At 69.0% G+C, this 51016-nt stretch carries 45 protein-coding genes and 1 pseudogene; 17 read left to right on the top strand and 29 right to left on the bottom strand.

The features are described 5' to 3' along the window. Positions 1–63 precede the first annotated feature (63 nt). The 4 genes from recF to dnaA all read right to left on the bottom strand — a co-directional run bounded on the left by recF (position 64) and on the right by dnaA (position 5418). A complete protein-coding gene (gene recF / locus ACWDTP_RS10170) occupies positions 64–1224 on the bottom strand; it encodes a DNA replication/repair protein RecF (RefSeq protein WP_450019142.1) in 1161 nt (386 codons plus the stop codon). Positions 1225–1242: 18 nt separating this feature from the next. Then, entirely contained in the window at positions 1243–2136 is an 894-nt protein-coding gene (gene gnd / locus ACWDTP_RS10165) for a phosphogluconate dehydrogenase (NAD(+)-dependent, decarboxylating) (RefSeq protein WP_450019140.1), read from the bottom strand. Positions 2137–2161: 25 nt separating this feature from the next. Continuing rightward, on the bottom strand, positions 2162–3355 hold the full coding sequence (dnaN, locus tag ACWDTP_RS10160) for a DNA polymerase III subunit beta (RefSeq protein ID WP_450019138.1): 1194 nt from the start codon (positions 3353–3355) through the stop codon (positions 2162–2164). Positions 3356–3927: 572 nt separating this feature from the next. After that, positions 3928–5418: a chromosomal replication initiator protein DnaA gene (gene dnaA / locus ACWDTP_RS10155; protein ID WP_450019137.1), complete on the bottom strand. Its 1491-nt coding sequence runs from the start codon at positions 5416–5418 to the stop codon at positions 3928–3930. Positions 5419–5926: 508 nt separating this feature from the next. On the opposite strand from dnaA, the gene rpmH reads away from it, so the two are divergent. The 9 genes from rpmH to ACWDTP_RS10110 all read left to right on the top strand — a co-directional run bounded on the left by rpmH (position 5927) and on the right by ACWDTP_RS10110 (position 12295). Further along, complete coding sequence (gene rpmH, locus ACWDTP_RS10150; protein ID WP_003898363.1) at positions 5927–6070, top strand: 50S ribosomal protein L34; 144 nt, start codon at positions 5927–5929, stop codon at positions 6068–6070. Between the two features lie 31 nt (positions 6071–6101). Beyond that, complete coding sequence (rnpA, locus tag ACWDTP_RS10145) at positions 6102–6458, top strand: ribonuclease P protein component (protein WP_450019131.1); 357 nt, start codon at positions 6102–6104, stop codon at positions 6456–6458. Continuing rightward, a complete protein-coding gene (gene yidD, locus ACWDTP_RS10140) occupies positions 6455–6808 on the top strand; it encodes a membrane protein insertion efficiency factor YidD (protein ID WP_450019129.1) in 354 nt (117 codons plus the stop codon). The genes rnpA and yidD overlap by 4 nt, the downstream gene beginning before the upstream one ends. 43 nt (positions 6809–6851) lie before the next feature. Then, a complete protein-coding gene (gene yidC / locus ACWDTP_RS10135; protein WP_450019143.1) occupies positions 6852–7907 on the top strand; it encodes a membrane protein insertase YidC in 1056 nt (351 codons plus the stop codon). Positions 7908–7943: 36 nt separating this feature from the next. Further along, entirely contained in the window at positions 7944–8507 is a 564-nt protein-coding gene (locus tag ACWDTP_RS10130; RefSeq protein ID WP_450019127.1) for a Jag family protein, read from the top strand. A gap of 62 nt (positions 8508–8569) precedes the next feature. Further along, positions 8570–9298 carry a 16S rRNA (guanine(527)-N(7))-methyltransferase RsmG gene (rsmG, locus tag ACWDTP_RS10125; RefSeq protein ID WP_450019125.1) on the top strand — a complete coding sequence of 243 codons (729 nt, stop codon included), beginning with the start codon at positions 8570–8572 and terminating at the stop codon, positions 9296–9298. Beyond that, positions 9295–10266, top strand: a complete 972-nt coding sequence (locus tag ACWDTP_RS10120; RefSeq protein WP_450019123.1) for a ParA family protein — start codon at positions 9295–9297, stop codon at positions 10264–10266. Before rsmG ends, ACWDTP_RS10120 begins: the two co-directional genes overlap by 4 nt. A gap of 55 nt (positions 10267–10321) precedes the next feature. After that, the gene (locus ACWDTP_RS10115) at positions 10322–11323 is read left to right on the top strand and encodes a ParB/RepB/Spo0J family partition protein (RefSeq protein WP_450019121.1); all 1002 of its coding nucleotides are present in this window, start codon (positions 10322–10324) and stop codon (positions 11321–11323) included. Between the two features lie 228 nt (positions 11324–11551). Further along, positions 11552–12295 (top strand): acetyltransferase, encoded by a 744-nt coding sequence (locus ACWDTP_RS10110; RefSeq protein ID WP_450019119.1) that lies wholly within the window; start codon positions 11552–11554, stop codon positions 12293–12295. A gap of 67 nt (positions 12296–12362) precedes the next feature. Here the strand turns inward: ACWDTP_RS10110 and ACWDTP_RS10105 are convergent, their stop codons facing one another. The 8 genes from ACWDTP_RS10105 to ACWDTP_RS10070 form a co-directional block, all read right to left on the bottom strand. Beyond that, entirely contained in the window at positions 12363–13553 is a 1191-nt protein-coding gene (locus ACWDTP_RS10105) for a peptidoglycan-binding protein (protein ID WP_450019117.1), read from the bottom strand. A 118-nt stretch (positions 13554–13671) separates the two neighbouring features. Further along, positions 13672–14004, bottom strand: coding sequence for a thioredoxin (gene trxA, locus ACWDTP_RS10100; RefSeq protein WP_450019116.1), 333 nt, complete (start codon positions 14002–14004; stop codon positions 13672–13674). A 36-nt stretch (positions 14005–14040) separates the two neighbouring features. Continuing rightward, positions 14041–14976, bottom strand: a complete 936-nt coding sequence (gene trxB, locus ACWDTP_RS10095; RefSeq protein ID WP_450019114.1) for a thioredoxin-disulfide reductase — start codon at positions 14974–14976, stop codon at positions 14041–14043. A gap of 85 nt (positions 14977–15061) precedes the next feature. Then, positions 15062–15787: a hypothetical protein gene (locus tag ACWDTP_RS10090; RefSeq protein WP_450019112.1), complete on the bottom strand. Its 726-nt coding sequence runs from the start codon at positions 15785–15787 to the stop codon at positions 15062–15064. Continuing rightward, complete coding sequence (gene sigM / locus ACWDTP_RS10085) at positions 15738–16367, bottom strand: RNA polymerase sigma factor SigM (RefSeq protein WP_450019110.1); 630 nt, start codon at positions 16365–16367, stop codon at positions 15738–15740. Before sigM ends, ACWDTP_RS10090 begins: the two co-directional genes overlap by 50 nt. 139 nt (positions 16368–16506) lie before the next feature. Next, positions 16507–20238 (bottom strand): murein biosynthesis integral membrane protein MurJ, encoded by a 3732-nt coding sequence (gene murJ, locus ACWDTP_RS10080; RefSeq protein ID WP_450019108.1) that lies wholly within the window; start codon positions 20236–20238, stop codon positions 16507–16509. Then, entirely contained in the window at positions 20235–22703 is a 2469-nt protein-coding gene (locus ACWDTP_RS10075; protein ID WP_450019106.1) for a hypothetical protein, read from the bottom strand. Before ACWDTP_RS10075 ends, murJ begins: the two co-directional genes overlap by 4 nt. Further along, on the bottom strand, positions 22685–23482 hold the full coding sequence (locus tag ACWDTP_RS10070) for an NUDIX hydrolase (RefSeq protein ID WP_450019104.1): 798 nt from the start codon (positions 23480–23482) through the stop codon (positions 22685–22687). Before ACWDTP_RS10070 ends, ACWDTP_RS10075 begins: the two co-directional genes overlap by 19 nt. 84 nt (positions 23483–23566) lie before the next feature. Here ACWDTP_RS10070 and ACWDTP_RS10065 point away from each other — a divergent pair, with 84 nt between their 5' ends. Together ACWDTP_RS10065 and ACWDTP_RS10060 are read left to right on the top strand one after the other, a co-directional pair. Then, positions 23567–25024, top strand: a complete 1458-nt coding sequence (locus ACWDTP_RS10065; RefSeq protein WP_450019102.1) for a CCA tRNA nucleotidyltransferase — start codon at positions 23567–23569, stop codon at positions 25022–25024. An 18-nt stretch (positions 25025–25042) separates the two neighbouring features. Beyond that, positions 25043–25534, top strand: coding sequence for a pullulanase (locus ACWDTP_RS10060; RefSeq protein WP_450019100.1), 492 nt, complete (start codon positions 25043–25045; stop codon positions 25532–25534). 76 nt (positions 25535–25610) lie between these two features. Here ACWDTP_RS10060 and ACWDTP_RS10055 read toward each other — a convergent pair whose 3' ends face one another. Both ACWDTP_RS10055 and ACWDTP_RS10050 read right to left on the bottom strand, forming a co-directional pair. After that, complete coding sequence (locus tag ACWDTP_RS10055; protein WP_450019098.1) at positions 25611–26387, bottom strand: TIGR03084 family metal-binding protein; 777 nt, start codon at positions 26385–26387, stop codon at positions 25611–25613. Positions 26388–26409: 22 nt separating this feature from the next. Beyond that, a complete protein-coding gene (locus ACWDTP_RS10050; protein WP_450019096.1) occupies positions 26410–27696 on the bottom strand; it encodes an MFS transporter in 1287 nt (428 codons plus the stop codon). A 133-nt stretch (positions 27697–27829) separates the two neighbouring features. Here ACWDTP_RS10050 and ACWDTP_RS10045 point away from each other — a divergent pair, with 133 nt between their 5' ends. Further along, the gene (locus ACWDTP_RS10045; protein WP_450019094.1) at positions 27830–28435 is read left to right on the top strand and encodes a YqgE/AlgH family protein; all 606 of its coding nucleotides are present in this window, start codon (positions 27830–27832) and stop codon (positions 28433–28435) included. A 9-nt stretch (positions 28436–28444) separates the two neighbouring features. Here ACWDTP_RS10045 and ACWDTP_RS10040 read toward each other — a convergent pair whose 3' ends face one another. The 4 genes from ACWDTP_RS10040 to ACWDTP_RS10025 form a co-directional block, all read right to left on the bottom strand. After that, positions 28445–29518 carry an NAD(P)-dependent alcohol dehydrogenase gene (locus ACWDTP_RS10040; RefSeq protein ID WP_450019092.1) on the bottom strand — a complete coding sequence of 358 codons (1074 nt, stop codon included), beginning with the start codon at positions 29516–29518 and terminating at the stop codon, positions 28445–28447. A gap of 106 nt (positions 29519–29624) precedes the next feature. Beyond that, a complete protein-coding gene (locus ACWDTP_RS10035) occupies positions 29625–30545 on the bottom strand; it encodes an AraC family transcriptional regulator N-terminal domain-containing protein (RefSeq protein WP_450019090.1) in 921 nt (306 codons plus the stop codon). A gap of 119 nt (positions 30546–30664) precedes the next feature. After that, positions 30665–31012 carry a hypothetical protein gene (locus ACWDTP_RS10030; protein WP_450019088.1) on the bottom strand — a complete coding sequence of 116 codons (348 nt, stop codon included), beginning with the start codon at positions 31010–31012 and terminating at the stop codon, positions 30665–30667. 58 nt (positions 31013–31070) lie between these two features. Next, complete coding sequence (locus ACWDTP_RS10025; protein ID WP_450019086.1) at positions 31071–31982, bottom strand: LpqN/LpqT family lipoprotein; 912 nt, start codon at positions 31980–31982, stop codon at positions 31071–31073. Between the two features lie 209 nt (positions 31983–32191). Here ACWDTP_RS10025 and leuS point away from each other — a divergent pair, with 209 nt between their 5' ends. Continuing rightward, positions 32192–35053, top strand: coding sequence for a leucine--tRNA ligase (gene leuS / locus ACWDTP_RS10020; protein WP_450019084.1), 2862 nt, complete (start codon positions 32192–32194; stop codon positions 35051–35053). A gap of 51 nt (positions 35054–35104) precedes the next feature. On the opposite strand, the gene ACWDTP_RS10015 is transcribed toward leuS, so the two are convergent. After that, entirely contained in the window at positions 35105–35770 is a 666-nt protein-coding gene (locus ACWDTP_RS10015; RefSeq protein WP_450019082.1) for an SDR family oxidoreductase, read from the bottom strand. Positions 35771–35834: 64 nt separating this feature from the next. Between ACWDTP_RS10015 and ggh the strand changes: the two genes are divergently transcribed. After that, on the top strand, positions 35835–37175 hold the full coding sequence (gene ggh, locus ACWDTP_RS10010) for a glucosylglycerate hydrolase (protein ID WP_450019080.1): 1341 nt from the start codon (positions 35835–35837) through the stop codon (positions 37173–37175). 6 nt (positions 37176–37181) lie between these two features. On the opposite strand, the gene ACWDTP_RS10005 is transcribed toward ggh, so the two are convergent. From ACWDTP_RS10005 to ACWDTP_RS09960, 10 genes are all read right to left on the bottom strand, one after another. Continuing rightward, positions 37182–37694, bottom strand: coding sequence for a MarR family winged helix-turn-helix transcriptional regulator (locus ACWDTP_RS10005; protein WP_450019078.1), 513 nt, complete (start codon positions 37692–37694; stop codon positions 37182–37184). Positions 37695–37778: 84 nt separating this feature from the next. Then, entirely contained in the window at positions 37779–38516 is a 738-nt protein-coding gene (locus ACWDTP_RS10000; RefSeq protein WP_450019076.1) for an amino acid ABC transporter ATP-binding protein, read from the bottom strand. After that, positions 38516–40288, bottom strand: a complete 1773-nt coding sequence (locus ACWDTP_RS09995) for an ABC transporter substrate-binding protein/permease (protein WP_450019074.1) — start codon at positions 40286–40288, stop codon at positions 38516–38518. Before ACWDTP_RS09995 ends, ACWDTP_RS10000 begins: the two co-directional genes overlap by 1 nt. 45 nt (positions 40289–40333) lie before the next feature. Then, on the bottom strand, positions 40334–40999 hold the full coding sequence (locus tag ACWDTP_RS09990) for a GntR family transcriptional regulator (protein ID WP_450019072.1): 666 nt from the start codon (positions 40997–40999) through the stop codon (positions 40334–40336). A gap of 94 nt (positions 41000–41093) precedes the next feature. Then, positions 41094–41897 carry an LLM class F420-dependent oxidoreductase gene (locus ACWDTP_RS09985; RefSeq protein ID WP_450019070.1) on the bottom strand — a complete coding sequence of 268 codons (804 nt, stop codon included), beginning with the start codon at positions 41895–41897 and terminating at the stop codon, positions 41094–41096. 19 nt (positions 41898–41916) lie between these two features. Beyond that, on the bottom strand, positions 41917–43992 hold the full coding sequence (locus tag ACWDTP_RS09980; protein WP_450019068.1) for a PhoX family protein: 2076 nt from the start codon (positions 43990–43992) through the stop codon (positions 41917–41919). 131 nt (positions 43993–44123) lie between these two features. Continuing rightward, complete coding sequence (locus tag ACWDTP_RS09975) at positions 44124–45014, bottom strand: alpha/beta fold hydrolase (RefSeq protein WP_450019066.1); 891 nt, start codon at positions 45012–45014, stop codon at positions 44124–44126. A 79-nt stretch (positions 45015–45093) separates the two neighbouring features. Beyond that, positions 45094–46173 (bottom strand): inositol-3-phosphate synthase, encoded by a 1080-nt coding sequence (locus ACWDTP_RS09970; RefSeq protein ID WP_450019064.1) that lies wholly within the window; start codon positions 46171–46173, stop codon positions 45094–45096. Positions 46174–46222: 49 nt separating this feature from the next. After that, positions 46223–46768: a PadR family transcriptional regulator gene (locus ACWDTP_RS09965; protein WP_450019062.1), complete on the bottom strand. Its 546-nt coding sequence runs from the start codon at positions 46766–46768 to the stop codon at positions 46223–46225. A 130-nt stretch (positions 46769–46898) separates the two neighbouring features. Then, complete coding sequence (locus tag ACWDTP_RS09960) at positions 46899–47768, bottom strand: DUF1707 SHOCT-like domain-containing protein (RefSeq protein ID WP_450019060.1); 870 nt, start codon at positions 47766–47768, stop codon at positions 46899–46901. A 69-nt stretch (positions 47769–47837) separates the two neighbouring features. Between ACWDTP_RS09960 and ACWDTP_RS09955 the strand changes: the two genes are divergently transcribed. From ACWDTP_RS09955 to ACWDTP_RS09945, 3 genes and pseudogenes are all read left to right on the top strand, one after another. Further along, positions 47838–48260 carry a DUF5318 family protein gene (locus ACWDTP_RS09955; protein WP_450019058.1) on the top strand — a complete coding sequence of 141 codons (423 nt, stop codon included), beginning with the start codon at positions 47838–47840 and terminating at the stop codon, positions 48258–48260. Continuing rightward, entirely contained in the window at positions 48253–50796 is a 2544-nt protein-coding gene (locus ACWDTP_RS09950; RefSeq protein WP_450019056.1) for a transglycosylase domain-containing protein, read from the top strand. Before ACWDTP_RS09955 ends, ACWDTP_RS09950 begins: the two co-directional genes overlap by 8 nt. Further along, positions 50793–51016 (top strand): annotated as a pseudogene (locus ACWDTP_RS09945) (hypothetical protein); the annotation flags it as partial. The gene ACWDTP_RS09950 and the pseudogene ACWDTP_RS09945, both read left to right, overlap by 4 nt.

Raw genomic sequence — 51016 nt, 5'->3', positions numbered from 1 at the left:
CGTTCGCCCATACGGTGCAAGACCCCGACAAACGCGCCCGACTCAAGGCCGACATCGACCTGATCACAGTGGCTCCGTGACCACCGAGACCCGCCCGTCGTCCTCCTCGACGATCTTGACCTCCACCTGCCGCGCATCCCAGTCGTCGGGGACGTCCTCGGCGACGGCCGCGGTCACCAGCACCTGTTCGGCCTCACCGGCCACCGCCGCCAAAGCCCGCCGCCGTGCGGTGTCGAGTTCGGCGAACACATCGTCGAGCAGCAACACCGGATCGGAACCGTCCGAACGCAACAACTCATAGGCGCCCAACCGCAACGCCAGTGCCATCGACCATGATTCGCCATGGCTCGCAAAGCCTTTCGCGGGCTGGTCGCCTAGCCGCAACTCGAGATCGTCGCGATGCGGACCGACCAGACACACGCCGCGCTCGAGTTCGGCGTCGCGTCGGCGGGCCAATGCATCCAGCAGCGCCGCCTCGTAGAACTCGGCCGACTCCGGGCCCGGCGCATTCTCGATCGCCTCGACACTGCTGCGGTACCGGATCGCGGCCGGCCGCGAAGCCGGCGCCAACAACTGATAGGCCTTCTGCACCTCCGGGTGCAGTTCCTCGACCAGCCGGACCCGCGACGCGATCAACGCCGCCCCGTGAGCGGCCAGGTGACCGTCCCAGACATCGAGGGTGTCCAGGACGCTGCGATCTCCCCGATACCGCGCCCCGGCCGCGGTTTTCAGCAGTGCGGTGCGCTGGCGCACCACCTTGTCGTAGTCGGCGCGCACCCCGGCGATCGCCGGTCGGCGGGTGGTGGCCAACTCGTCGAGGTAGCGGCGGCGCTCGCCGGGATCGCCACGCACCAGTGCCAGGTCCTCCGGGCTGAACAGCACCGCCCGCAACGCCCCGAGAATCTCGCGGGCGCTGCGCACCGGGGACCGGTTCAGCCGGGCCTTGTTGGCCCGGCCGCTGGTGATCTCGAGATCCACCGCGAGCTCACGGCCCTCGTTGACCACGATGGTCGAGACGATCGCCCGCTCGGCCCCGGCCCGGATCAGCGGGGCGTCCGAACCCACCCGGTGTGAGCCCAGTGTTGCCGAATACCACAGGGCTTCAACGAGGTTCGTCTTTCCGAAGCCGTTCTGCCCGACGAACACGGTGCGGCCCGACTCGAGCTCCAGCTCGACCCGCGCCCACGATCGGAAGTCGGTCAACCCCAGGTGACGAACATGCAACTCATCGGCTCCTCATGCTCACCCGGACTCGCTGATCCGTTGCACGGCGTGACCACCGAACTGGTTCCGCAGCGCCGAGACGGCCTTCATGGTGGGGGAGTCCTCCTGGCGGGAGGCGAACCTGGCGAACAACGACGCGGCGATCACCGGCATCGGCACCCGGTGGTTGATGGCCTCCTCGACCGTCCATCGGCCCTCGCCGGAATCCTCGGTGTAGCCAGTGATCTCGTCGAACCCCGGATCCTCCTTGAGCGCCTTGGCCAGCAGTTCCTGCAACCAGGACCGCACCACGGTGCCATTGCTCCAGGCCTGGATGACGGCCTGGGGGCTGGTGATCAGGTCCTCGGCGGCCAGCAGTTCGTAGCCCTCGGCGTAGGCGTGCATCAGCCCGTATTCGACGCCGTTGTGCACCATCTTGGCGTAGTGCCCGGCACCGACCGGGCCCGCGTGCACGAACCCGTCGGCGAGTTCTCCGGCCGGGCGTAACGTGTCGAAGATCGGCATCGCGGTGGCGACATCCTCATCGCTGCCGCCCACCATCAGCCCGTAGCCCTCGGTCAGGCCCCACACGCCACCGGACACCCCGGCGTCGACGAACCTGATTCCCTTGTCCCCCAAAAGTTTTGCGTGCTTCCCGTCCTCGGTGTAGCGGGAGTTGCCGCCATCGATCACCAGATCGCCCGCACTGAGCACACCGGCGAGCGTCTCGATGGTTTCGTGGGTGATGGTGCCCGACGGCACCATCACCCATACCACCCGTGGTGTGGGCAGCGCCGCGGCCAGATCGGCGAGGCTCGCGACGTCACTGACCTCGGGTCGCGGATCGTAACCGATGACTTCGTGGTCCCCCTTGCGCAGCCGTTCGCGCATGTTGAACCCCATCTTGCCGAGGCCGACCAACCCCAGTTGCATGTGCGCCCTCTTTCACCCGCGCCGGTCAGCCAGGGAGCCGCACCGGCATCAACAGATAGACGTAATCGGTTTGGGCGGCCGGGAACGGACCCGAACCACCGCCCGTCCCATCATCCTCGCCCGCCGGACGCAACACCGCTGGACGGCTCGGTGTCGTGAAACCGAATGTCACACGTTCGGAATGCAACGACCCCAGCCCATCGGTCAGATATGTCGGGTTGAATGCGATGGTGAGGGGTTCACCGGCGAATTGCACCGGGAGGTCCTCCTCGGCGCGCCCGACGTCGTCGGCGCCGGCCGACAGCTTGAGCACATCCTCGCCGAACTCCATCCGGATCTGGGCGCCACGGTCGGCGACCAGCGCGACACGTTTGATCGCCTCGGTGAGCTCGGCCACGCCGATGCTGGCCACCCCGGTGTGCTCACTGGGCAGCAGCTGACGGAACTTGGGGAACTCGGCGTCGAGCAGGCGGGTGGTGCTGCGCTTACCCTCGCTGCGGATCCCCAGCAGGCCGTCCTTACCGACCGCGGGTCCTGAGCCCAACGCCAGATGGACCTGCGTGCCGTCCGTTCCGGCCTTGGCCGCCTCGGCCAGGGTCTTGGCCGGTACCAGCACCGCGGCCTCCACCTCGCCCGCGCTGGTCTCCCAGGTGAGCTCCCGTACGGCCAGCCGGAACCGGTCGGTCGCGGCCAAAACCACCGTCTCGCCGGAGATCTCGACCCGGATACCGGTCAGCATGGGCAGCGTGTCATCGCGGCCGGCCGCGACCGCCACCTGGCCGATCGCCTCGGCGAACAGATCGGAGGAGACCACACCGGTCTCCTCGGGCAGGGCGGGCAGCGTGGGATAGTCCTCGACGGCCAGGGTGGGCAGTGAGAAGCGGGCGCTGCCGCAGGTCAGTGCGACCCTGGTGCCTTCGACGCTGACCTCGACGGGTTTCGCCGGGAGTGCCCTGGTGATATCGGAGAGCAGCCGTCCTGACACCAAAACGCTTCCGGCGGAAGCGATCTCGGCACTCACCCGAACCTCTGCGGACACCTCGTAGTCGAAACCCGAGATCGTCAGGCCGTCATCGGTGCCGGTCAGCAGCACGCCGGCCAGCACCGGGATGGTCGGCCGGGTGGGCAGGTTACGGGCCACCCAGGCCACCGCATCCGCGAAGTCCTCGCGTACCACGCGAAACTTCAGGTCGGTCAGCCCAGCCGTCGTCGTCGCCACGTCCTATGCGCCCCTTCGATAATCCCCGCAATGAGCTCCAACGGGCGGCGTCATGTAGCCAGAAGCCGAATGACACCGCCGGTTATCGCCGTCGATGAACCACCGTAGAGCTTTCCGCATCAACTTGAAAGCTAATCGAGCGGGGTGACATCGGCGTTCGATGGGCACCCGGCGTGCCCGGTGGATCGGGTATTCCCAAGGTGCTTCTTCTAAAGAGAATCCTAAAGAGATATTTGAGTAACAGTATTAGGCGCTGTGGAAACTGGGGATGAAGGGGCGTTTACCCAGCGGTGACGGCGTGTCGGGGTGTGAGTGGACTGTGCAGACCGGCGCCCCGGCAGGGGGAGCGATGTGGACAACCTCGGCCGTGTGGATGGATCGCCCGTTCATCCTGTAGTTCGTCCGCAGGTTGTGCACAGCAGTGTCCACAGGGCTCGGCCGTGACGAAACGACACGAATGGGACGAAAGTTGTTCGAAGATTTTCTGCCCCGCGGGGTCAGCGGACCACGATGTGGGACGAGATGTGGGACGAATCGCGCCCGGCAGGCGGCCGGCGGGCGGGGCCGAGGACTCAGCGCTTCGCGCGCTGACGGATCCGGGTGGTGAGTTCCTTGACATGATCGAAGACCTCACGGCGCTCGGCCATTTCGCCGCGAATCTTCTTCTCGGCGTACATGACCGTGGTGTGATCGCGGCCGAAGGCCTGGCCGATCTTGGGTAGCGAGAGATCGGTGAGCTCGCGGCACAGGTACATCGCGATCTGCCGGGACTGGGCCAGTGCCCTGGTCTTACCGGGCCCGCGGAGTTCCTCGACCGTGGTCTCGAAATACTCGGCGGTCGCCGCCATGATGGCCGCGGTGCTGATCTGCATCGTGGTGGCGTCGGCGATCAGATCGCGCAGCACCACCTCGGCCAGGGACTTGTCGATGCGGGTCTTGTTCAGCGAGGCGAACGCGGTGACCCGGATCAGCGCGCCCTCGAGCTCACGGATATTGCGTTCGATGCTGCTGGCGATGAGCTCCAGCACGTCACCGGGCACGTCGAGGCGGTCCATCTGCGCCTTCTTGCGCAGGATCGCGATCCGGGTCTCCAGTTCGGGCGGCTGCACATCGGTGATCAGGCCCCACTCGAACCGGGTCCGCAGCCGATCCTCGAGGGTGGCCAGCTGTTTGGGTGGCCGGTCGGAGGAGATGACGATCTGCTTGTTCGCGTTGTGCAGGGTGTTGAAGGTGTGGAAGAACTCCTCCTGGATACCTTCCTTGCCCTCGATGAACTGGATGTCGTCGACCAGCAGGATGTCGATGTCGCGGTAGCTGCGCTTGAACGACGCCTTGCGGTCGTCGCGCAGCGAGTTGATGAAGTCGTTGGTGAATTCCTCGGTGGAGACGTACTTGACCCGCATCCCCGGGAAGAGCCGCTGCGCATAGTTTCCGGCCGCGTGCAGCAGATGGGTCTTGCCCAGACCGGACTCGCCCCAGATGAACAGCGGGTTGTAGGCCCGGGCCGGTGCCTCGGCGATGGCGAGGGTGGCGGCGTGCGCGAACCGGTTGGAGGCACCGATCACGAAGGTGTCGAACGTGTAGCGGCGGTTGAGGCTGACCGCGTTGTCGTCGGCCAGGGTGGGGTCGGGCTGCGGACTGCTGAAGTAGGTCGGCCAGCCGTCCTCGGCCAGGGCCCGCGGGCCGGGGTCGCCGTCGTGGGGGTCGGTGTCGGCGGCCGGCGGATCCGGATCCGGGACGGTGTCGGGACCGCCGTCCTCCGGGTCGTCCGGCGGGGTGGCGATCCGGACGCCGAGCTCGACCCGCTGGCCGAGTTTCCGGCTGAGCACGGTCACGATCGGCTCGCGAAGATGACGTTCGATCTCGTTCTGGACGAACGGGGTGGGAACCGACAGGAGAGCAAACCCCTCGGCGATCACCAGCGGTTTGACAAGCTTGAGCCAGGCCCTTTGCTGTGGGGTCAGCGCGGGCAGCGACGGGTCGCTGGATTCGGTGTCGCCGTTGAGTTCGGCGACGACGCTGTTCCATACGGAGACGAAGGGTGGGTCGGGGTCAGCGGTCACCGACGGTTACCCCCTTCAAGGTGATATAGCGCTGTGGGTCGACCCGTGGACGACCAAAAGAACGATGACGAACTGTCCACATATTTATCCACAGCCTGTGGAGAAAGGACAATCGTCGTCGCTCTTCGTCTCTTGCGAGGATGTCGTGGCCGGGGGTTGGCCACATGCTGCGCGGTGGGCGGCTTGGCGACATCCTCGTTTCATTGTCTGGGGCCGGACCGGGCGCGGAACGGCATTGCCAGAAGCTAACAGTTTTCCGTCGTCGTGCCAACAGTTCTGCAACATCCATACGGGATCTGAGCACCGCCCGACCTGAGGTTTGACCCAGGGAATTCTCGTCAGTACCCTCGAGCAGTCGCCCGCACGTGGCGATACGGCTGCGACCCGGGATTCTCGGAGACCGCGCCGGTTAGTAAAGCACGACGAAGCTTAGTAGCGGCGGTCGCGTTCTTACCGACACGAGAGTGCGGGTGTTCGCGGTTGCCAGACGAAACAAGGAGAGATTGCCGTGGCCAAGGGCAAGCGGACGTTCCAGCCCAACAACCGCCGTCGCGCGCGGGTGCATGGGTTCCGGCTGCGGATGCGCACCCGCGCCGGCCGCGCCATCGTCGCCAACCGGCGTAGCAAGGGCCGTCGCGCGCTCACTGCGTGACACTGCGTGCTTTCGGGCAGGATCTAGCGCGGTGCTCCCGGCTCAGTTCCGGATGAGGCGGTCCGCGGAGTTCAGTGCCACAGTCAGCCGCGGCGTACGCGTCGTCCAACCGGATGTCGTGGTGCACGCGTTGCGGGATCGACTCGATGACAGTGGCCCGCGGATCGGTCTGATCGTGTCCAAGTCCGTCGGCAATGCCGTCGAGCGTCACCGGGTTTCGCGGCGGCTCCGGCACGCCGCACGCACCGTGCTGTCCCATCTCGAGCCCACCGACCGGGTGGTGATCCGGGCCCGTCCCGGTTGCCGTGACGCGGTCTCGCCGCGGCTGGGCCACCAGTTGCGCCAGGCACTTGAGCGGGTGGACACACGGCGCGGGACGTCCCCATGATTCGGCGGGCGGGTGCCGGCGTGGCTCGAGGGTTGATCTATCTGATTCAGCTGTACCGCCACACGGTCTCGCCGCTGCGGCTTCCCACCTGCCGATTCACCCCCACCTGTAGCCAGTACGCGGTCGATGCGCTCACCGAGTACGGGCTGGTGCGGGGTGGCTGGCTGTCCACCGTCCGGCTGCTGAAGTGCGGTCCGTGGCATCAGGGAGGATGGGACCCGATACCGGAGCGCCACCCCCACGTTCATGAGCCCGTCCATGACCGCTGTGTGTCCGGTGAGGCAGCTGGCGCCGAGAACCTTGTCCGGGACGTCCCGGCACAACGAGGGGAGAGCAAGTCGCGTGTTTAATTGGTTCAGCCTCGACATCATCTATTACCCGGTGTCGGCGATCATGTGGGTCTGGTACAAGGCGTTCGCGTTCTTGTTGGGCCCGTCCAACTTCTTCGCCTGGGCACTGTCGGTGATGTTCCTGGTGTTCACCCTTCGCGCGATTCTGTACAAGCCGTTCGTCCGGCAGATCCGCACCACCCGGCAGATGCAGGAGCTGCAGCCACAGATCAAGGCGCTGCAGAAGAAGTACGGCAAGGACCGTCAGCGGATGGCCCTGGAGATGCAGAAGCTGCAGAAGGAGCACGGGTTCAACCCGATCCTCGGGTGCCTGCCGATGCTCGCCCAGGTGCCGGTGTTCCTCGGTCTGTTTCACGTGCTGCGGTCGTTCAACAGGACGCAGGGCGGGTTCGGGCAGATCCAGCTGACCGTCGAGCAGAACCGGGCCACGGGTAACTACGTGTTCAGCCCGTCCGACGTCGCACACTTCCTCGATGCGCACCTGTTCGGTGCGCCCCTCGGCGCCACCATGATCCAGAAGACCGGTCTGGACGCCTTCACCGAATTCAACCGGGCGTCGGTGATCGCTGTCGGTGTGCCGATCATGATCCTGGCCGGCGTGGCGACGTACTTCAACAGCCGGGCGTCGGTGGCACGGCAGAGCGTGGAAGCGGCCTCCAATCCGCAGACCGCGATGATGAACAAACTGGCGCTGTACGTCTTCCCGTTCGGCGTTGTGGCCGGCGGGCCCTTCCTTCCCCTGGCGATCATCATGTACTGGCTCGCCAACAACATCTGGACCTTCGGTCAGCAGCACTACGTGTTCGGCAAGATCGAGAAGGAAGAGGAAGCCAAGAAAGCGGAGGCGCTGGAGCGCCGGGCGGCCAATGCGCCCGCGCCGGGAGCCAAGCCGAACCGGGCCCGCAAGGCCAAAGCCGAGACGGCCGACGAGTCCGGCGGGGGCGAGGCCGACGCGGTGGAGGTCGCTGAGGCGGCCGAGGAGCCCGGCGACGGCGACGGGAAGAGCAATGGAAAGCAGGGCGCCACGGGTACGGCGGGCACGGCGAGTGTGGGCCGAACGCCGAAGCCGGGTGCCCGGCCGAAGAAGCGGAAACGTTGACCAGTTCCGGCTGGCACTAGTAGGGAGAACACGGATATGACGGACGCACAGACCACCACCGAGCCGACCACCGAGCTCGAGGAGACTACCGAAGCCGAGGAGAACACCGGGTCGGAGTCGGACGGCGAGGAAGATCTGGAGGAGCGGTTGGTCGCCGAGGGCGAGATCGCCGGCGACTATCTGGAGGAGCTGCTCGACCTGTTGGACTTCGACGGCGACATCGATCTCGATGTGGAGGGCGACCGCGCGGTCGTGAGCATCGACGGAGGCGGAGACCTGAGCAAGTTGGTGGGCCGCAAGGGTGAGGTGCTCGACGCGTTGCAGGAGTTGACGCGGCTGGCGGTGCATCAGAAGACCGGTGAGCGCAGTCGGCTGATGCTCGACATCGCCCGGTGGCGTCGCCGTCGGCGCGACGAGTTGGCGGCGCTGGGCGATAAGGTGGCGCGGCGGGTGCTGGAGTCGGGTGACCGTGAGGAGCTGGCACCGATGACCCCGTTCGAGCGCAAGATCGTGCACGACGCGGTGGCGGCGGTGGACGGGGTCCGCAGCGAGAGCGAGGGCGTCGAGCCGTCCCGCCGCGTGGTGGTCCTGCCGGACTGACCCTCTAGTTACATCGATGTAGTTCTTGACGCGGCCCCGTTGGGGACGCCGGAGTCCGGAGGATGTTTCACGTGAAACATGGACCGATTCCCGCGGCACCCGACGGGGCCGCGGGTGTTTTCGGGGAGCGGTGGGCAGCCGCCCAGCGGTACGCGGAGATCCTCGCGGGCGCGGGAGTGGAGCGAGGACTACTGGGGCCCCGGGAGGTGGACCGGCTTTGGGAGCGGCACATCCTCAACAGTTCGGCACTGGCGGAGCTGATCGAACCGGGGGAGCGGGTAGCCGACATCGGCAGCGGATCCGGCCTGCCCGGGATACCGTTGGCGTTGGCCCGGCCCGACCTTCGGGTGATTCTGGTCGAGCCTCTGCTGCGGCGCAGTGAGTTTCTTCTGGAGACGATCGCGGAATTGGATCTGGACGCGACCGTGGTGCGGGGCCGGGCCGAAGACGGGGAGGTCCGCGATCGCGTGGGGGAGCTGGACGTGGTGACGTCGCGTGCCGTGGCATCACTGGACAAGTTGACTCGGTGGAGCATGCCGCTGCTGCGGACCGGTGGCCGGATGTTGGCCATCAAAGGTGAGCGGGCGGCGGCCGAGATCGAGGAGCATCGGCGTGTGATGGCTTCCTTGGGCGCGGTGGGTGCCAGGGTGGTCAGATGTGGCGCGAACTATTTGAGCCCACCCGCAACCGTCGTCGCCGCGCGGCGGGGGACGTCCGGTCCGGCGCGCAGCCGGCAGGTGGGAAGCAAGACCCCGGGATCGGGGAGAAGAACGGGCAGGAGACAAGGATGAGTTCGGGTCTTGATGAGGGGGCACCCTCGTCCAGCAAGCCGGATGTTTCACGTGAAACATGGCAGGACGCCAGCCAGTCGTCATGGACGACGGACACCGGTATGGACACCCCGATCGCGGCCGAGGCCGAGCAGGCGACCCGGGTGCTGCACACCCGCCAGGGACACCTGCCGCAACCCGAACGCCAGCGCGTGTTCACCATCGCCAATCAGAAGGGCGGGGTGGGGAAGACGACCACCGCGGTCAACGTCGCGGCCGCGATGGCGCTGCAGGGGCTGCGCATTCTGGTGATCGATCTCGATCCGCAGGGCAATGCCAGTACGGCGCTGAGCATCGAGCATCGTCCCGGCACCCCGTCCTCGTACGAGGTCCTCATCGGGGAGATCTCGGTCGAGGACGCGCTGCAGCAGAGTCCGCACAGCGACCGACTGTTCTGCATCCCCGCGACGATCGACCTGGCCGGTGCCGAGATCGAGTTGGTAAGCATGGTGGCCCGCGAAGGCCGGCTGCGGACGGCGCTGGCCGAACTGAAGAATCACAACTTCGACTACGTCTTCATCGACTGCCCGCCATCGCTGGGCCTGCTGACCATCAATGCGTTGGTCGCCGCGCCCGAGGTGCTGATCCCCATCCAATGCGAGTACTACGCGTTGGAAGGTGTGGGCCAGTTGCTGCGCAACATCGAGATGGTCAAGTCACACCTCAACCCGGATCTGTCGGTGTCGACGGTGATACTGACCATGTACGACGGGCGAACCAAGCTTGCGGATCAGGTCGCCGAAGACGTCCGGGACCATTTCGGCGATAAGGTCCTGCGGACCGTCATTCCCAGGAGTGTGAAGGTGTCCGAGGCGCCCGGTTACGGAATGACGATCCTCGACTATGACCCGGGTTCACGTGGAGCACTGAGCTATCTCGATGCGAGCCGTGAGATCGCCGAGCGCGGCGCGCCGCCGCGACGTCGGTAACCGGGCACGGGTGCATGGTGGATAGGAACGGTAGGCGGATGGCTAGGAGACGAGCATGAATCAGGCGGCGCGCAAGCGGAGCGGCCTCGGCAGGGGACTGGCCTCCCTCATCCCGACCGGACCGGCCGACGGCGAAGGCGACGGTGACCACGCCGGCATCAGCCCGCGTATGGGGGATACCGCGGCCGACGTTCTGTTGGGAGCGCCGCCGGCACCGGCTGAGCAATCCACCGAATCGAACGATGTCGGTGCGACCTACCGGGAGATCGATCCGGGCTCGATCGAGCCCAACCCGCGTCAGCCCCGCCAGGTGTTCGACGAGGAGGCGCTGAGTGAACTCGTGCACTCCATCCGCGAGTTCGGGCTCATGCAGCCGATCGTCGTGCGCGCCCTGCCGAGCGACGGTGCGGCCCGCTACCAGCTGGTCATGGGGGAGCGTCGCTGGCGCGCGGCGCAGGAGGCGGGGTTGGCCGCCATCCCGGCCATCGTCCGCGAGACCGCCGACGACAGCATGCTGCGCGACGCCCTGCTGGAGAACATTCACCGGGTGCAGCTCAACCCGTTGGAAGAGGCCGCCGCCTACCAACAGCTGCTCGACGAGTTCGGCGTCACCCACGATGAACTGGCCGCGCGGATCGGCCGGTCCCGTCCGCTGATCTCCAACATGATCCGGCTGCTGCGCCTGCCGATCGCGGTGCAGCGCCGGGTCGCCGCGGGTGTGTTGTCGGCCGGACATGCACGCGCGTTGCTGTCCCTGGAGGGTGGCCCCGAACAACAGGAGGAGTTGGCGGCCCGGATCGTGGCCGAGGGCCTGTCGGTGCGGGCGACCGAGGAGGCCGTGACGCTGGCCAACCGCGACGACAAGGCCGCACCGGCCCCCCGGCGCAAGCCGATCCAGATGCCGGGCCTGCAGGACGTTGCCGAGCGGCTCTCGACGGCCTTCGATACTCGCGTCACCGTGAGCCTTGGCAAACGCAAGGGCAAGATCGTGGTCGAGTTCGGGTCGGTGGACGATCTGCAGCGGATCGTCGACCTGATGAGCGCCCAAGACCAGTGAAAAGCGACGATCTACCACACACGGGCGTTCCGTCACTGTGACACCTGAGCCGTCCGGGTCGGGGTCTGCACCGGGCGATATCGGCAATATTCTTGTGCAGCAGGGCTTTTCGGCAGATGAGCGCGCATCGGTGCGGTTTTGCGGATGGACTGGGCCGGTCGGCGTCGGCTCTCCTATCCTTGAAGGACAACCGCGCACACCAACACCGTGTGGAACTCGGGGAGTCTAGTGTCAGCATGTATCACGCCGCTTCGGCTCGAGGGATTCGAGCAGTTGCCCAAGCATGCGCGGCGATGTGTGTTCTGGGAGGTCGACCCGTCCACCCTCGGCGGCGACGATCACCTCGCCGATCCCGAGTTCGAGAAGGAGGCCTGGCTCTCCATGGTGATGCTGGAGTGGGGCGCCTGCGGCCAGTTGGCCGTCTCGACACCGGCCGATCATCGGGGCGAGTTCGCCCGGCCGCTCACCGGTGACGAATCGTGCCTCGGCTATGCGTTCTACGCACCGCCGGGTGCGGTACCCCGGGCCCGGCTCTTTCCCACCGCACCCGTCAGCGCCGATGCGATCCTGCTGACGGCGATCACCGTGGAAACCGCCGCGGGCGGTGAGGTCCGCCCGGCAGATCTGCTCGCCGCGGTGGTGGGGGATCTGGTTCGCCGAGGGGTGCGGGCGTTGGAGGCCTTCGGGTACACCGCTGCGGTCGCCGAATTGGGCGACTGCAGCTCGTTACCGGACGAACTCGCCCCGGTGGTGGCGGTGCTGGGGGACTGCGCGGTCGATCAGTGCATGATCGATGCGGCCGCCCTGCAGGAGATGGGGTTCACCGTGGAGGCACCGCACCCGTATTTCCCGCGGCTGCGCCTCGAGCTCGACAAGGGGCTGGGTTGGAAGGCCGAAGTCGAGGCCGCGCTGGAACGGCTGCTGGAGAACGTTCGGCTCGAGCTCCCGGTCGGTGCTTCCACGTCGCGGTGAAAGTCCGGGGATCCGACGGGATAGTGAATACCGTTGTCCCAGAAACAGACTGGGTGGCGGCAGCGGATCAGGCGCCGCGGCCTGCCTGCTCGACCGACAATTCATGGGCCAACAGCTCGGCGAAGGTGAAAGTACCGGTGGGACGGTCGTTCTTGCCCAGCAGATAGAGCCGCTTGACCGCGGCCAGGATACCCTCGGCGATGGCGTCACGGGCCTGGGTGGACACCAGCAGACTGCGGTCGTGCGGGTTGGTGATGTAGCCGACGTCGACCTGGACCGTCGGCATCCGGGTCAGACGCAGCAGATCCCAGGTGCGGCCGTGGGTACGGCAGTCCCGTAAACCGGTGCGCGCGACCACTTCACGCTGGATGAAATCGGCGAGATTGCGGCCGATGGTGGACACCGAACCGTGCGAGTTACCGAAGTGGAACGAGGCCACCCCATTGGCCGACGGGCTGGACTGGGTGGTGCAGCGCAGGCTGATCATCAGGTCGGCGCCCACGGTGTTGGCGGTGCCCGCCCGCTCGGCGTCGGACGGGCTGTGGTTGGGCGGGCGGGAGGTGAAGGTGTCCATGCCGATCGCGGTCATGCGTCCCTCGAGTCGGCTTGCCAAGTCCCACAGGATGTCTGCTTCGCTGATCGGTCCGTCCGGGCCGTGCATGATCAGCCCGTGGTCGGCGCCGCCGCGGCCCGGATCGATGATGACGCGCTTACCGGACAACCGTGGCCCGGAGCGGCGCACCATCTCCTCCTCGCGGATCGCATGGGGCGACCCACCGGTCACGCGCGACCCCAGGAAGTACAGCGAGCGCAGGGTTTCCGGCCCGCAGATACCGTCCGGGTACAGCCCGTACTCCCGCTGATAGGAGGACAGGCCGTTGTGGGTCTGCAGGCCGAAGTGTCCGTCGACCATGCCGGTGTAGAACCCCAGATCCTGCAGCCGCGCCTGCAATGTGGCGACGTCGTCGCCGTACATGGGCGCGCCGAACTGGTGGGCCAGGGTACGGGCCCCGAGCCGGTAGGAGGCCTCGCGCAGCGCCCGGTAGGTGGCCTCGCCGACGATGCCGTCGACGAGCAGCCCACGCCGCTGCTGGAAGGCCCGCACGGCCTGGTCCAGTTCGTTGTCGAAGGCATCGAGCGCCACGTGGCGACCGGTGTTCAGATCGGCGTCGGGACTGTCGACGAGTCCGAGCGCGGCAAGTGCTGCCCGAATCTCGGTGACCGCACCCCCACGATCACCGCGACGCAGACTCGACATACGGGCCCCTCCAGGCTGGTCGCCGGCGTTCTGCCGGACTAGCTCGTCGACCATTGTCTCAGATTCCGGCCCGAATCCGGAAAACGCCAGGCGGCTCCGGGTGGCGCCCAGGGTGGGGTCAGAGCGCGTCGGACAGCTCGCGCAGCAGCGCGGCCTTACCCTTGGCGCCGACGATCCGCTTCACCGGTGCGCCGTCCTTGAACAAGATCAGCGTCGGGATCGACACCACCTGGAAATCGCGTGCCGTGCCCGGGTTGGCGTCCACGTCGAGCTTGGCCACGGTGAGCACACCGGCCTTCTCGGCGGCGATCTCCTCCAGGACCGGTGCGACCATCTTGCACGGGCCGCACCAGGTGGCCCAAAAGTCCACCAGCACAGGGGTGCTGCTGGTCAGGACGTCATTGGAGAACGAATCGTCGGTGACCGCTACGGTAGCGCTGCCCTCACTCATGGGAACCTCTCCTGTCAACTCGAAAAATACGGTTGGTCAAGCGTTTTCGGCGAGCCAACGCTCGCTGTCGATCGCCGCCGAACATCCGGTGCCTGCCGCGGTGACGGCCTGGCGGTAGGTGTGGTCGACGAGATCGCCTGCGGCGAAGACACCTTCGAGTGAAGTGGCGGTGCTGCGGCCGACCACCTGCACATAGCCCTCGTCGTCGAGCTCGACCTGCCCGCGCACCAATTCGGAGCGGGGGTCGTGGCCGATCGCGACGAACACGCCGGTAACCGCGAGCTTGGATTCCTCGCCGGTGACGGTGTCGCGCAGCCGCACCCCGGTCACCTTCGGATCACCCTCGACCTCGGTGATCTCGGTGTTGGTCAGGAAGGTGATCTTCTCGTTGGCGCGGGCCCGCTCCAGCATGATCTTGGACGCCCGGAACTCGTCGCGACGGTGGATCAGGGTCACACTGCGGGCGAACCGGGTGAGGAAGGTGGCCTCCTCCATGGCCGAGTCGCCACCGCCGACCACCACGATGTCCTCGTCGCGGAAGAAGAAGCCGTCGCAGGTGGCGCAGGTGCTCACGCCCATGCCGGTCAGGGCCTCCTCGCCGGGCACGCCGAGGTGGCGGGCCGCGGCGCCCATGGCCAGGATGATCGAGCGGGCCTGATGGGTCTCATCGCCGACCGTGACCGATTTCACCGGGCCGTCGAGCTGTACCGCGTCGACATCCTCCATCCGCAGGTCGGCGCCGAAGCGCAGGGCCTGCTCGCGCATCTCGTCCATCAGCTCGGGGCCGGTGATGCCTTCCCGGAACCCGGGGTAGTTCTCCACCTCGGTGGTGGTCATCAGCGCACCACCGAACTGAGTGCCTTCGAAGACCAGCGGCTTGAGCTGGGCGCGCGCGGCGTAGACCGCCGCGGTGTAGCCGGCGGGGCCCGAACCGATGATGATGACGTCGTGAACGGTCGGTGAGGTGGACATTTGGACCTTTCTGCCGGGTCAGGAGCAGTACGCCTAGCAACGCCAGCGTAAGCCGCACTGTTCCCGGCGCGCCGGGTGGGACAGATTACGGCCGCCGCAGGACGGTGCGGGCCAGCGGCGCGTTGTTGCCGGACCCGCAACCGTCCGGCACCACCAGGCCGGTGATCCCGCCGGGCGTGTCCGTGGGCAGCAGCATCAGCACACCGTGCCTGTCCCGGACGTCCAGCGGCCGCGCTCCCAGTATCCGAACGCCGGACGGGTAGCCGAGGCCGGTCAGGCAGGCCGTACGCCGCTGCGGGTCGCTGAGCGGCCCGTAATCAGGTCGGGCCGCCAGCAGCTCGAGAAGCTGCGGCTCGGGCAGGCCGAGGTCGGTCGGTACCGGCGATGCGGTGATCCGGCCCAGGCTGGTCGGGCCCGAGGGCACCGGACCGGGTGTCCGCATCAGCATGCCGGCACCCAGCCCGGCCAACAGCACCGCCGCGCACCCGCCGGCGATCGCCCCGAACAACCGCCAGCGTGGCGCCGCGGGGCGGTCCGGGCGGGCGGTGCCTGCGGCCCGCAGGGCCGCGCTCACCCTGGCACTGACCTCGGCCGGCACCGGCTCGGCCGATTCGGTGTCGCTGCCAAGGGTGGCCAGATCGCGCCGGACCCGGTCCAGGCCGGCCAGGGTGGCGGCGGCCTCGGGGTCGGTGCGGACCCGGCGGCGCAGCCGCGCCGCCGTGGCGTCGTCGAGTAACCCGGCCTGCAGATCGGCCAGCAGCTCAGGGCCGATCGGCCCGTCCGGCGGTACTCGGGGTGTGCTGGCTGTCATCACCCTCAAAATATCGCAGTGACCTGGCCAGTTTGGTCCTGGCTCTGGCGCATCGGCTCTTCACGGTGCCCTCGGCGACGCCGAGCAGACGGGCCGTCTCGGCCACCGAATAGCCCTGCATGTCGACGGCCACCACGGCGGCCCGCTGTTCGACCGGCAGCCTCAGCAGCGCCCGTTCCACCATGATCGCGGTGTCGACGCGGGTGGCGGGGTCACCGACCGGATCGCGGAGCTGGGCCAGGCCGGCGGCCTCGTCGTAGCCGGTCGGGGCGGGCTGGTGTTTGGCCCGGCGCACCCGATCCAGGCAGGCGTTCACCACGATGCGGTACAGCCAGCTGCTGACCGCCGAGTCGTAGCGGAACGATGCCGCGGTGCGGTGCGCCGAGAGCAGCGCGTCCTGCACCGCGTCGTCGGCGTCGTCGTGATGGTGGCTGGTGAGATAGGCCAGCCGGCGCAGCTGCCGGTGGTGGCGGTGGACCAGCTCCTCGAAGGCGTAGCGGTCCCCGGCCACATGCGCGGCCAGCAACTCGGCATCGGACCGCGCGGCCGGCCCGGCGCGCACTTCCCGCGCCGGCCGCACCGTATCCGCAAACCTCTCGACCCCCCAGAACCCACCCACAAGCCGAACCTAGAGGGTGTTGGGGCCCGCCAAGGACACTTGTTTGGCGGGCCCGCGGAAGCCGCAGCTCACCGGGGGCGGCGGGGTGGGGATGACCGGGTCAGGAGGCGGCTTTGACGGTGATCTCGGAGATGTCGGTGCGGCTCTTGCCGTCGACGGTGCCCAGCGTCGAGATCCACACCAGCAGATTGGACGTCGACGTCGCCTTGTCCACCGAGATGGTGTTCGAGCCGGGTTTGAGCGGCGTCGGCGGGGTCAGCTCGGTGGTGTCCGACAGCGACGACGGCGACGACGACTGAGCCGACCGCAGCTGCACCGAGGTGCCGCTGCTGGTGACGTCGAGGGTGACCGCGCCGACCGTGGTGGCCTCGGGGAGTTGCAGCAGCAGGCCAACACCGTTCTTGAAACCCGGGAACGGCGCGGGGTCGGAATAGGTGTCGGTGGACCACATCGTGCTCGGGTTGCCGTCGATGGCCAACGGTGCCTGGCTCGGTGAGTCGGCCTCACCCTCGGGCGAGAACACCGTGGCCCGAACGGGTTTCACCGTCGCTCCGGTGGCGGTCTGGCTCTCCGGTTCGGATTCCGATGAGGGCGCGTTCAGGCCGAGCTGGTCCCCGCCCAGCCCGTCGCCCACGTCGCCGAAGATCCGGCTCAGCACCGTCGCCAGCACCACCAGGGCCACCACGATGATCGCGGCACCGGCGGTCAGACCGATCGCCAGGCCCTTGCGCCGCCGCGCCTCGGCGTCGACGTCCTCGTCCGCGGCGGCCTTGGCCCGTGCCGCGCGGGGAAGTTCGGTTTCCTCGACCGAATCGATCAGTTCGGTGCGGTCGGCGATCGCGGTGGCCTGCTGCAGCAGGTTCAGCAGGGTCGGTGCGCTGCGGATGCCGCCGCCGGGCTGCACCGCGCGGGCCGCCGCCGCCGAGATCTGGAACGGGATGTCGCGGTCCACCGCGCGCGGCTCGACCGGCTGACCCGCCGGGTCCAGCGCGGCAGGCTCGAGCCCGCTGTCCGAGCCGGATTCGGGCAGCGGCCAGCGGTTGATCAGCAGCGCGTACAGCGCGGCCCCGATCCCGCGGATGTCCTCGTCGGGGGTGGCGTTGGGCAGGGTGGCGGGGAAGGCGAGCGCGACGTCGCCCTCGATGCTCACCCGGACCCGGCTGGGATGGTCGATCGCCAGGGACACCCCGGCCCGGTGGGCGGCCTCGGCGGCCGCCGCGAGGGACTGGATGGCGCGCGCCCCGCCGATCGGCGAGGGCGAGGTGTCGGCCACCTCGGCCAGCGAACCGCCGCGGATCCACTCCGACACGATCAGCCCGCCCGATCCGCTGTGGGCGACGTCGAGCACCCTGGCGATCCCCGGCACGTCGATCCGGCTCAATTTGAGCGTGCGCGACAGCGTGTCCTGCACCTCGGAGTCCGACATCGTGGCGTCGGGGTCGACGAAGGTCAGTGCTACCTGACGGTCCAGCGCGGTGTCCAGCGCCTGCCAGAACTGCAGATTGGGCGGACCGCCGTGGAACACCAGCAGGCGGTAGCGGCCGTCGGCGATGGTCGCACCGGGGATCAGGTGGATATCGTCGCCGGCCGTGGCGGAGTCGAGCGCGGGTTCGTGCGGCGGGGCGAACGAGATCGGCTCCCGGGTGGGGTCGCCCCCGTAATCGGCCGGCGGACGTCCCGTGCCTGCGCCGTTGGACGTGTTCGCGGTGGTCTCGGCCGGCGCCTCGGCTTCTTCGGTGACCTCTTCGGGGACGTCAGGCTGGAACTCGTCGGGGGCCGGGCGCGGCAGCTTGGTGGTCGCGGACCCTTCGACTGCCGGGCCGCCCGCAGATTCGTCGGTCACCGGTGATCCTTTCCGCGTACCCGCTCCGGCAACGGACGCCGGAGGCCCACCCCAGGGGGCCGCCGGGGGTGGCGGCCACCTTTCTTGAGAAGAATTCCTCTGATCAGGGTACGTGACCGGGGTCGCCGGTTGCTGTCGGACGGGCGGCAGATTGCTTTGCACGGCTACCTTTCGGGGCGCGGTGGCGGCCGTTTTCCGCCGCCCGCCCAGCCGGTTGGCGACGGCGGCGACGCCGGCCTGCGCCTCGGGTACCCGCGCAGCTACCAGCACCGCCACCACGATCGGCGCCATGATCAGGCCGAGCACCACCAACCTGAGCAGCGAACCCGCACCCCCGTAGTGGGCCGTCAAGGATTCCAGCCCGAGCAGCTGGTCGACGACGTGCCCGATCAGCCCGGCGCCCAGCGAAGCCGCGACGGTGACCAGGATGGTGCGCACCACGTCCGGGCCGATCATCCGCCCGCCCGGCGGATTCAGGTGGGCACGCAGCAGGATGTGCCCGACGACCGCCCCCGCCAGGAAGCCGAGCCCGTTGGCCAGCCCGAGGTAGCCGGCCACCAACTGGGGATCGTCGGTGAGGTGGGGCGCCGCGATCGAGCCGGCGATCTTGACGATCGTGATGACGACGATGACGAAGATCGGGGTCCACGGCTTCTCGCGGGCGTAGAACACCCGCAGCTGCAGCAGCACCAGCGCGTAGGGGATCAGGGTGAACGCGGACAGCGTGATCGCCATGCCCAGGTACCCGGCCGCGTCGGCGCTGAAGTTTCCGTAGGCGAACAGGGCGCTGCCGATGGCGGGCCCGCCGACGGTCATCACCGCCACGATCGGGATCAGCGTGATCATGGTGAGCCGGGTGGCCAGCGACAGGTCGCCGAGCACCGCGCCCAGGTTGTCGGCGGCCGCGTTGCGGCTCAGCCGGGGCATCACGACCGTGAGCACCGTGACCCCGATCATCCCGAACGGCAGCTGCAACACCAGCCAGGTGTAGTTGTAGATGGCCGGCCCGGACGCGGCGGCGGTACTGGCGATCTGGTTGCCGACGATCAGACCGATCTGGCTGATCAGCACGTAGAGCACCATCGCCGCGGCCATCCTGCCGAACTTCTTGAGCCGGTCGTCGATGCCCCACAACGGCCGCATGCTGACCCGCTCGGCCCGGATCGCCACCAGCAGCACCGCGGTCTGGGCGACCACGCCGAGCGTCGTGCCGACGCCCAGGACCAGCAGTTTGGCATTGCCCATCTGGACCGGGTCGGTCGAGAGCTCGCCGGGAACGATCACGTACAGGCCGAGCGTGACGATGGCGATCACATTGTTGAGCACCGGTGCCCAGGCCGGCGGGCCGAACACGTTGCGGGTGTTGAGGATCGCCGAGAACACCGAGGACAGACCGTAGAACAGCACCTGGGGCAGCAGCAGAAAAGCGAACGCCACCGTCAGCGGATTGTTGACCTGCGGATCGCTGCCCAGCATGACCCGCACCAGCAGCGGGGCGCAGATCACCGACAGCGCCGTGGTGACCAGCAGCAGCGTGGTCGCCAGGGTCACCAGCCGCCGGACGAATGCGGTACCGCCGTCGGGGTCGTCGCGTTCGGCGCGGGCCAGCACCGGGACGAAGATCGCGGTGAAGGTGGCCTCCAACACCAGCGCGGCGACCATATTCGGCAGCTGGTTGGCCACCGAGAACGAGCTCAGCAGCGCGTCACCGAGGATGAACGCCAGCAGCGCCATCCGCAGGAAACCGGTGAGCCGCGAGATCAGCGTCGCGAACGCCATCCCCCACGACCGCGACACCACGGCCGCATCGGACAGTTCGGGGCGCCCGGCCCTGCGGCGCGGCGCCGGGCCGCGGGGCAGCCGGGCCGGCCCCGGCGGGCGGGTCGGGGCGGATCGTGGCGTGCCGGCCTCGGCGTGCCGCCCTGGCGCCCGGGGCACCGGGGGCGGGGGAGTCGCCGCCTGGTGCACCACGCGCCGTTCGGGTGTCATGGCCGCCCGTCCCGCGGGGTATCGGAGTCGTCACGGCTGAACGCCATGGCGACGTCGAGCGGATCGGGATGCACCCCGGGCGGGATCAGGTCGGCGCGGTCCGGCTGGCCGCGGAACCGGTGCCACAGCCGCCGCCCGGCCAGCGCGAACAACACCGCGCCCGCCGACAGCGTGATGAAGAACAGCACCTTGCCGTAGGCGTTCGAATGCACCGAAAGGCGCACCGGCACCCCGAGTTCCAGCCCGTTGACGGTCTGCAGATTCACGTCGACGGCCACCCGCTGGGTGAAGTGGACCTCGATCGGCACCCGCAGCGGCAGATAGCCGGGCGGCAGTTCGATCTCCCCCATGTCCGAGACCGTCATCCCGGGCGGCGCATCCACCCGCAGCCGCACCCGCACCGGCACCGGCAGATCGTTGCGCAGCGCCAGCGGCAGCGGGCTGCGTTCGGTGGCCAGGGTGTAGGCGCCGCCCGGATTGACGATCGTGACCGCGCGGAACATATCGCCGACGCTGCGGCCCGCGGTGGCCAGCCGCCGCTCGGCCAGCCCGTTGCGGGCCTCGGGCGGTACCGACTGGCTGAGCGCCCGCAGCATGTCCTCGCGCAGCGGGGCGGTGTACTGGGCGCCCGTCAGGCCCGTGCGTTCATCGGTGGTCAGCGCACCGGTCAGGCCCCACAACCGTCCGGTGACCGCGGCGATCCCGCGGGTGACGGCGTCGTCGATCCGGCTGTTCGGGTTGCCGAGGGCCTCGGCGGGTGCGGGCTGCACCGGATCGGGGGGCACCGCGTTGCCCTCGGCGATCACCGCGGTCAGCGGGCGCGGAGTGGCCAGGCCGGCGTGGATGGTGGTGGCCAGCGAGGTCAGGATCGCCTGCGCGTCGTCGGGGTGCAGGGTCCACACCAGCGGGGGCATCAGGATCTGGGTGCGTGGCGCCACGGCCGGGCTGAGCCCGCGCCACAGCATCGCGCCGAGCGCATCCTGGCGCCGCGCGGCGGGCGAATCGTGGCGGACCGGGACGTCCATCGAGGCGTCGAGGTAGGACGGGGATTCCGGATCGGACCCGGCACCCGCCAGGGCGGCCCCCACCGCGGGATCGAATCCGGCCGAGACCAGGTTGGGCCGGTACCGCAGCGGGGTCAGGTCGGCGGTCTCGGGGGCACCGGTCGCGGCGTCCTGCGCGGTGATGTGGGCGGCGGCGATCGCGACGGTCTCACCCTGCGCGGCCAGCAGATCCACGGCCGGGCCGGTGAGAGGACCGTCGGCGACCAGGCTGGCACCGCGGGTCGAGGTGACGCCGAGGATCTTGTCCACGATGTCGCCGGCACCATTGGTGGCGATGGCGCTCAGACCCGGATCGCCGACCCGGTGCAGCGCGGCCAGATCGGCCTGGGCGTAGGTGGTGGGTGCCACACACATCCGTTGCGCGAGCCCACGTAACCGGTTCAGCCAGTTGAGCGCGGCCTCCTGGCCGGTGCCGGGGCGGGTCGGGGTGCCAGGACCGGCATCGGGTCCGTCGTTGACGACGTAGCCGCCCGCCATGGCGTTGACGGTGACCAACAGGTCGGGGTCGACCGCCAGGCACAGCGCGCTGCGGACCTGGCCGGCCGGATCCACGGTCGGCCCGGTGGCGAAGTCGGCCGCCGAGAGCAGCGTGTCCAGCCGCCCGCCCGCCGACACCGAGGCGGCCAGGTCGTCGTCGATCAGCCGGATCGGGGTGGTGCCGCCGGGGGCGCCCGCCGCCAGCCGGGGCCGGTCGGCCAGCGGCCACAGCATGGTCAGCTGCACTGGGTCGGAGGTGTCGGGCGGGACCACGGCGTTGAGCGTGTCGGCGGCCGAGGCGGCGCCCGCGGACGCATCCGACGGGACCCCGATCACCGGCAGCAGGAAGCGGGCGTCGTCGAGCCGGGCCGGTGCGCCGTAGTCGGGGGTGCCGTTGACGTTCATCAGCACCGGGTACACCCCGGGCTGTTCGATGTGCAGCGACGACAGGCCACCGGGGAGCTGCGCCCCGGGATCGTCGCCGCGCAGCGGATAGGACAGGGTGAACGCCGCGCTCTGGCCGCGCTGCAGCTCCTGGGACACCGTGACGAAGTCGGCGACCGGTTCGAACTGGTCGACGGCGCCGGTGAGGTCGGTGCGCAGCTCGGTCGACGAGGACACCGCCGCGGCGTGCTCCATCCGGATCACCACATCCCGCACCGGCCGGTCGCCCACGTTGAGTACGACGCCGCTGACCGTCAGCGTCGATTCGCTGGTGGTGGTGACCACGTCGGGGGTGACCCGGTCGATGCGGATCTGCAGGAACGGTAGCTCACCCGGCTCACCCGCCGCGGCCGGCGGCGCCGCCGGCACCGAGAAAACGCCGGTGAACAGCGACACCACGGCCATGGTCAGCACCACACGCACCGCGGTCGACAACCGTCGGCCCGTGGCTCCGACCCGGGTCACGGTCCCTGTCCGCATCCGTTCGTGCGCCGGCGGGGCTGGGGTTGCGGCGAATCGTCGCGGCGGTGATTACGTGTATGGGAGTGCGTCTGCGCGCGTCGCCGCGGCGAACTGCGCGGCAGCGGCGGCAGCGATCCCGGGCCGTCGGTGTGCAGTTTGTCGATGAGTTCGCCGGCCACCTCGGCCAGCTTGCGTTCGTCGGCGTAGGCCAGCCGCGACGGCAGCTCGTCCAACGGCACCCAGGCCACCTCGGTGACCTCGACGTCGTCGTCGGACAGTTCACCGCCGAGGAAACGCATGAGGTAATGGTGCACGGTCTTGTGGACCCGGCGGCCCTCGGTCACGAACCAGTAGTCGATGCTGCCCAGCGCGGCCAGCACGGTGCCCTCGATGCCGGTCTCCTCGGCGACCTCGCGGATCGCGGTCTGCTCGGCGGTCTCACCGAGTTCGATGTGGCCCTTGGGCAGCGACCACAGCATTCGGCCACGGCGGTCGACCCGGCCGATCAGTGCGGCCACCTGGGTGTCCTTGGGGCCGTCGATGCCGTCGATGACCAGTCCGCCCGCCGAGGTCTCGTGCACGGTGCGCAGCCGGTCCGGTGGGCGCCGGGGCCGCGGCTTGTGTTGTTTGGGCTGATCCTTGGGTGACGGTGCGGCCTGCTGGTCGGCGGGTGCGGCCTGTTGGCCGTTGGGGTGCTCGTCGGCGCCGACGGGTGGGCCGGCCGGCCGTTGCGCGCGGCGATGGCCACGGCGCCGACCCCGGCGCCGTCGTGGTTTGGCCCGTTCGCCGTCCGACACCCAAGCGATAGTAGCTGCCGTGCCGGTCGGCTCCCGCCACACTCGCCGGTAGCACGCGCACACCGCACATTAGGCTCATCGAACGTGCCCGAAGCTGCTACTGATGCCGAACTGCTAGCCGGCGCGCTGGTCGCGCTGAACCGCCGCGCCGGGGTGCTTCGTGAGCTGGGCCGGGTCTTCGAGGACCACGGACACCAGCTCTACCTGGTCGGCGGTAGCGTCCGCGACGCGCTGCTGGGCAGGCTCACCGAGCACAGCGATCTCGATTTCACCACCGACGCCCGGCCCGAGCAGATGCAGCGGTTCCTCCGGGCCTGGGGCGATGCCATGTGGGACACCGGAATTCAGTTCGGCACCATCGGTGTCGGCAAGGGCGGCGACCGGTTGGAGATCACCACCTTCCGGGCCGACAGCTATGACCAGGTGTCGCGCAACCCGACCGTGGAGTTCGGCGACAATCTCAACGACGACCTGGTGCGCCGCGATTTCACCGTCAATGCCATGGCGGTGCGCATCACCGCCGACGGTCCGGGCGAATTCCACGATCCCCTCGGCGGTTTGGCGGCCGCACGGCGCAAGGTGCTCGATACGCCGTCCGGGCCGGAGGTGTCGTTCGGCGACGATCCGCTGCGGATGTTGCGGGCCGCGCGGTTCGTCTCCCAGCTCGGTTTCACGGTGGCGCCGCGGGTGCTGCAGGCGCTGCTGGACATGGCGCCGCAGCTGGAGCGGATCACCGCCGAGCGGGTCGCGGCAGAGCTCGACAAGTTGTTGCTGGGTGACGATCCGGTCGCCGGGGTCGACGTGATGGTGCAGACCGGGCTCGGCGCGGTGGTGTTGCCCGAGGTCGGCGATATGCGGATGGCCATCGACGAACACCATCAGCACAAGGACGTGTACTGGCATTCGCTCACGGTGCTGCGCCAGGCCATGGATCTCGAAGGCTCTGGAGGCTCAGACATCGGTCCTGACCTGGTGCTGCGCTGGGCCGCCCTGCTGCACGACATCGGCAAACCCGCGACCCGCAGGCACGAATCCGACGGCGGGGTGAGTTTTCACCATCACGAGGTGGTGGGCGCGAAGATGACCCGTAAGCGGATGCGGGCGCTGAAGTACTCCAAACAGATGGTCGACGACGTGTCCCAGCTGGTGTACCTGCACCTGCGGTTCCACGGGTACGGGGACGGCAAGTGGACCGACTCGGCGGTGCGCCGCTATGTCACCGATGCGGGCCCGTTGCTGAGTCGGCTGCACAAACTCGTCCGGGCCGACTGCACCACGCGCAACAAGCGGCGGGCGGCGCGGCTGCAGGCCAACTACGACGATCTGGAGAACCGGATCGCCGAGTTGGCGGCCAAGGAGGATCTGCAGCGGGTCCGGCCCGACCTGGACGGCAACGAGATCATGGAGATCCTCGGCATCCCGGCGGGCCCGCAGATCGGAGAGGCGTGGCGCCACCTCAAGGAGCTCAGGTTGGAGCGGGGTCCGCTGAGCCGCGAGCAGGCCACCGACGAATTGTTGAAATGGTGGAACGCCAGGGGCTGACCGTGCGTCTGAACATGCATGGACTACTGCCTGGGTGACCCGGACGGCTCGGCCACCATGTGGACCGCCGAACCCGCGGTGGACGTGGACGGGGACGGCGCACCCGACGGGATCGGGCTCGATCTCGACGGTGACGGTCGCGCCGACGATGTCATGGCCGACCTGGACCGCGACGGTGTCGCCGAGCATGCGCTGCGCGACCTCGACGATGACGACCGGGCCGAAAGTTACTTCACCGACGACGGTTCGGGCGTCTGGGCGGTCAGCGTGGACCGAACCGGCCAGGTGCGCTGGTTCGATCTGGACGGAGTCGAACGGACCGGGGGGCCGCTGGTCGACTTCGACGGCAACGGCGCGGCCGACGAGCGGCTGCTCGACGCCGACGGCAACGGGCTGGCCGATCGGGTGCTGGCCGGCAACCTGGCCCACGTCGACACCGACGGTGACGGCCGCTGGGACCTCAAACTGGCCGATACCGACGGCGACGGCCGCGCCGACACGGTCGCCTAACTGCGCGAGCGACCGTGTCTGTACACCGCCACGCCGTGCAGCGCGTACATATGGGGTCGCTCGCGGAGCCGAGGGCTCAGCCCCGGCCCGCCCCCGGCGGGCCGGCGAAGGCCTGCGCGATGGTCAGCCACGTCGCGGCATCCTCGCCGACGGCCGTCATGGTCAGCTCGCCCGGCGCCCGCCGCTGGGTGACCAGCATGCAGAAATCCTCGGCCGGGCCCGTCACCCGCTGCCCGGCATCCCGCGGGCCCCAGGCCCATTCGGAACCGTCGGGCGCCCGCAGCTCAACCCGGAACTCCTCGGCCGGGGCGGTCAGCCCGTTGACCGAGTAGGCGAAATCGCGGGTGCGGACGCCGATGTGGGCGATCGAGCGCAGCCGGGCGGTCGCGGGCCGGGTCACACCGAGCGCATCGGCCACGTCCAGGCCGTGCGCCCAGGTCTCCATCAGCCGCGCCGTGGCCATCGACGCCGCGCTCATCGGCGGCCCGAACCACGGCAGCTTGCGGCCGTCGGCGACGCGGCGCAGCTCGTCGTGCAGCCGGGTGCGGGTGCGGCGCCAGTCGGTCAGCAGGTCGGCCGGCGGCGTGCGGGCCAGGTCCTCGGCGGCGGCGTCGACGAAGCCGGTCGGGTTCTGCATCGCCTCGGCCAGCACCGCGCCGAAGGCAGGCTCGTCGGTGATGGCGGTGACCGACACCCGGTCGGTCCACAGCAGGTGGGCGATCTGATGGGCGATGGTCCAGCCGGGGGCCGGGGTGGCGGTCGCCCAGCCGGGCTCGGCCAGGCCGGCCACCAGGGCGTCGAGGTCTTCGCTCTCGGCCCGCAGGTCGGCCACGATCAGCTCCGCTGTCGGCATGCGGGTCAGATTAATCCGGCGGTCAAACCCGGCGGGGGGAGGCCGCGAGTGCGTGCCCGGCCAGCCCGGCGAGGTAGATCGCCGATCCGGCCGCGACCAGCGCCGGGGCCCGCCCGTCGGGGGGGATCACCGCCGCCGACACCGCGATCGCCGCGATGAACGACATCCAGAACAGGGCGTCCTGCACGGTGAACACGTGGCCGCGCAGGGCGTCGTCGACGTCGATCTGCATCGCCGAATCCGCGCACAGTTTCACCAGCTGCCCGGCCGCGCCCAGCAGGCACCCGCACACCAGCATCACCGGTAGCTGCAGCCCGACCGCGACGAGTTGTGCGGCCGCGGCGAACCCGAGCGCACCGTTGGCGGTGGCGTAGCGGCCGATCCGGGCGATCAGGGCGGGGGCGGCGACGGTGGCCGCGAAGGACCCGGTGCCGGTGGCGGCCACGAAGACCACCGCGGTGCCGAGGCCGAGGCCCGCGACGTGGGTCGGGGTGTCGGTGTGGCGGACCATCACCAGCACCACCAGCGTGTTGATCCCGAAGACCATGCGGTGCGCGGCAAGCCCGGTGAGGGTGCCCGCGACGGGCCGCACCGCGACGACGGTCCTGATGCCGTGCAGCCAGCCGGTCGCCACGGCGTAGGCCACCGAGCCGTGGATGGCCCGCTTGCTTTCGTGCGGTCCCAGCACGTGCGGGCCGAACCGCACCGACAGCCACAGCGCGAGCGCGACCGGCGCCAGCACGATGAAGATCACCACCGCCGCACCGGCGTCGTCGGCGCCGAACAGCCACCGCGGCAACAGCATGAAGTTGGCGCCGACGAACGTCGCGAGCGCCCCCGAGGCGGTGGCCACCGAGTTCATCGTCACCACCTGCCCGCGGGGCACCACATCCGGCAGCGCCGCGGAAAGGCCCGATGAGACGAACCGGGTGAACCCGTTGACGATCAGCGCGCCGCACAGGATCGGCACATCGCCCGCGCCCGCGGCCAGCAGCAGCCCGGCCGCCAGGATGAGGATCAGCCGGCCCAGGTTGGCCCCGATCAGCACCAGGCGGCGGTCCCAGCGGTCCAGCAGGGCGCCGGCGAACGGGCCGAGCAGTGAGTACGGCAGGAACAGCACGGCGAACGATCCGGCGATGGCCCACGGCGCCGCTTCGCGCTCGGGATTGAACAGGATCGCACCGGCCAGCCCGGCCTGGAACAGTCCGTCGCCGAACTGGCTGACCACGCGGAGTTCCAGCAGCCTGCGGAACTCGGTCATCCCGCGCAGCGACCGCCAGAGGGCGATGGGCGCGCGAGCGTCGACCATGGAGATCACGTCCTGTTCGGGAGGGCCCTGACAGCCAAGGGCAACCCGATCCACAGTACAAAGCGGGCGAGAAATCCGGCCACGCCTGCGGTTGTTCACCACGCCGGGACGGCGCTGGTGCCATGATGGACGAGTGGCGCAGTCAGAGGATCCGGAGGATTTCATCGCGCCTGCGGCGCATCGGGTCCGTCCGGGCACACTTCTGCTGGCCAACACCGATCTGCTGGAGCCGACGTTTCGGCGCAGCGTCATCTACATCGTCGAGCACAACGCCGGCGGCACCCTGGGTGTGGTGCTGAACCGGCCCAGTGAGACCGCGGTCTACAACGTGCTGCCGCAGTGGGCCAAGCTCACCACCAAACCCAAGACCATGTTCATCGGCGGCCCGGTCAAACGGGACTCCGCGCTGTGCCTGGCGACGCTGCGGGTCGGCATGCAGGCCGACGGTGTGCCGGGCCTGCGCCACGTCCAGGGCCGGATCGTGATGATCGACCTGGACGCCGACCCCGACACGCTGGCCCCGATGATCGAAGGGGTCAGAATTTTCGCGGGCTACTCGGGCTGGACGATCGGTCAGCTCGACGGGGAGATCGAGCGTGACGACTGGATCGTGTTGTCGGCGTTGCCATCCGATGTGCTGATCGAGCCCAGGATCGACCTGTGGGGCCGGGTGCTGCGGCGCCAGCCGCTGCCGATGTCGATGCTGGCGACGCACCCGATCGACGTCAGCCGCAACTGAGCCGGCCGCTCAGTCGAAGGTGATGACGGCCCGCCCGACGATCTCGCCGCGGGCCAGCGCCTGCAGCCGGTCGTTGATGTCGTCGAACCCGACCGTCGTCACGTTGTGCTTGAGCAGCCCGTCGCCGGCCAGGGCGAGCACCTCGGTGAGGTCGGTGTAGTTGCCCCAGAACGATCCGAAGTACGAGCGCTCACCGTTGACGAACGGCAGCAGCGGCAGCTCGACCCGCTCACCCATCAGGCCCACCGAGGTGAGCGCGCCCTCGCGAGCCAGGATGGCGGCGGCCAGCCCGAGCGATTCCGCCGACCCGGCGCAGTCGAGGATCGCATCGGCCTCGCGGCGGCCGGTCAGCCCTTCGAGTTCGTCGCCGACCTGTTCGGCGGTCTTGTCGCGGGTGTTGACCGTGTGGTGGGCGCCGTTGGCCTTGGCGACGGCGAGTTTGTCCTCGCTGCGGGCGAATCCGACGACGGTGGCCCCGCCGCCGAGCAGCCGCGCGTACTGCACGGCGTAGCTGCCGAGGCCGCCGATCCCGTTGACGACGACGGTCCGGCCTGCCCCGAGCGCGCCGGCGTCCTTGAGCTTCTTCATCCCGCGGTAGGGCGTCAGCCCGGCGTCGGTGAGCGGGGCCAGCGTCTCGGCGGTATCGGTGGACACCCCGTTCGACGATCCGGCCGCGATGACGTTGCGGTGTGGCACCGCAACGTATTCGGCGAATCCCCCGGGCGGGCCGAAGCCGATCATCCGGCCCGCCGCGCACAGCTGTTCGTTGCCCTCGCGGCACTGCCTGCAGGTCCCGTCACCCCAGTTCGGCAGCACCACCGCCAGATCGCCCTCCGCGAGCCCGCCGGCCTCGGCGGCTTCGGATCCCAGCCCCACGACCCGCCCGGCGATCTCGTGGCCCGGGATCACCGGGAACGGCAGCGGGCCCGGAAAGTACCCCTCGATGAGCTGAAAGTCGCTGCGGCACATGCCCGCCGCGGCGACCTTGATCAGGACCTCGTCGGGCCGGGGGTCGGGCACCGGGACCTCTTCGAGCCGCAGCGGCTCGTGGTAGGCGTACAGGCGGGCAGCGCGCATCAGCATGGGGACTCCTCGTCGGCTGGTCTGGTGTCGATTGCCAGCCAACCGCGCGCACCGGCCCGGGGCTATCGGATTCCTGCCCGGCTTGTGCCCATTCCGACCGGGCGGATCAGCTGCGTAGGTCGACGAGCTGTTTCGGGGTGGTGCCGAACCGGGTGCGGAACTCCTTGATGAAGTGTGAGGTGCTGGCGTAGCCGACGGCCACCGCGACGCCGGTGACGCTGGCGTCCCGCTCGACGATGAGTTCCCTGGCGCGGTTGAGCCGGGCCTCCTTGACGAAGTTGTACGGCGAGCGGCCGGTCACCTCCCGGAACGTCCGGCTGAACGCCGACGGGCTGAGGTTGGCCTGCGCGGCCAGCAGCGGCACGGTGAGGGGTTCGGCCAGGTTGGCGTCGATGTAGGCCAGGGCCGCCGCGACCGGGTTCCCGGCGAGTTGGTCGGCGGCGAAGTTGCGCATCCTGGGGAACTGTTCGTGCTGCAGCACCCGGTAGACCAGTTCCCGCAGATACAGCGGCGCCAGCACGCTGCGGTCCGAGGCCGTCGACAGCGACCGCAGGAACCGCAGCACGCTGCCGGCCAGATCGTCGTCGAGCGCGGACACCACGCATCCGTCGACGTGGTGTGTGCCGGGCTCGGCGGGGCGCACACCGGGATCGCGCATCGCCGCCGACACCTGGCGCACCAGCGCGGGTTCGATCTGCAGGACCAGCGACAGGAACGGTTCCTCGGGGGTGGCGTCGAGGACCTGGCACTGGAAATGCCGGTGGTCGCGGATCACCAGATAGTTGAACGGGTCGTAGATCACGTGCCGGTCGCCGACCGTGACCGCTTTGCGGCCCTGCGCGACGATGCCGACCGACAGCGAGCCGATCTCCTCCCACTGGCGTTCGGTGGGTTCGGTGAACCGGTAGATCGTCAGCCCGGGCCACAGCCCGGTGTTGGCCCCCGGCCGGTGCGCGAGTGTGGCCAGTTCGACGGTCAGCGCGGACGCCGGCGAGCCGTGCGGGGCGGGAAGGGTGGTGGCAGTCACGGGCCGCACCTCGAGGGTCTCGCCGACGCGCGGAGTGGAATCGGCTGTGGTCAACCGAACAAGTCTGGTGTCAAACCATAGCCGGTCGGACGGCCCGCCGCGGGCGCTTGCGGTTCCGGCTAGCGGGTGTCACTGCAGGACAGCGTGCAGCTCGCGCATGCGCCTGCGCAGCCGGCGCCGGCCTCGCTGCGCGCGACCGCCTTGGCGCTCTGCCAGCAGCCGGCCGCGACGGTGGCGATCGCACCGATGACGCACACCAGGACCACCATCAGCCCGGTCTGCGGGGCGGCCGCCAGGGCCGCGGCGCCACCGGCGGCGAGCATCACCGCGGCCGCGAACTGGGTCGGGGCCACCGACCTCAGAACGGTGCGCACGGGATCACCGGTACGCGGCCTCGTCATCAACCACAGCCCGAGGACGGCGACGACGACGGCGGCGCTCAGACACAGCAGCGCGGCGATCAGCATGCGCCACACAATACGAGGTCCGCGCGGCCGCCGTGGGCCGGGGGAGGGCCGGTCACGGCTACCCCGGAACCCCCAGGAGCTGCGGCAAACCCGGCGCCGGGGGCGGGGCGACGGGTGCCCGAGGCGCGGGTGCGGGCGCTGCGGGCGGGGCCGCCGGGGCCGGGGCGGCGACCTTGAATCCGGACACGATCGCGTCAGCAGACTCGGCGGCCGCCGATACCCCCTGGTTGCCCGCCGAGAAGTTGACCGACAGCGAAACCAGGTACCGGTCGTGGCCCGTGGTCGCGATCACATGCCTGCGCGAGGTGTTGAGCATCTGGCTGTCGGCCCGGTAGCTACCTTCGATGAACGACGACGGGAAACCGTTGAATTCGGCCATCGACATGTCGGTGGCGCGCCAGCCGGTCTGCTGCTGGCTGTCGATGAAGCCGTGACTGATGGCCTCGCGCGGATCGAAATCGCCGGTCAATTTGTAGACCACGACCTGTGCGTTGGGGGTGTAGAGATCGGTGCTGCCGCGGTCGGCGATGACCGCGAAGGCGTCCGGGACGTTCGGATCGGGCACCGTGGACCAGCCCGACGGCATCGGCAGCACGATGCTCAGCGCCCGGAAATCACGGCTGACCTGAGGTTCCATCTTGACGCCCTTGGCCTTGAAGAAGTCGGCGAGGGTGCCCGAGGTGGCCGGGGTGACGGGTTGGGGCACGGGTCGCGGCGCGGCGCCGCGCACACCGGGGGCGGCGGGGACTCCGGCGGTGGCGGGCGGGATTCCGGCGGTGGCCGCGGTGGCGGCCGGTGCGGCGGCCGGGGTGACCGCCGCGGGCTGGGTCACCGTCGCCGGGTTCGGCCCGGGTGGTTGCGGAAACATGGGTTCGGCGGACGCGGTGTGTCCCGCGAGGCCCATGAACCCGGCCAGGCCGGTGGCCACACCCGCTGCCAGAACCCGCCATCGACGGGCGTTCTCGATCATCGCTCGGTCCTTCCCAAACCGTGCGGGCAGTTCTCCCTGCCCTCGCCAGGCGCCGACTGTATCCAGGCTCAGAAGCCTTCCGCCAGTACCTCAATCGACCTGGAACCAACCCCTGACTCGGCCGCGACGCAACCGATATCAAGCCGTGCCCTTGGGGCCGGCAGATGGGCGGTGAGCTGGCCAAACCGTGGCCTTATACCCTGTGTGGCGTGACCGAACCCGCAACCACGCCGTCAGCCGGCGACGCCGACACCCCCAAGCACCGTTACACCGCGGAGCTGGCCGGGCAGATCGAGGGCGCCTGGCAGGAACGCTGGCACGCGCTGGGGACGTTCAATGTCGCCAACCCGGTGGGTTCGCTGGCCGCCGACGACGGGTCCGACGTGCCCGCCGACAAGATGTTCGTCCAGGACATGTTCCCGTACCCGTCCGGCGACGGCCTGCACGTCGGGCACCCGCTGGGCTACATCGCCACCGATGTGTACGCCCGCTTCTACCGGATGACCGGACGCAACGTGCTGCATGCGCTCGGCTTCGACGCGTTCGGGCTGCCCGCCGAGCAGTACGCGGTCCAGACCGGAACCCACCCGCGGACCCGCACCGAGGCCAACATCGTCAACTTCCGTCGTCAGCTGGGCCGGCTGGGCCTCGGCCACGACACCCGGCGCAGCTTCGCCACCACCGATGTCGACTTCTACAAGTGGACGCAGTGGATCTTCCTGCAGATCTACAACGCGTGGTTCGACCCGGCGCTGGGCCGGGCCCGCCGCATCGACGAGCTGGTGGCCGAGTTCGATTCGGGGGCACGTACTCCGGCGGACGGGCGGGACTGGTCGGAGCTCGACGCGGCCGGCCGGGCCGACGTCGTCGACTCCTACCGGCTGGTGTATCGCGCCGATTCGATGGTGAACTGGTGCCCGGGGCTGGGCACCGTGCTGGCCAACGAGGAGGTCACCTCGGACGGGCGCAGCGACCGGGGAAACTTCCCGGTCTTCCGGAAACGGTTGCGCCAGTGGATGATGCGTATCACCGCCTACTCGGATCGGCTGCTCGACGATCTGGACCTGCTGGACTGGCCGGACAAGGTCAAGACCATGCAGCGCAACTGGATCGGGCGCTCGACCGGCGCGCAGGTGCACTTCGCGACCGAGGCCGGCGACATCGAGGTGTTCACCACGCGTCCCGACACCCTGTTCGGTGCGACCTACATGGTGCTGGCGCCCGAGCATCCGCTGGTCGAACGGCTCACCGCCGAGTCGTGGCCCGACGGTGTGGACGCGCGGTGGACCTACGGCGCGGATTCGCCCGCCGAGGCCGTCACCGCCTACCGGGCTGCGATCGCCGCGAAATCGGACCTGGAACGCCAGGAGAACAAGACCAAGACCGGGGTGTTCCTGGGCGCCTACGCGGTCAATCCCGTCAACGACCAGCGCATCCCGGTCTTCATCGCGGACTATGTGCTGGCCGGCTACGGCACCGGGGCGATCATGGCGGTGCCCGGTGGCGACCAGCGGGACTGGGACTTCGCGACGCAGTTCGGCCTGCCGATTGTGGAAGTCGTTGCCGGTGGCGATATTTCGGAAGGCGCCTACAACGGTGCCGGCACCATGGTCAACTCCGGTCACCTGGACGGGTTGTCGGTGGATGACGCGAAGGTCGCGATCGTCAACCGCCTGGAGACCGACGGCCGCGGGCAGGCCCGCATCGAGTACAAGCTGCGGGACTGGCTGTTCGCCCGTCAGCGCTACTGGGGTGAGCCCTTCCCGATCGTCTACGACGCCACCGGCCGGGCCCACGCGTTGCCGGAATCGGCTCTGCCGGTGGAGCTTCCGGATGTCTCGGACTATTCACCGGTGCTGTTCGACCCCGACGACGCCGACAGCGAACCGTCGCCGCCGCTGAACAAGGCCACCGAATGGGTGCATGTCGACCTCGATCTCGGTGACGGCCTGCAGACCTACACCCGCGACACCAACGTCATGCCGCAGTGGGCCGGCAGCTCCTGGTACGAGCTGCGTTACACCGATCCGCACAACCAGGACGAGTTGTGCGCCAAGGAGAACGAGGCCTACTGGATGGGCCCGCGGCCCGCCGAGCACGGCCCCGACGATCCCGGTGGCGTCGACCTGTACATCGGTGGCGTCGAACACGCCGTACTGCACCTGCTCTACGCGCGGTTCTGGCACAAGGTGCTCTACGACCTGGGCCACGTGTCCTCGCGCGAGCCCTACCGCCGGCTGGTCAACCAGGGCTACATCCAGGCGTTCGCCTACACCGACCCGCGGGGGTCCTATGTGCCCGCGGCCGAGGTGGTCGAGCGGGACGGCAGCTTCTACTGGCCGGGCCCGGACGGTGAGGTGGAGGTCAATCAGGAGTTCGGCAAGATCGGCAAGAGCCTGAAGAACTCGGTGTCCCCCGACGAGATCTGCGACAACTACGGGGCCGACACCCTGCGGGTCTATGAGATGTCGATGGGCCCGCTGGAGGCGTCGCGGCCGTGGGCGACCAAGGACGTCGTCGGCGCGCACCGGTTTCTGCAGCGGGTGTGGCGCAGCGTGGTCGACGAGACCACCGGGCTCACCCACGCCGCCCAGCACGCGGCGCTGGACGAGCCGACCCTGCGGATCCTGCACCGCACCATCGCCGGGGTCACCGAGGACTATGCGGCGTTGCGCAACAACACGGCCGCCGCCAAGCTCATCGAGTACACCAACCACCTCACCAAGGAGGGGGTCTCGGCCCGCGCCGCGGTCGAGCCGTTGGTGTTGATGGTCGCCCCGCTGGCGCCGCACCTGGCCGAGGAACTGTGGAAGCGGCTGGGCCATGACACCTCGCTGGCGCACGGCCCGTTCCCGCAGGCCGATCCGCGCTACCTGGTGACCGATACGGTCGAACTCCCGGTTCAGGTCAACGGCAAGGTGCGGGGCAAGTTCACCGTCGCGGCCGACGCCGACAAGGCGGCCATGGAGGCCGCGGCCCTGGCCGACGAGAAGGTGCTGGCGTTCCTGGCCGGGGCCACCCCCAAGAAGGTGATCGTGGTGCCCGGCCGGCTGGTCAACCTCGTCGTCTAGCCGTGATTTCGGCGCGTCGGGTAACGCTGACCGTTACTGGACGCACCGAAATCACCCGGGGCGGACCACGATCTCGTGCACGTGGCCGTCCGGCGGGGTGGTGACCGCGGTGGCCACCAGCCCGGCGACGGTCTCCGGGCGCAGGAAGCGGGCCGGGTCGTAGTCCTTGTCCTCATAGGCGACCAGGGCGCGCTGCATCTCCGAATCGGTGCGGCCGGGGAAGATCGAGGTCACCCGCAGCGACGGTTCGTCGGCGCGCAGCGAGTCGGCGAAGGCCCGCAGCGCGAACTTGCTGGCCGAATAGGACGCCATCCCGGCCGAAACCGTCCGGCCGGCACCGGAATTGATGAACACCACATGTCCGCGGGCGGCAAGCAGGGCCGGCAGCAGGGCCAGGGTAAGGGCCACCGCCCCGGTCACGTTGACCTCGAAGCTGGCCCGCCACTCGTCGGCGCTGGACTCGGCGACCCGGCCCGGGTAGATCACCCCGGCGTTGTGCACCAGCACGTCGAGTTCGGCCAGCACCTCCGCGGCGGATTCGATCGAGTCGGGGTCGGTGAGGTCGAGCGGCCAGGTGGGCGCACCGAGGCGTTGGGCGAGCTCATCGAGATGCCCGGACGGCCGCCCGGCCAGCAGCAGGGTGTGGGTGGGTGCGAGCGCGGCGGCGATGGCCGATCCGATCCCGCCGCCCGCCCCGGTGATCAACGCAGTCGGCATCCGGCAACCGTACCGAGCGCATACCGACCTGCAACTTCGGGCTTGGCGTCGCATGATGGAGGCGATGCCGGCCGATCCCAGTTTCGCCCCGACCCAACTCGCCGCCCGCGCGGCCTACTTGCTGCGCGGCAATGACCTCGGGACCATGACCACCGCGGCGCCGCTGCTCTACCCGCACATGTGGAGTTGGGACGCGGCGTTCGTGGCGATCGGGCTGGCCCCGCTGAGCGTCGAGCGGGCGGTGGTCGAGCTGGACACGCTGTTGTCGGCGCAGTGGCGCAACGGGATGATCCCGCACATCGTGTTCGCCAACGGTGTCGACGGCTACTTCCCGGGCCCGGCGCGCTGGGCTACCTCGGCGCTGGCGGCCGACGCGCCGCGCACCCGCCACACCTCCGGGATCACCCAGCCGCCCGTGCACGCCATCGCCGTGCAACGCATCCTGGACCACGCCAAGACCAGAGGCCGGTCGACCCGTGCGGTGGCCGCGGCGTTCCTGGACCGGCGCTGGGCGGATCTGGTGCGCTGGCACCGCTGGCTGGCCGAGTGCCGCGATCAGGACGGCCGGGGCCGGATCACGCTCTACCACGGCTGGGAGTCGGGTATGGACAACTCGCCGCGCTGGGACAGCGCCTACGCCAACGTGGTTCCCGGCCCGGTGCCCGAGTACCAGCGCGAGGACAACGCCATCGTCACCGATGCCAGCCAGCGGCCGTCGGATCTGGAGTACGACCGGTACCTGTGGCTGCTGGAGGAGATGAAATCGGTTCGCTACCAGGATGATCTGCTGCCCAAGGTGATGAGCTTCGCGGTGCAGGACGTGTTCGTCTCGGCGATCTTCTCGGTGGCCTGCCAGGTGCTGGCCGAGATCGGCGAGGACTACCAGCGTCCGCTCGCCGACGTTCGCGACTTGTACGCCTGGGCCGAGCGGTTCCGCGCCGGTGTCGTCGAGACTGCCGACCAACGTACCGGGGCGGCAAGGGATTACGATGTGCGCGCCGGTCGGTGGGTGGCCACCGAGACCGTCGCGCAGTTCGCGCCGCTGCTGTGCGGCGGGCTGCCGCACGAGCGCGAGCGGGCCCTGCTGCGGCTGATGGAGGGTCCGCGGTTCTGTGGGCACCCGGATCTGCGGTACGCGCTGATCCCGTCGACGTCGCCGGTGTCACGCGATTTCCGGGCCCGCGAGTACTGGCGCGGGCCGGTGTGGCCGGTGATGACCTGGCTGTTCTCCTGGTGTTTCGCCCGGCGCGGCTGGGCCGAGCGGGCGTTGACGCTGCGGCGCGAGGGCCTGCGCCAGGCCAGCGACGGCACCTTCGCCGAATATTACGAGCCGTTCACCGGCGAGCCGCTGGGCAGCATGCAACAGTCCTGGACCGCGGCGGCCGTCCTCGACTGGCTGGGGTAGCGGCGGTTATTCGCACCCGGTCGGGGCGATGGGAGAGTGCGCGGACTCCTCGCCGTCGTGCCCGCCGTCCTGGCCCTGGCCGGCCAGCCGCTCCAGCGGGGCGAGCGCCTTGGCCAGGGTTTCGAGGTCCTCGGCGCTGAGCCTGGCGAGCCGGGTGGCCAGATCGGCGCGCCGGGCGGCCAGCGATTCGCGGTGCTGGACCAGGCCCCGTGGCGTCACGTCGACCAGGACGGCACGCAGGTCGGAAGGGTCGCGGGAGCGTTTGACCAGGCCGAGCTTCTCCAGCCGGCGGATCGCGACGGTGGTGGTGGGGGTGCGGACCCGCTCGCGCGCGGCCAGTTCGGTCATCCGGATCGGCCCCTGGTCGAGCAGGGTGAGCAGGATCGACAACTGGGCCAGGGTGAGCTCCCCGGCGGTCCCTTTGTGGGTGTCGCCGCGGCGCAGCACCGAGAAAACCTTGGAGAGCACCCGTTGCAGTTCCCCAGCCAGCTCTGTGACCTGGGATTCGGTCTCCACCATAATTCGCTAGTCTAACCTGTCTGGTTCTGTCACGATGACACGTTGCTCGTTTCGCGCGCCCATGTCGGCCCGGAACAGGTCGGATCAGAGCACCTGTGACAGGAATCGGCGCAGCCGGTCGGTCTCGGCGGCGTCGAAGATCTGGTCGGGCGGGCCGGACTCGACGACCTTGCCGTGGTCCATGAACACCACCGAATCGGCCGTGGAGCGGGCGAACCCCATCTCGTGGGTGACCGCGACGATGGTCATCCCGTCGCCGGCCAGATCGGCGATCAACGTGAGAATGCCCTTGACCAGTTCGGGGTCCAGCGCCGAGGTGGCCTCGTCGAAGAACATCACCTGGGGTGCCATCGCGAGGGCCCGGGCGATCGCGACACGTTGCTGCTGGCCGCCCGACAGCGTGGCCGGCCGCACATCGGCCTTGTGCCGCAGGCCGACTCGATCCAGCTGGGCCAAGCCGAGCTCGCGCGCCGCGTCGGCGCCGAGCCCTTTGAGCTTGCGCGGGCCCAGCGTGACATTGTCGAGCACGGTGCGGTGCGGGAACAGGTTGAACTGCTGGAACACCATGCCGATCCGCTGCCGCAACAGATCCGGATTGTCGGTCAGCACCGAACGCCCGTCCAGCAGGATGTCGCCGCGGTCGGGTTCGTACAGCCGGTTCAAGGTGCGCAGCAGCGTCGACTTCCCCGATCCGGACGGCCCGATGACGGCGGTCGTCGTCCCGGCGGGAACGTCGAGCTCCACGCCGCGCAGCACCGCGTTCGGCCCGAACGACAGATGAATATCGTTGGCCGCCAAGGATACCGGTTCCGGAGCCGACATCAGATCATCTCCTGGGTGGCGGTGGGCGACAGCGGGTCATCCTCCTCGGCCGGTGGCCGGCCCTTGCGCAGGCGGTTGTCGATGTAGTTCACCAGGTGGGTCAGCGGGATCGTCAGGATCAGGTAGAACAGGCCCGCCGCCACCAGCGGTGACAGATTTCCGGTCTGCGCGTTGAGGTCACGGCCCACCTGGAACAGCTCGCGCTGGTTGGCGATCAGGCCGAGGAAGTACACCAGCGAGGACGCCTTGAGCAGCGAGATGAACTGGTTCACCAGCGCGGGCAGCACGCGGCGCACCCCCTGCGGAACCACCACAAGGCGCATCGACGAGGTGTAGCTGAAGCCCAGCGCCCGCGACGCCTCCAGCTGCCCGGCCTCGACGCTCTGGATGCCGGAGCGGAAGATCTCCCCGATATAGGCCGCCGCCATCAGCCCCAGTGCCGCGATGCCCAACGGGTAGGGGTTGTTGCCGGTGAGCGATCCGACCACCGGGCCGATGCCCAGCCCGATCAGCAGGATGATGACCACCTCGGGCAGGCCGCGGAAGATGTCGGTGTACACCCGCGCCGGCCAGCGCAGCCACGCCGACCGCGAGATGCCCGCCACCGCAAGTCCCATCCCGAGCAGCAGGCCGATGATGCCCGCGGACACGGTCAGGATCAGGGTGTTGGGCAGGCCGGTCTTGAGCAGATCGGGGATGGCCTGCTTGTAGAGCTCCCAGTCGCCGAACGAGTCGGCCAGTTGCGCCAGTGTGGATTTGGGTGCCGCGGCGTCGGTGGCCGGCTTGTCCTGGCTTGCCGCGATCGCGTCGAAGTCGGGCAGCTGGGGTACGGGTGCGGCCTTGGAGCCGGGTTTCCACCCTGGCGGAAGGGCGCGCGGCACCCAGTCCGAGTACAGCCGGGACCAGGTGCCGTCGGCGATGACCGCGTCGAGCCCGGAGTTGAGCGCGTCGATCAGCGGCCGGTTCTCCTTGGCCACCGCCCAGGCCACGAAATTGTCCAGGCTGAACGTGTTTTCGATGATCTGGGCCGGATCCCCCGGCTGCACGGTCCCCGAGGCCTGCTGCGACGGTGCCACCCAGGCGTCGATCTGGCGGGTCTTGAGGCTCGCGTAGACGGTGTTGTAGTCCGGGTACTTGACCGGCTCCAGGTGCAGCGTGTCGATGACGTAGGCCTCCTGGACGGTGCCCTGCACGACGCCGATCCGCTGGCCGGGGGCGAGCTTGTCGAAGCCGGTGATGGCGGAGCCGGAGGGCACCACGAGGGAGAAGTAGCCGAAGTCGTAGCCGTTGGTGAATCCGACGGTGCGGCGCCGGGCGTCGGTGGTCGTGATCGACGACGACGCGACGTCGAAGCGTCGCGATGCGGTCTGGGCCAACAGTCCGGAGAACTCGGTGCCGACGAAGTTGACCCGCAAGCCGAGCTTGTCGGCGACGGCCCGCAGCACCTCGTTGTCGAAGCCGGTGAACTGGCCTGCCGAGTCGATGCAGATGCTGGGCGGCGCGTCCGACAGCGTGCCGACGGTGAGCACCCCAGGAGTGGCGAGCCCCAGTCGGTCCGGCTGGATCGAGTCCAGCGGTGCCACGGTCGGGGTGGTGTATTTGTCGGCGCCGGGACCGGTGGCCGCCGCGGCCAGGTTGGTGGGCAGCGCGCTGGCGCTGTCCACCCCCGGCGGCGAACACTGGTCGACGTCGGCGCCCGCCGGGCCGGCGAGCACCAGCCCCATGACGATCAGGATCGACGCCACCAGCGCGGCACAACGTCTGAGGCTCATCTGATGGAACCTAGTGGTTGGCCGCATGCCGGGATGTGGTTCGGCTCACGGGGACCGCAAATCACCGAACACTCCGCGCCTGGTGAGTTCGGCGATCATCACCTTGGCCATGAGCTCGGAGCGTTCGCAGCAGACCCGGCGGGCGGCGTCGGGGTCGCGAGCATGGATGGCTTCGGTCTCCTCCTCGTAACCCTCGAGGAAGTCGGCCTTGGCCCTCGGATAGGTCAACCAGAAGTCCGACGGGGCGAAGGATTTCCCGGCCCGGATGGTGGCCTGCAGCCGGGGACCGGCGTATTCGTCGTTGATGGCGTCGCGGAACACCCAGCACGCCTCCTGGAAGGACCGGGTGTCCTTGGTGGCCCGGATGGTACGCAGCGTCTCGTCGAGGTGGGCCAGGATGCGTGGGGTCGGGTTGGCCGCGCAGCGGGCCGAGGCGATGCCGTTGAGCAGGCCGTAGAGCTCGTGGTGCTCGGCGACGGCGGCCTCGTCGAAGCGCGAGACGAAGGCGCCGCGGTGATACCGGGTGGACAGGATGCCGTCGTGCTCCAACTGCACGACGGCCTCCTGGATCGGTACCCGGCTCAATCCGAGATCGCGGACGATCTCGTTGCGGTCGATCCGGTCACCGCTGCGGAGCTTGCCCGTCATCACCAGGTTGATGATGTAGGTGACAACCTGGTCTTTTTCCTTCAGCCCGTACTTCTTCGGCACCCTGCTGCGGCCCCCCTGCGGTGATGGCGATGCGCAAGTTTCTCATGGGATCGCGCGTCGGGTGACCGGAGTCAGCGCCGAATGTCGGCCGGGTTCAGGCCGGCCCCGCCGCGCGGCCATCCCGCCACCGGCACAGCGCTTCTGCCGCGGTCAGGTCGTAATCCGGCCCGTTGATCCCGACGGTGAGGATGGTGACGCCGAGGTCAGCCAGCGCGTCGGCCTCGGCCAGCATCGCGTCGATGCCGCCGGACTCCTGGACTCCGGCCGAGCGCTCGACGGTCGCGGCGTCGCGGCCGACGGTGCCGCAGTGCTCGGCGAGCACCTCGGCCTTGCCCGGATAGGTGGTGCGGTCGACGAACGCGTGCCAGATGTGGGCGTGTTCGGCCACCAGGCGCAGGGTCTTGCGTTCACCCTGCCCGCCGATCAGGATCGGGATCTCCCGGGTGGGTGCGGGGTTGAGCTTGGCCAGCCGGGCGCTGATCCGGGGCAGCGCCTGCGCCAGATCGTCGAGGCGCCCGCCCGCGGTGCCGAACTCGTAGCCGTACTCGTCGTAATCCTTCTGCTTCCAACCCGATCCGATGCCGAGGATGAGCCGGCCGTCGGAGATGTGGTCGACGGTGCGGGCCATATCGGCCAGCAGCTCGGGGTTCCGGTAGGAATTGCAGCTGACCAGGGCGCCGATCTCGATGCGTGAGGTCTGCTCGGCCCACGCGCCGAGCATGGTCCAGCATTCGTAGTGCGCGCCGTCGGGATCGCCGTAGAGCGGGAAGAAGTGGTCCCAGTTGAAGGCGATGTCGACGCCGAGGTCTTCGGCGCGGCGGACCGCGTCGCGGATGTGGCGGTAGGTGGGGGAGTGTTGCGGCTGCAGTTGGACGCCGATGCGAATGGGATAGGTCACAGCACAACCGTACGTTTCATCAGACCCCGATATTCCCGTCCTGCTTCCACACCGCGACCACCGCGGGGCGGGCCGGTGAGTCGGCCCCGCCGGGCCAGTGCGACAGCGGCTTCTCCACGCTGTAGTCGTCGCCCTCGCCCGGATGCTGCACGCACACCGTGACCAGGTTGTCGGTCACCACCGGCCCGCAGGTCTCGGCGCCCACCGGCACGGTCAGGAACTGTTTGGTCTCACCACGATTCGGCCCGTCGAGGGCCACCGCGAACAGGCCGTCGTTGGAATCCAGCGCGTTCCCGTCGGTGGAGATCCACAGGTTGCCGTGGTTGTCGAAGGCCAGGTTGTCCGGGCAGGAGATCGGGCTGACCTTGGTTTTGTCGAACCCGGCGAAGTAGGTGTCGGCCACCTTCGGGTCACCGCACACCAGCAGCAGGTCCCAGGTGAAATCGGTGCCGGCGTGGTTGTCGGTGATCTCCAGGATCTGGCCGTTCTTGTTCTCGTTGCGCGGGTTGGCGGCGTCGACGGGCGCCTTGCCCTCGGTGCCGCGCTTGTCGTTGTTGGTGAGGGCGACGTACAGCTTGCCGGTGTGTGGGTTGGCCTCGAAATCTTCGGGGCGGTCCATCTTGGTCGCACCGGCCTTGTCGGAGGCCATCCGGGTGAACACCGCGACCTCCTCTGCGGTGACGCCGTCGACCAGGGATTCGGCGGCCCCGTCCGGACCGGACTTCAGCAGCGGGATCCAGGTGCCTGCCCCGGAGAAGGAGCCTTTCGACGGCAGCTTGCCGGACCCGTCGATCTCGCCGGCCGGGATGTCGCTGGTCAGCTTCGCGACGTAGAGCGTGCCCTCGTCCAGGATCGTCATGTTGTGGGCCATGGCGGCCGGCTCGGTCCCCGGTTGGATCTTCTTGGCCGAGACGAATTTGTACATGTAGTCGAAGCGTTCGTCGTCGCCGGTGTAGGAGACGACGGTGCCGTCGTCGGTGACGTAGATGTTGGCCGATTCGTGTTTGAAGCGGCCCATCGCGGAGTGTTTGACGGGTGTGGACGCGGGATCCCACGGGTTGATCTCGACGACGTAGCCGAACCGGTTGGCCTCGTTGGGCGTCTTGGTCAGATCGAACCGGGGGTCGAAGTCCTCCCACTTGAGTTCCGAGGGTTCGATGGCGATGCCGTAGCGGTCGAACCGGTCGGCGTCCACCGGCTTGGGTTGTGGGCTGCCCTCGGCCGCACCGAACCGGCTGTTGAAGTTCTCTTCGCCGGAAAGCACTGTGCCCCAGGGAGTTACTCCGCCCGAGCAGTTGTCGAAGGTGCCTGCCACCCTACGCCCGGTCGGGTCGGCGGCGGTCTTGACGAAATCGGTTCCCGCGGCGGGCCCGGTCAGGGTGAACGGGGTATCGGCGGTGATGCGCCGGTTGTAGCGGCCCATCACCGGTTTGAGCGCACCGTCGGGGGAGCGCTCGACCTCGACGACCCCCATGCCGACCGCGGCGATCTCGATGTCGAACTGCTCACGGGTGGGGGCGTCGGGGTTGTAGCCGGGGAACATGAACTGCGGCGTGACGTACTCGAAGTTGGTGACCAGCAGGAAGCGGCCGTCCTGGCCGGGAACCGGCATGAGCGCCGCGAAGTCGTTGTTGAAGCCGAACTGTTTGCGCTGGGCGTCGGCGGTCTGCTTGGCGAGGTCGAACGCCGGCGCATCGGGCAGCACCGGGTCGCCCCAGGCGATCACCACCTGCTGCCGGTAGCCGCCGGGGATCACCACGGCGTCCTCGGTGTTGGGTGCCACCGCGTCGAACTTCATGCCGGGCGGTGTCTCGGTGGCCGCGGCCGCGTTGGACGGCTCCGCCGCGGGTGGCTGGTCTTCGGTGCCGCACGCGGCCAGCACCGACCCGGCGCCGACGGCCAGCACGGTGACGCCCGCCGCCTGCAGCACCGAGCGGCGCGACATCCGCGCCACGATGTCACCGAAATACTCGTTGTTGCTGGTGTTGGGAGCGGGTTTCGAACACGCGTCACCGCACCGGTAGCGGCAGGTGATGTGCTGGCGGGACGAGGTTCCACCGTGGCTGACAAGGAGATTCAACGGTACAAGCGCCATGCGCGCAGATCCTTCCGCTCGAATACCGGCCGAGGGCTGGTCGACCGGTCCGGCGGAAACCTACGGGAGTTTGGCAATCAGTTGTGAACAGGACGGTGAACGGCCGGCAACGGAGTCGGCCGCGCCCGGTCTCATCCGTCGAGGATGCCGCGCAGGATCGCCACCAGTGCGGCCGGCTGATCGCCCTGCACCGAATGCCCGGAGCCGGCGACCACGTGGGTGCGCCGGAAGCCGGGCGCGGTCGCGGCGAACTGCTCGGCGTCGGCGTCGTTGACGAAGAACGAGTCGGCGCCCCGGATCAGCGTGGTGGGCATGGTGACGGCGGGCACGTCATCCCAGAGTCCTTCAAATCCTTCGCCTTTGCGGAACGAGTCGTACCGCCACGCCCAGCTGCCGTCGTCGAGTTGCCTGGAGTTGTGGAACACGCCGCGGCGCAACGAGTTCGGATCGCGGTTCGGGGCGGCGGCGATGGTCACGTCGAGCATCGCCTGAAACGACGGAAAGGTCCGCTCCTCGCGCACCAGGGCTACGGTGCCCATCTGGGCCTTGGTCATCTCGGTGTGGCGCTCCGGGGCCGAGGGGGTGACGTCGACCAGGGCGAGCTCCGGGATCAGTGCGGGTTCGGTCACGGCGATCCGCAGTGCGGTCAATCCGCCCAGCGACATCCCGACCATCAGGCGCGGCCGCGGGGCGTGCTCGCGCAGCACCGGAATCAGGCTCTGGGCATTGAGTTTCGGCCCGTAGTCGCCGTCGTCGCGCCAGGCGCTGTGGCCGTGCCCCGGCAGATCGATCGCCAGCGCGGGCTCGCCGAGCCCGAGGATCACGGTGTCCCAGGTGTGGGCGTTCTGGCCGCCGCCGTGCAGGAACACCACCCGCGGGGGTTCGGCGCCGAACCTCAGCGCGCTGACCGGGCCGTGCTCGATGCGTTGCACCGGGGGAATCGCCTCGGCCCCGATCTGCTCGGCGTTCTCATGCAGCAGCCCGAACTCGTCGAGGCCGGGGAGTTCGTCGTCGGAGACCATGACTTCCGACCATACCCACAGCGATTTGTGGAGTCTTACCCGCGCTGGACGCGGCTAAGACTCCACAAATCGCGGGGAACTAGCTCTCGATGAAGGTCTCCAGCTGCGCCCGGGCGACGTCGTCGGGCAGCTGCTTGGGCGGGCTCTTCATCAGGTAGGCCGAGGCCGGGACGATCGGGCCGCCGAGGCCGCGGTCCTTGGCGATCTTGGCCGCGCGCACCGCGTCGATGATGACGCCCGCCGAGTTGGGCGAGTCCCACACCTCGAGCTTGTACTCCAGGTTCAGCGGCACATCGCCGAACGCGCGGCCCTCCAGGCGGACATAGGCCCATTTGCGGTCGTCGAGCCAGCCGACGTGGTCGGACGGGCCGATGTGCACATCCTTGGTGTTGAACTCGCGCTGCAGGTTGGAGGTGACGGCCTGGGTCTTGGAGATCTTCTTGGACTCCAGCCGGGAACGCTCGAGCATGTTGAGGAAGTCCATGTTGCCGCCGACGTTGAGCTGCATGGTGCGGTCGAGCTGCACGCCGCGGTCCTCGAACAGCTTGGCCATCACCCGGTGCGTGATGGTGGCACCGACCTGGCTCTTGATGTCGTCGCCGACGATCGGGACGCCGGCGTCTTCGAACTTCTTGGCCCACACCGGGTCCGAGGCGATGAACACTGGCAGCGCGTTGACGAAGGCGACACCCGCGTCGATCGCGCACTGGGCGTAGAACTTGTCGGCCTCTTCGGAGCCGACGGGCAGGTAGGAGACCAGGACGTCGACCTCGGCGTCCTTGAGGGCCTTGACCACGTCGACCGGATCGGTGTCGGACACCTCGATGGTGTCGGCGTAGTACTTGCCGATGCCGTCGAGGGTCGGGCCGCGCTGCACCGTCACATTGGTCGGCGGCACGTCGGCGATCTTGATGGTGTTGTTCTCGGACGCGAAGATGGCCTCGGACAGGTCGAAGCCGACCTTCTTGGCGTCCACGTCGAACGCGGCCACGAACTTCACGTCACGGACGTGGTACGGGCCGAACTTCACGTGCATCAGGCCGGGCACGGTGGTGTTCTCATCGGCGTTGTAGTAGTACTGCACGCCCTGCACCAGGGACGATGCGCAGTTGCCGACGCCGACGATGGCGACCCGGATCTCTCCTGCGTGCTCAGACATGGACGGTCTCCTTAACTCAAATTCGGTACTGCTCGGCTTAGGCCTGCGCCTAGGTCTTCTCCGGGCGCCCTTGGCCCAGTCGTTCTGCCGCGATCAATTCGTTGAGCCAGTTCACTTCTCGTTCGCTGGACTCCAGCCCCAACTGGTGGAGCTGGCGGGTGTAGCGGTCGAAAGAACTGCTGGCCCGCGCCACGGCTTCGCGCAGACCTTCCCGGCGTTCCTCTACCTGGCGACGGCGCCCCTCCAAGATCCGCATCCTGGCCTCGGCCGGGGTGCGGTTGAAGAAGGCGAGGTGAACCCCGAAGCCGTCGTCGGAGTAGTTCTGGGGTCCGGTGTCGGCGACCAGTTCGGCGAACCGCTCCTTGCCGGCGTCGGACAGTTGATACACCCGGCGCGCGCGGCGCACCTTGGTGGCACCCTGCGGTGCGGCGTCCTCGACGATCAGCCCGTCGGCCTGCATGCGGCGCAGTGCCGGATACAGCGATCCGTAGGAAAACGCCCGAAACGCCCCCAGGAGACCTGTCAGTCGCTTTCGCAGCTCGTAGCCGTGCATGGGCGATTCGAGCAGAAGGCCCAGGATGGCGAGCTCCAGCACCGAAATCACCCCTTTCGACAGATCGGATGGAATTGATCGCTACGACGGGTCAACACCTCGTGCAACTGTATCGCGCCGATATATTGAGTGCCAAGTGGAGTTGCCAAAGTGCACACTTTGTCACCGCGGTTCAGGGATTCACGGGCCAGATCGCCTTCGTGGTGCCGTCCGGGTAGAGCTCGATGCGCCCGACGCCGAAGTCGCTGTTGGCGATGATCTCGACGTTGACCAGGTCCGGGGTCGCGGGATCCTCGGATGCGGTGATCCGCAGCCAGGTGTCGGTGACGTCGCCCCGTTTCATCCCGACGGTCTCGGGAGCCCCGCGCAGGACGCCGAGCGTCTTCTCGTAGTCGAACTTCGCCAGGTCGACCAGCTTGTCCTCGCTGTCCACGGTGCTGGCCGGGCCGTCGACGTCACCCCAGCCGCCCCGGTAGTCGTAGTCGACCTTGCGCCGGTTGTCCTGGGGGTCGGGCCGGTACAGCGAGGCCCAGTCCTGCCGGATGTCGAGTTCGTAACCCATGGTGTTGCCGAACTTGTGCTGCATCTGCTGGAACAGTCCGGTGAAGCCGTTGAGCGATTGCAGCTGCCGCGGCGGGGCCAGCACCTCGGCCGCGATGCCGTCGGGCTGCGCGCCGGGATCCTCGCGACCACCGCCCGGCGCGGACGCCCCGCCGAACAGTCCCCAGCCGATTCCGACGCCGAGCACCACCAGCACGGCGCCCGCCGCGGCGCGCAGGCCCCAGCCCGGTCCCGTGGCGCGGGCCCGCTGCGGCTTGGGCTCGGACAGGGTCGGCAGCCGGACCGGGGCGTTGGAGTTCTGCAGATCGGCCACGAGGGCGGCCAGATCGCCCAGCGTGGTGGCGCTGGTGGCCGCGCTCACCCGCTGCCGGTGCTCCTCCATGGACAGCTGGCCCTCGCTCATCGCGCTGTCGAGCACTTTGCAGGTGTCTTCGCGGTCGCTGTCTTTGGCCCGCGTAACCGATGTCTGCCGGGTTACCACGCCGATGATCGTATGAGCTGTGTCGCGGTCGCGCCTCGGTCCGCAGAGCCCCGACGTACTCTGGTGATCGTGCGATTGCAGAGACAGGTGGTGGACTACGCGCTTCGGCGCCGGTCCCTGCTGGCCGAGGTGTATTCCGGGCGAACCGGCGTCTCGGAGGTCTGCGATGCCAACCCCTATTTGCTGCGTGCCGCGAAGTTCCACGGAAAACAGAGCTCGGTGATGTGCCCGATCTGCCGTAAGGAGCAGCTGACGTTGGTGTCGTGGGTATTCGGCGAACACCTGGGGCCGGTGTCGGGCTCGGCGCGCACGGCCGAGGAGCTGGTTCTGTTGGCAAGTCGCTACGACGAGTTTGCGGTGCACGTGGTGGAGGTATGTCGAACCTGCAGTTGGAACCATCTGGTCAAGTCGTATGTGCTCGGCGCTCCTCGCCCCCCGAAGGCGCGCGGTACTCGAAACACGCGCAAGTCCGCGCGTACGGCCAGTGAATAGCGAAGGGCGCCACGGCCGGTCAGCTGACGACGTCCGTGATGCTGCCGGCCGTCTCGGGGCCCGGCAGAACCGCCCACCCGCACGCGAGAACCGTCCGCCCGCCCCCGTGCACCCTGCGGCCGGGCGCGAGCAGCGGCCCCCGACCCGGTCGCCGGCTCCGCCCGACGACCGGTTGACCGCCGTGCTGCCGCCGGTGCGCGACGGGCAGCCGGCACCCCTCGACGTCGTGCGGGCCGCGCTGCAGGGCACCCCGCCGCCCAAGCCGCCGCCACCACCGCCGCCCGGCGGTGGCGGCCCGTCCGGCGGCGGCCCCCAGGCGCCGCGGCCGGGCAAGCAATTCCACATCAACTGGAAGTGGGTGCGGCGCGGCGCGATCGCCGCGGTGGTGGCCATGGTGCTGTTGCCGATCGTGACCTTCGGCATGGCCTACCTGATCGTCGAGGTGCCGCAGCCGGGCGATATCCGGACCGCGCAGGTGTCGACGATCCTGGCCAGCGACGGCAGCGAGATCGCCAGGATCGTGCCGCCGGAAGGCAACCGGATCGACGTCAAGATCGATCAGATCCCCGAGCACGTCCGCGATGCGGTGATGGCCGCCGAGGACCGCGACTTCTACTCCAACCCGGGCTTCTCGTTCACCGGCTTCCTGCGTGCGATCAAGAACAACATGTTCGGCGGCGGCGGTCTGCAGGGTGGGTCGACCATCACCCAGCAGTACGTCAAGAACGCACTGGTCGGCGATGAGCGATCCGGCGTCGGCGGGCTGATCCGCAAGGCCAAGGAGTTGGTCATCTCGACGAAGATGGCCGGCCAGTGGTCCAAAGACCAAGTGATGCAGGCCTATCTGAACATCATCTATTTCGGGCGCGGCTCCTACGGCATCGCGGCGGCCTCGCAAGCCTACTTCGGCAAACCGGTCGAGCAACTCACCGTCGCCGACGGTGCCCTGCTGGCTGCGCTGATCCAGCGACCGTCGGGCCTGGATCCCGCGGTGGATCCCGACGGTGCCGCCGACCGGTGGAACTGGGTGCTCGACGGCATGGTCGATATCGGCGCGCTGTCCGAGAGCGACCGCGCCCAGCAGGTCTTCCCGGCGACCGTGCCCCCGGATCAGGCCAGCCAGCAGAACCAGACCACCGGTCCGAACGGGCTGATCGAACGTCAGGTCACCAGGGAGCTGCAGGATCTGTTCGACGTCAGTGAGCAGGCGCTGAACACCGAGGGGCTGCAGGTCACCACGACGATCGACCCGCAGGCGCAGGAGTCCGCCGAGGAGGCCGCGTCGAAGTACCTGGACGGGCAGGATCCCACCATGCGCACGGCGATCGTCTCGGTCGACCCGCATGACGGTGCGATCAAGGCGTATTACGGCGGATCGGATGCCAACGGTTTCGATTTCGCCCAGGCCGGGTTGCCGACCGGATCCTCGTTCAAGGTCTTCGCGCTGGTCGCTGCGCTGCAGCAGGGCATCGGGCTGGGCTATCAGATCGACAGCTCACCGGTCACCGTCAACGGCATCAAGATCAGCAACGTGGAGGGTGAGGGTTGCGGCGTGTGCTCGGTCGCCGAGGCGCTCAAGCGCTCGCTCAACACGAGCTACTACCGGCTGATGCTGAAGTTGAAGAACGGCCCGGAGGACGTCGCCAAGGCGGCCCACGACGCGGGGGTGGCCGAGAGCTTCCCCGGCGTCGAGCACACCCTGTCCGAGGACGGTAAAGGCGGCCCGCCGAACAACGGTGTGGTGCTGGGCCAGTACCAGTCCCGGGTGCTCGACATGGCCTCGGCGTACGCGACGCTGGCGGCGTCGGGCATGTACCACAAGCCGCACTTCGTGCAGAAGGTCGTCAACTCCTCGGGCCAGGTGCTGTTCGATGCGTCGCAGCAGGACGACGGTGAACAACGGATCGACAAGGCCGTCGCCGACAATGTGACCTCGGCGATGCAGCCGATCGCGGGCTGGTCGCGCGGACACAATCTGGCCGGCGGGCGGCCGTCGGCGGCCAAGACCGGAACCAACCAGCTCGGCGACACCGAGGACAACCGGGACGCCTGGATGGTGGGCTACACACCGTCGTTGTCGACCGCGGTCTGGGTCGGCACCACCGAGGGCACCAAACCGCTGCAGAACCAGTGGGGTGGGCCGATCTACGGTTCCGGGCTGCCGTCCGACATCTGGAAGTCCACGATGGACGGTGCGCTGGACGGCACCGACAACGAGTCGTTCCCCAAGCCCACCGAGATCGGCGGCTACGCCGGTGTGCCGCAGGCTCCGGCCGCGCCCACCAGGTCGTCGGAGCCCAACGGCGGGCCCGGGACCGATCCGTCGTTGCCGTCGCAGACCGTCATCCAGCCGACCATCGAGGTGGCGCCGGGCATCACCATCCCGATCGGGCCGCCGACGACGGTGCCGGTCGGCCCGTCGTCGCCAGGGGTCCCGGTGGTCCCGGATCCCGCCGCCCCGGGCGGCCCGATGACCCCGGTGACCCCGGTGGCTCCGGGTCCGCCAGGCGTGCCGGGGGCGCCGCCGCCTCCGTGACGGATCGGGTATCGCCGGCCGAACTGGGGGAGGATCGGCGCAGCGACGACGACCGCGACCTCCCCAGCCGCAACGACGTGTTGGGTTCGGCGCTGTCCGGGATGGTCGGTGGCCCGGTCGGGCGCCACGCGCTGATCGGGCGGGCGCGGTTCATGACGCCGCTGCGGGTGATGTTCGTGATCGCGGTGGTGTTTCTGGCGCTCGGCCACACCACCAAGGC

The sequence above is a fragment of the Mycobacterium sp. NPDC003449 genome (assembly GCF_053588415.1).
The sequence above is the reverse complement of the archived record's forward strand: the minus strand, read 5'-3'. Positions and strand labels throughout refer to the sequence as shown.

Bases quoted from the DNA above. Each gene is read 5' to 3' on its own strand.
- gnd (WP_450019140.1), bottom strand. From the start codon at position 2,136: ATGCAACTGGGGTTGGTCGGCCTCGGCAAGATGGGGTTCAACATGCGC.
- yidD (WP_450019129.1), top strand. From the start codon at position 6,455: ATGATTCGGCGGGCGGGTGCCGGCGTGGCTCGAGGGTTGATCTATCTG.
- yidC (WP_450019143.1), top strand. From the start codon at position 6,852: ATGTGGGTCTGGTACAAGGCGTTCGCGTTCTTGTTGGGCCCGTCCAAC.
- ACWDTP_RS10130 (WP_450019127.1), top strand. From the start codon at position 7,944: ATGACGGACGCACAGACCACCACCGAGCCGACCACCGAGCTCGAGGAG.
- rsmG (WP_450019125.1), top strand. From the start codon at position 8,570: ATGTTTCACGTGAAACATGGACCGATTCCCGCGGCACCCGACGGGGCC.
- ACWDTP_RS10120 (WP_450019123.1), top strand. From the start codon at position 9,295: ATGAGTTCGGGTCTTGATGAGGGGGCACCCTCGTCCAGCAAGCCGGAT.
- ACWDTP_RS10115 (WP_450019121.1), top strand. From the start codon at position 10,322: ATGAATCAGGCGGCGCGCAAGCGGAGCGGCCTCGGCAGGGGACTGGCC.
- ACWDTP_RS10105 (WP_450019117.1), bottom strand. From the start codon at position 13,553: ATGTCGAGTCTGCGTCGCGGTGATCGTGGGGGTGCGGTCACCGAGATT.
- trxA (WP_450019116.1), bottom strand. From the start codon at position 14,004: ATGAGTGAGGGCAGCGCTACCGTAGCGGTCACCGACGATTCGTTCTCC.
- trxB (WP_450019114.1), bottom strand. From the start codon at position 14,976: ATGTCCACCTCACCGACCGTTCACGACGTCATCATCATCGGTTCGGGC.
- ACWDTP_RS10090 (WP_450019112.1), bottom strand. From the start codon at position 15,787: ATGACAGCCAGCACACCCCGAGTACCGCCGGACGGGCCGATCGGCCCT.
- murJ (WP_450019108.1), bottom strand. From the start codon at position 20,238: ATGACACCCGAACGGCGCGTGGTGCACCAGGCGGCGACTCCCCCGCCC.
- ACWDTP_RS10075 (WP_450019106.1), bottom strand. From the start codon at position 22,703: ATGCGGACAGGGACCGTGACCCGGGTCGGAGCCACGGGCCGACGGTTG.
- ACWDTP_RS10060 (WP_450019100.1), top strand. From the start codon at position 25,043: ATGGACTACTGCCTGGGTGACCCGGACGGCTCGGCCACCATGTGGACC.
- ACWDTP_RS10055 (WP_450019098.1), bottom strand. From the start codon at position 26,387: ATGCCGACAGCGGAGCTGATCGTGGCCGACCTGCGGGCCGAGAGCGAA.
- ACWDTP_RS10050 (WP_450019096.1), bottom strand. From the start codon at position 27,696: ATGGTCGACGCTCGCGCGCCCATCGCCCTCTGGCGGTCGCTGCGCGGG.
- ACWDTP_RS10040 (WP_450019092.1), bottom strand. From the start codon at position 29,518: ATGCTGATGCGCGCTGCCCGCCTGTACGCCTACCACGAGCCGCTGCGG.
- ACWDTP_RS10030 (WP_450019088.1), bottom strand. From the start codon at position 31,012: ATGCTGATCGCCGCGCTGCTGTGTCTGAGCGCCGCCGTCGTCGTCGCC.
- ACWDTP_RS10025 (WP_450019086.1), bottom strand. From the start codon at position 31,982: ATGATCGAGAACGCCCGTCGATGGCGGGTTCTGGCAGCGGGTGTGGCC.
- ACWDTP_RS10015 (WP_450019082.1), bottom strand. From the start codon at position 35,770: ATGCCGACTGCGTTGATCACCGGGGCGGGCGGCGGGATCGGATCGGCC.
- ggh (WP_450019080.1), top strand. From the start codon at position 35,835: ATGCCGGCCGATCCCAGTTTCGCCCCGACCCAACTCGCCGCCCGCGCG.
- ACWDTP_RS10005 (WP_450019078.1), bottom strand. From the start codon at position 37,694: ATGGTGGAGACCGAATCCCAGGTCACAGAGCTGGCTGGGGAACTGCAA.
- ACWDTP_RS10000 (WP_450019076.1), bottom strand. From the start codon at position 38,516: ATGTCGGCTCCGGAACCGGTATCCTTGGCGGCCAACGATATTCATCTG.
- ACWDTP_RS09995 (WP_450019074.1), bottom strand. From the start codon at position 40,288: ATGAGCCTCAGACGTTGTGCCGCGCTGGTGGCGTCGATCCTGATCGTC.
- ACWDTP_RS09980 (WP_450019068.1), bottom strand. From the start codon at position 43,992: ATGGCGCTTGTACCGTTGAATCTCCTTGTCAGCCACGGTGGAACCTCG.
- ACWDTP_RS09975 (WP_450019066.1), bottom strand. From the start codon at position 45,014: ATGGTCTCCGACGACGAACTCCCCGGCCTCGACGAGTTCGGGCTGCTG.
- ACWDTP_RS09970 (WP_450019064.1), bottom strand. From the start codon at position 46,173: ATGTCTGAGCACGCAGGAGAGATCCGGGTCGCCATCGTCGGCGTCGGC.